At 72.3% G+C, this 56,948-nt stretch carries 49 protein-coding genes and 1 tRNA gene; 41 read left to right on the plus strand and 9 right to left on the minus strand.

The genetic code is table 11. The annotated features are described in order from the left end of the window. Window positions 1–38 precede the first annotated feature (38 nt). A complete protein-coding gene (locus tag ACFWPT_RS20000; protein ID WP_380483160.1) occupies window positions 39–1,091 on the minus strand; it encodes an ABC transporter permease in 1,053 nt (350 codons plus the stop codon). Between the two features lie 112 nt (window positions 1,092–1,203). On the opposite strand from ACFWPT_RS20000, the gene ACFWPT_RS20005 reads away from it, so the two are divergent. Further along, window positions 1,204–1,653, plus strand: a complete 450-nt coding sequence (locus ACFWPT_RS20005; protein WP_371517154.1) for a MarR family winged helix-turn-helix transcriptional regulator — start codon at window positions 1,204–1,206, stop codon at window positions 1,651–1,653. A 168-nt stretch (window positions 1,654–1,821) separates the two neighbouring features. Then, entirely contained in the window at window positions 1,822–3,369 is a 1,548-nt protein-coding gene (locus ACFWPT_RS20010; RefSeq protein WP_063347836.1) for an MDR family MFS transporter, read from the plus strand. A gap of 130 nt (window positions 3,370–3,499) precedes the next feature. Here the strand turns inward: ACFWPT_RS20010 and ACFWPT_RS20015 are convergent, their stop codons facing one another. Beyond that, a complete protein-coding gene (locus ACFWPT_RS20015) occupies window positions 3,500–3,748 on the minus strand; it encodes a hypothetical protein (protein ID WP_063347835.1) in 249 nt (82 codons plus the stop codon). Between the two features lie 26 nt (window positions 3,749–3,774). Further along, window positions 3,775–4,959, minus strand: coding sequence for an anion permease (locus ACFWPT_RS20020; RefSeq protein WP_380372581.1), 1,185 nt, complete (start codon window positions 4,957–4,959; stop codon window positions 3,775–3,777). A gap of 333 nt (window positions 4,960–5,292) precedes the next feature. Here ACFWPT_RS20020 and ACFWPT_RS20025 point away from each other — a divergent pair, with 333 nt between their 5' ends. Further along, entirely contained in the window at window positions 5,293–6,924 is a 1,632-nt protein-coding gene (locus ACFWPT_RS20025) for an NlpC/P60 family protein (protein ID WP_380483162.1), read from the plus strand. A 77-nt stretch (window positions 6,925–7,001) separates the two neighbouring features. On the opposite strand, the gene ACFWPT_RS20030 is transcribed toward ACFWPT_RS20025, so the two are convergent. The 3 genes from ACFWPT_RS20030 to ACFWPT_RS20040 form a co-directional block, all read right to left on the minus strand. Beyond that, entirely contained in the window at window positions 7,002–9,287 is a 2,286-nt protein-coding gene (locus ACFWPT_RS20030) for an FdhF/YdeP family oxidoreductase (protein WP_380372586.1), read from the minus strand. Between the two features lie 188 nt (window positions 9,288–9,475). Continuing rightward, window positions 9,476–11,527 (minus strand): FAD/NAD(P)-binding protein, encoded by a 2,052-nt coding sequence (locus tag ACFWPT_RS20035; protein WP_380483164.1) that lies wholly within the window; start codon window positions 11,525–11,527, stop codon window positions 9,476–9,478. Window positions 11,528–11,677: 150 nt separating this feature from the next. Further along, window positions 11,678–12,673, minus strand: a complete 996-nt coding sequence (locus tag ACFWPT_RS20040; RefSeq protein ID WP_380483166.1) for an amino acid ABC transporter permease — start codon at window positions 12,671–12,673, stop codon at window positions 11,678–11,680. Window positions 12,674–13,337: 664 nt separating this feature from the next. On the opposite strand from ACFWPT_RS20040, the gene ACFWPT_RS20045 reads away from it, so the two are divergent. The 8 genes from ACFWPT_RS20045 (at window position 13,338) to ACFWPT_RS20080 (ending at window position 21,387) form a co-directional block, all read left to right on the plus strand. Continuing rightward, window positions 13,338–14,498, plus strand: coding sequence for an LLM class flavin-dependent oxidoreductase (locus ACFWPT_RS20045; protein ID WP_380483168.1), 1,161 nt, complete (start codon window positions 13,338–13,340; stop codon window positions 14,496–14,498). Beyond that, window positions 14,495–15,007, plus strand: coding sequence for a GNAT family N-acetyltransferase (locus ACFWPT_RS20050; RefSeq protein WP_380372598.1), 513 nt, complete (start codon window positions 14,495–14,497; stop codon window positions 15,005–15,007). Before ACFWPT_RS20045 ends, ACFWPT_RS20050 begins: the two co-directional genes overlap by 4 nt. Before the next feature lie 10 nt (window positions 15,008–15,017). Next, a complete protein-coding gene (locus ACFWPT_RS20055) occupies window positions 15,018–15,968 on the plus strand; it encodes an ABC transporter substrate-binding protein (RefSeq protein ID WP_063347827.1) in 951 nt (316 codons plus the stop codon). A gap of 28 nt (window positions 15,969–15,996) precedes the next feature. Continuing rightward, a complete protein-coding gene (locus ACFWPT_RS20060; RefSeq protein WP_380483170.1) occupies window positions 15,997–17,097 on the plus strand; it encodes an amino acid ABC transporter permease in 1,101 nt (366 codons plus the stop codon). Further along, window positions 17,094–17,885, plus strand: coding sequence for an amino acid ABC transporter ATP-binding protein (locus ACFWPT_RS20065; protein ID WP_350879624.1), 792 nt, complete (start codon window positions 17,094–17,096; stop codon window positions 17,883–17,885). Before ACFWPT_RS20060 ends, ACFWPT_RS20065 begins: the two co-directional genes overlap by 4 nt. 152 nt (window positions 17,886–18,037) lie before the next feature. Then, entirely contained in the window at window positions 18,038–19,021 is a 984-nt protein-coding gene (locus ACFWPT_RS20070) for an ABC transporter substrate-binding protein (protein ID WP_380483172.1), read from the plus strand. A 98-nt stretch (window positions 19,022–19,119) separates the two neighbouring features. After that, the gene (locus ACFWPT_RS20075; protein WP_380483174.1) at window positions 19,120–20,328 is read left to right on the plus strand and encodes a serine/threonine-protein kinase; all 1,209 of its coding nucleotides are present in this window, start codon (window positions 19,120–19,122) and stop codon (window positions 20,326–20,328) included. Window positions 20,329–20,535: 207 nt separating this feature from the next. Continuing rightward, window positions 20,536–21,387, plus strand: coding sequence for a fumarylacetoacetate hydrolase family protein (locus ACFWPT_RS20080; protein ID WP_380483176.1), 852 nt, complete (start codon window positions 20,536–20,538; stop codon window positions 21,385–21,387). Between the two features lie 73 nt (window positions 21,388–21,460). Here ACFWPT_RS20080 and ACFWPT_RS20085 read toward each other — a convergent pair whose 3' ends face one another. Further along, on the minus strand, window positions 21,461–22,216 hold the full coding sequence (locus tag ACFWPT_RS20085; protein WP_380336772.1) for a TetR/AcrR family transcriptional regulator: 756 nt from the start codon (window positions 22,214–22,216) through the stop codon (window positions 21,461–21,463). A 162-nt stretch (window positions 22,217–22,378) separates the two neighbouring features. On the opposite strand from ACFWPT_RS20085, the gene ACFWPT_RS20090 reads away from it, so the two are divergent. The 4 genes from ACFWPT_RS20090 (at window position 22,379) to ACFWPT_RS20105 (ending at window position 27,944) form a co-directional block, all read left to right on the plus strand. Continuing rightward, window positions 22,379–24,085, plus strand: coding sequence for a DUF885 domain-containing protein (locus ACFWPT_RS20090; protein ID WP_380483179.1), 1,707 nt, complete (start codon window positions 22,379–22,381; stop codon window positions 24,083–24,085). Between the two features lie 179 nt (window positions 24,086–24,264). Continuing rightward, a complete protein-coding gene (locus tag ACFWPT_RS20095) occupies window positions 24,265–25,791 on the plus strand; it encodes an MFS transporter (protein WP_380483181.1) in 1,527 nt (508 codons plus the stop codon). 81 nt (window positions 25,792–25,872) lie between these two features. Then, window positions 25,873–26,790, plus strand: coding sequence for a carbohydrate kinase family protein (locus ACFWPT_RS20100; RefSeq protein ID WP_380336769.1), 918 nt, complete (start codon window positions 25,873–25,875; stop codon window positions 26,788–26,790). A 116-nt stretch (window positions 26,791–26,906) separates the two neighbouring features. Beyond that, window positions 26,907–27,944: a trypsin-like serine peptidase gene (locus tag ACFWPT_RS20105; RefSeq protein WP_380483183.1), complete on the plus strand. Its 1,038-nt coding sequence runs from the start codon at window positions 26,907–26,909 to the stop codon at window positions 27,942–27,944. A gap of 109 nt (window positions 27,945–28,053) precedes the next feature. Here the strand turns inward: ACFWPT_RS20105 and ACFWPT_RS20110 are convergent. After that, a tRNA-Arg gene (locus ACFWPT_RS20110) sits at window positions 28,054–28,125 on the minus strand. Window positions 28,126–28,322: 197 nt separating this feature from the next. Here ACFWPT_RS20110 and ACFWPT_RS20115 point away from each other — a divergent pair. The 26 genes from ACFWPT_RS20115 (at window position 28,323) to ACFWPT_RS20240 (ending at window position 56,266) form a co-directional block, all read left to right on the plus strand. Next, on the plus strand, window positions 28,323–28,742 hold the full coding sequence (locus ACFWPT_RS20115; protein ID WP_063347820.1) for a PleD family two-component system response regulator: 420 nt from the start codon (window positions 28,323–28,325) through the stop codon (window positions 28,740–28,742). Between the two features lie 84 nt (window positions 28,743–28,826). Next, entirely contained in the window at window positions 28,827–30,488 is a 1,662-nt protein-coding gene (argS, locus tag ACFWPT_RS20120; RefSeq protein ID WP_380483184.1) for an arginine--tRNA ligase, read from the plus strand. A gap of 85 nt (window positions 30,489–30,573) precedes the next feature. After that, window positions 30,574–31,965 carry a diaminopimelate decarboxylase gene (gene lysA, locus ACFWPT_RS20125; protein WP_380423241.1) on the plus strand — a complete coding sequence of 464 codons (1,392 nt, stop codon included), beginning with the start codon at window positions 30,574–30,576 and terminating at the stop codon, window positions 31,963–31,965. Window positions 31,966–32,103: 138 nt separating this feature from the next. Further along, window positions 32,104–33,396, plus strand: a complete 1,293-nt coding sequence (locus ACFWPT_RS20130; RefSeq protein ID WP_363371883.1) for a homoserine dehydrogenase — start codon at window positions 32,104–32,106, stop codon at window positions 33,394–33,396. Between the two features lie 9 nt (window positions 33,397–33,405). Next, complete coding sequence (thrC, locus tag ACFWPT_RS20135) at window positions 33,406–34,503, plus strand: threonine synthase (RefSeq protein WP_063347816.1); 1,098 nt, start codon at window positions 33,406–33,408, stop codon at window positions 34,501–34,503. A gap of 361 nt (window positions 34,504–34,864) precedes the next feature. Then, window positions 34,865–35,803 carry a homoserine kinase gene (thrB, locus tag ACFWPT_RS20140; RefSeq protein WP_063347815.1) on the plus strand — a complete coding sequence of 313 codons (939 nt, stop codon included), beginning with the start codon at window positions 34,865–34,867 and terminating at the stop codon, window positions 35,801–35,803. A gap of 597 nt (window positions 35,804–36,400) precedes the next feature. Beyond that, the gene (gene rho / locus ACFWPT_RS20145; protein WP_380336756.1) at window positions 36,401–38,515 is read left to right on the plus strand and encodes a transcription termination factor Rho; all 2,115 of its coding nucleotides are present in this window, start codon (window positions 36,401–36,403) and stop codon (window positions 38,513–38,515) included. Between the two features lie 138 nt (window positions 38,516–38,653). Then, on the plus strand, window positions 38,654–39,754 hold the full coding sequence (locus ACFWPT_RS20150; protein WP_380423239.1) for an LCP family protein: 1,101 nt from the start codon (window positions 38,654–38,656) through the stop codon (window positions 39,752–39,754). Window positions 39,755–39,891: 137 nt separating this feature from the next. Beyond that, complete coding sequence (gene rpmE, locus ACFWPT_RS20155; protein WP_063347812.1) at window positions 39,892–40,113, plus strand: 50S ribosomal protein L31; 222 nt, start codon at window positions 39,892–39,894, stop codon at window positions 40,111–40,113. 157 nt (window positions 40,114–40,270) lie between these two features. Beyond that, the gene (gene prfA, locus ACFWPT_RS20160) at window positions 40,271–41,347 is read left to right on the plus strand and encodes a peptide chain release factor 1 (protein WP_380483187.1); all 1,077 of its coding nucleotides are present in this window, start codon (window positions 40,271–40,273) and stop codon (window positions 41,345–41,347) included. A 63-nt stretch (window positions 41,348–41,410) separates the two neighbouring features. Further along, window positions 41,411–42,277: a peptide chain release factor N(5)-glutamine methyltransferase gene (gene prmC / locus ACFWPT_RS20165; RefSeq protein WP_063347810.1), complete on the plus strand. Its 867-nt coding sequence runs from the start codon at window positions 41,411–41,413 to the stop codon at window positions 42,275–42,277. Window positions 42,278–42,371: 94 nt separating this feature from the next. After that, window positions 42,372–43,019, plus strand: a complete 648-nt coding sequence (locus tag ACFWPT_RS20170; protein WP_063347809.1) for an L-threonylcarbamoyladenylate synthase — start codon at window positions 42,372–42,374, stop codon at window positions 43,017–43,019. A 32-nt stretch (window positions 43,020–43,051) separates the two neighbouring features. Continuing rightward, complete coding sequence (locus ACFWPT_RS20175; RefSeq protein ID WP_063351136.1) at window positions 43,052–43,693, plus strand: protein-tyrosine-phosphatase; 642 nt, start codon at window positions 43,052–43,054, stop codon at window positions 43,691–43,693. Window positions 43,694–43,873: 180 nt separating this feature from the next. After that, a complete protein-coding gene (glyA, locus tag ACFWPT_RS20180) occupies window positions 43,874–45,154 on the plus strand; it encodes a serine hydroxymethyltransferase (protein ID WP_063347808.1) in 1,281 nt (426 codons plus the stop codon). Window positions 45,155–45,328: 174 nt separating this feature from the next. Then, window positions 45,329–46,606 carry an MraY family glycosyltransferase gene (locus ACFWPT_RS20185; protein WP_380483189.1) on the plus strand — a complete coding sequence of 426 codons (1,278 nt, stop codon included), beginning with the start codon at window positions 45,329–45,331 and terminating at the stop codon, window positions 46,604–46,606. A 302-nt stretch (window positions 46,607–46,908) separates the two neighbouring features. Beyond that, window positions 46,909–47,352, plus strand: coding sequence for a hypothetical protein (locus ACFWPT_RS20190; RefSeq protein ID WP_063347806.1), 444 nt, complete (start codon window positions 46,909–46,911; stop codon window positions 47,350–47,352). 285 nt (window positions 47,353–47,637) lie between these two features. Further along, window positions 47,638–48,453, plus strand: coding sequence for a F0F1 ATP synthase subunit A (atpB, locus tag ACFWPT_RS20195; protein ID WP_063347805.1), 816 nt, complete (start codon window positions 47,638–47,640; stop codon window positions 48,451–48,453). Window positions 48,454–48,543: 90 nt separating this feature from the next. After that, entirely contained in the window at window positions 48,544–48,786 is a 243-nt protein-coding gene (gene atpE, locus ACFWPT_RS20200; RefSeq protein WP_030302757.1) for an ATP synthase F0 subunit C, read from the plus strand. Between the two features lie 34 nt (window positions 48,787–48,820). Next, entirely contained in the window at window positions 48,821–49,381 is a 561-nt protein-coding gene (locus ACFWPT_RS20205; protein WP_063347804.1) for a F0F1 ATP synthase subunit B, read from the plus strand. Further along, complete coding sequence (locus ACFWPT_RS20210) at window positions 49,378–50,193, plus strand: F0F1 ATP synthase subunit delta (RefSeq protein WP_063347803.1); 816 nt, start codon at window positions 49,378–49,380, stop codon at window positions 50,191–50,193. Before ACFWPT_RS20205 ends, ACFWPT_RS20210 begins: the two co-directional genes overlap by 4 nt. Window positions 50,194–50,352: 159 nt before the next feature. Further along, window positions 50,353–51,927, plus strand: coding sequence for a F0F1 ATP synthase subunit alpha (atpA, locus tag ACFWPT_RS20215; RefSeq protein WP_063347802.1), 1,575 nt, complete (start codon window positions 50,353–50,355; stop codon window positions 51,925–51,927). 32 nt (window positions 51,928–51,959) lie between these two features. Next, window positions 51,960–52,874: a F0F1 ATP synthase subunit gamma gene (locus tag ACFWPT_RS20220; protein WP_063347801.1), complete on the plus strand. Its 915-nt coding sequence runs from the start codon at window positions 51,960–51,962 to the stop codon at window positions 52,872–52,874. Between the two features lie 2 nt (window positions 52,875–52,876). Then, window positions 52,877–54,322 carry a F0F1 ATP synthase subunit beta gene (atpD, locus tag ACFWPT_RS20225; protein ID WP_063347800.1) on the plus strand — a complete coding sequence of 482 codons (1,446 nt, stop codon included), beginning with the start codon at window positions 52,877–52,879 and terminating at the stop codon, window positions 54,320–54,322. Between the two features lie 182 nt (window positions 54,323–54,504). Further along, a complete protein-coding gene (locus tag ACFWPT_RS20230) occupies window positions 54,505–54,888 on the plus strand; it encodes a F0F1 ATP synthase subunit epsilon (protein ID WP_063347799.1) in 384 nt (127 codons plus the stop codon). Window positions 54,889–55,037: 149 nt separating this feature from the next. Then, the gene (locus ACFWPT_RS20235) at window positions 55,038–55,538 is read left to right on the plus strand and encodes a DUF2550 domain-containing protein (protein ID WP_380483192.1); all 501 of its coding nucleotides are present in this window, start codon (window positions 55,038–55,040) and stop codon (window positions 55,536–55,538) included. Window positions 55,539–55,693: 155 nt separating this feature from the next. Beyond that, window positions 55,694–56,266, plus strand: coding sequence for a cob(I)yrinic acid a,c-diamide adenosyltransferase (locus tag ACFWPT_RS20240; protein ID WP_063347797.1), 573 nt, complete (start codon window positions 55,694–55,696; stop codon window positions 56,264–56,266). Between the two features lie 10 nt (window positions 56,267–56,276). Here the strand turns inward: ACFWPT_RS20240 and ACFWPT_RS20245 are convergent, their stop codons facing one another. Continuing rightward, window positions 56,277–56,879, minus strand: a complete 603-nt coding sequence (locus ACFWPT_RS20245; RefSeq protein WP_380483194.1) for a hypothetical protein — start codon at window positions 56,877–56,879, stop codon at window positions 56,277–56,279. Window positions 56,880–56,948 lie beyond the last annotated feature (69 nt).

A 56,948-nucleotide genomic window follows, 5' to 3' on the forward strand; every position in this document is an offset into this window, starting at 1 on the left:
CCTCCCGGCCCGGGGCTCGGGCGCAGGAACGCGGGGGATCAGGCCTCGGAGGACGCCTCGGCGGCGACGATCTCGCGGCCGCCGGAGCGCGGGCCGCGCAGTACGGCCAGGTAGGCGACGCCGATGCCGATCAGCGCCCAGACCACCAGGACCACGATCGGCATGCCCAGGTTGGTGGAGCCGAAGTAGGCGATCGACTTGGTGGCACTGGTCCCGGCGCCGTTCGGGATCAGCGAGCCGATGGCCCGCCAGAACGGCGGCATCATCGGTGCCGGGTAGACGCCGCCGGCGCTCGGGTTGCCCAGCACCACGAAGATCAGCACCGCGACGCCGATGCCGATGACGTCGAACAGGCACTGCAGCGCCATGGTGAACGCGCCGACCGTGAACACCACCAGGGCGCCGATGCCGGTCAGGGCCAGGATCGAGCCGGGCAGCGCGTCCAGCACCGGTCCGGCGATGATCGTGCCGCCGAGGCCGGCGCCGACCGAGTACAGCGCCAGCACACCGAGGCGGATCAGCAGGCGGTGGACGTTGGCGGGCTTGGAGCCGGCGCTGATGCCGAGGATCGAGGCGACCAGGTAGCCGCCGACGCACCAGCCGATGACCAGGTAGAACGCGGAGAGGCCGTTGGTGTCGCCCTTGGCGAGCGGCACGACGTCCTCGACCTTGACGGTGCGGCCCTGGGCCTTGTCCAGCGCGGTGGTGATGGACTCGGCGGCCTTGGCGGCGGAGGTGCCGCGGGCGCCGCCGACCAGCAGGGTGTCCTCGGTGCCGGTCGGGTTCACGACCAGCGCGGCGTAGATCTTCTGGTCCTTGATCTGCTGGGCGGCCGTCTCGGCGTCCGGGGCGGTGACGGCCTTGACGGCGTCGTCCGGCACGGATTCCAGCGCCTGGACCAGCTTGGGGGCGACCTGCGGCGGGGCGACCACCGCGATCGACAGCTCGTGCGGGGCCGGGTGGTGCAGCGCCCCGACGTACGAGGTGATGAAGCCGAGCTGCAGCAGCAGCACGCCGATCACGAGCAGTGCCGCACGCGGTGTGACCGCGCCCTTCAGTTCAGCGACGAAACCCTGCCCCGGGGCGGCCATCCACATCTCCTTGTGTATTGGGGGAAAACGGATACTTCATACCATGAACTAGTTAGCTTGTCGCACCCCACGCGCCGCCTTCCAGCCAGTGCGGCTGCGGGATACTGGCGCGGTGAGTGACGAGGAATCCCTGCTGGCGGTGGAGCGCGAGGTCGCGCTGATGTTCCGGCGGGGCCGGGCCCGAGTGGCGGAGCTCTCACGCCGGGTGCACCCCGAGCTGGAGGGGATGGCGTACAGCATGCTCGGCTACATCGAGCAGGCCGGGAGGGTGCGGGTGACGGACGTCGGCGTGCACTTCGCGGTCGGCAAGGCCACGGTGAGCCGGCAGATCCGGGCGCTGGAGGAGCTGGGCCTGGTGGCCCGGGAGACGGATCCGCTGGACCGCCGGGCCGCGCTGGTCTCGCTGACCGAGGACGGGCGGCGGCGCTACCTGGCGGCCCGGGACGTCCGGATGCGGCGGGTGCGGGAGCTGCTGGGCAGCTGGTCGCCGGAGGACGTGGACCGCTTCGCGGTGCTGCTGCACCGCTTCAACGACGTGATCGGGGAGCCGCCGGCGGAGTGACCGGGGGGCGGGTCGCGGCGGCTGGATCCAGGCCTGGGGGCGCGGCCTTTACTTGGGCTTGAAGAAAGTTGCCTTAGTCAACCATCGGGCCTATGGTTGCGTAAGGCAACAATTTTCCCTGCCTGCGCACCCCCCGCCCCCGCTCACTCCTCCCGCCGAAGGACCCAGATGACCGTCACAGCCGAGGCGACCGTCGGAGCCGCCGTCGACGATCAACCGATGACCCACCGGCAGGTGATGGAGGCGCTGTCCGGCCTGCTGCTCGGCCTCTTCGTGGCCGTGCTCTCCTCGACCGTCGTCTCCAACGCCCTGCCGCACATCCTCACCGACCTGCACGGCGGCCAGTCCGCCTACACCTGGGTGATCACCGCGGCCCTGCTGACCCTGACCGCCTCCACCCCGATCTGGGGCAAGCTCTCCGACCTCGTCAGCAAGAAGCTGCTGCTCCAGATAGCCCTGCTGATCTACATCGCCACCTCCGCCCTGGCCGGCCTCTCCCAGAACACCGCCGAGCTGATCGCCTGCCGCGCCCTCCAGGGCATCGGCGCCGGCGGTGTGGTCGCGCTGGGCCAGATCTGCCTGGCCGCGATGGTCCCGCCGCGCGAGCGCGGCCGTTACAGCGGCTACTTCGGCGCGGTCTTCGCGCTGGCCACCATCGGCGGACCGCTGATCGGCGGCGTCATCGTGGACACCTCGTGGCTGGGCTGGCGCTGGTGCTTCTACGTCGGCATCCCGTTCGCGCTGGCCGCGATCCTGGTGGTGCAGCGCACCCTCAAGCTGCCGGTGGTCAAGCGCAAGGCGAAGATCGACTACCTGGGCGCGCTGGTCATCACCGGCGCCGTCAGCCTGCTGATGATCTGGATCACGCTGGCCGGCACGAACTACGACTGGCTGTCCTGGCAGACCGCCGCGATGGTCGGCGGCGGCCTGCTGCTGGGCGCCCTCGCCGTGGTGATCGAACGCCGCGCCGCCGAGCCGATCATCCCGCCGGACCTCTTCAAGTACCGCACCGTCACCCTGGCCGCGGTGGCCAGCGTGCTGGTCGGCGTCGGGATGTACGGCGCGACCACCTTCCTCAGCCAGTACTTCCAGCTGGCCCGCGCCAAGTCCCCGACCATGGCCGGCCTGATGACCCTGCCGATGATCCTCGGCCTGGCGCTCGCCTCCACCGTCGCCGGCCGGCTGATCACCAAGTACGGCAAGTGGAAGGCCTACCTGGTCGCCGGCACGGCGCTGCTCGCGATCGGCTTCGGCCTGCTCGCCACCGCCCGCGCCGACACCGACTACAAGCTGCTCTGCGTCTACATGGCGATCACCGGCATCGGCCTCGGCCTGACCAGCCAGAACCTGGTGCTCGCGGTGCAGAACACGGTGCCGCGCCACGAGCTCGGCGCGGCCAGCTCCGTGGTGACGTTCTTCCGCACCATGGGCGGCGCGATGGGCGTCTCCGCGCTCGGCGCGCTGATGAACAGCAAGGTGACCCACTACCTCGCGGAGAACCTGGCCGCCGCGCACATCCCGGCCGCGAGCGCGGCCGGCGGCGGGGGCATCCCGGACCTGCACAAGCTGCCCGCCCCGATCGTCCCGCTGGTGACGGACGCGTTCGGGCACGGCGTCGGCACCGTCTTCCTGTGGGCCGCGCCGTTCGCGGCGCTGGCCTTCGTCACGGTGCTGTTCATCCGGGAGACCGCGCTGAAGACCAGCCAGCAGGGCTGACTCCGGGCGGGGATGCGCGAACGGGCCGGGGAGTGTGGATCACACTCCCCGGCCCGTTCGGTTCGTCCCGCGCGCGCGGACGGCGGGAACCGTCGGCCACGCGCTACGGCGCGGCGACCAGGACCACGCGCTACGGTGCGGCGATCAGGACCAGGCCGTAGACGACGGCCGCGGCGCAGAGGCCGAAGCAGGCGTAGGCGCCGGCCAGGGCCAGCCGGCCGCCGCCCGGCTCCTGGGCGGCCTCGCCCTCGCGGGCGCTCAGCGCGGCCTCGCGGCGGGACAGGGCCAGGATGCCGAGTGCGAAGACGGAGACCACGGCGACGGTGATGCCGAAGCTGGCACCGGCGGTCTGGGCCAGGGCGTTCCACTTGATGTGCATGGCGGGTGCTCCTCAGCCTGCGGCGCTCAGGCCGCGACCGTGGTCGAGGCGGGGGTGGGGGCGTTCGCGGGGGCGGCGGTGGTGGGGACCTCCACCGGGGTGACGTCGTTGACGTCGTTGACGTTGTCCGCGCTGATCGGCTGGCGGCGGGAGATCAGCCACATCGCGCCGGAGCCGGCCACCAGCACGGCGCCCACCAGGACGATGCCCCAGGTGCCCTGGCGGACCAGCAGCGCGGCGCCGCCCGAGACCAGCGCGGCGGCCGGCAGGGTCAGCGCCCAGGTGTAGACCATGCGGCGCACCAGGCTCCAGCGCAGCTCGGCCTTCGGGCCGCCGAGGCCGGCGCCCATGATGCCGCCGGAGCAGACCTGGGTGGTGGAGAGGCCGAAGCCCATGTGCGAGGAGGTCAGGATGACGGTCGCGGCGGCCGACTCGGAGGCGAAGCCCTGCGGCGCCTTGATGTCGGCGAGGCCCTTGCCCATCGAGCGGATGATCCGCCAGCCGCCCATGTAGGTGCCGAGCGCGATCGCGGCGCCCGCGGAGATGATCACCCAGGTGGGCGGCAGCGCGCCGTGCGGCAGGGCGCCGACCGACACCAGGGTCAGGGTGATGATGCCCATCGTCTTCTGGGCGTCGTTGGTGCCGTGCGCGAGCGAGATCAGCGAGGACGAGAAGATCTGGCCGGTCTTGAAGCCCTTGGTGGCGGTGGTCTCGTTGCCCTTGCGGGTGATCGCGTAGGCCAGCTTGGTGGCGCCCCAGGAGGCCAGGCCGGCGACCAGCGGGGAGGCGATCGCGGGGATCAGGATCTTGGAGAGGACGGTGTCGAAGTTGACGCCGTTCATGCCGACACCGACGACGGTGGCGCCGATCAGGCCGCCGTACAGCGCGTGCGAGGAACTGGACGGCAGGCCGCGCAGCCAGGTCAGCAGGTTCCAGAGGATCGCGCCCGCCAGTGCGGCGAAGATGATCTCGGGGTGGATGCCGCTCTTCTCGTTGACGATGCCGCCGGAGATGGTGGTGGCGACCTTCACGGACAGGAACGCGCCCGCGAAGTTGAGGACGGCCGCGATGGTGACCGCGACCTTCGGCCGGAGGGCTCCCGTCGCGATGGAGGTGGCCATCGCATTGGCGGTGTCGTGGAACCCGTTGGTGAAGTCGAAGGCGAGCGCCGTGATGATCACAACGGCTACCAGGAACGAGATGTGTTCCATACCCAAACAATCGTCGTAGTTGTCGCACGGACGTTGGTGTCGTCGCGACCGTAGGTCTGTTTGGTAAACGGAAGGTGAACTGAGCCGGGAATCGTGGTTCCGCTGGTGTCCCGGTGGTGTCCGGAAGCTTTCGGAAGGGTGTCGGCGGTCGCGCTGAGCTGGACATTAGCGAAGTTCGCCCCGGTTCGCTCCGGTTTGCTGAGAGCTGTCTCACAGATCAACCGAGAATTAACCTCCCAGTCCGGATGCGCCCTGTTTCCGGTGAGTAACCCGTGGGAGGATCTGCGGGATCCGGGGACGCCGGTGACAGGCTGGGGCGGGGAGGACCAACCCATGGGCGGGGCTGCACAGCGCACTGAAACGGCAGTCGTACGGCCCTGGCTGCGGGCGGCACTGCGCTGCGGAGCCGCCCTCGCGGCCGCCGCGCTCGCCCTCCCGCTCGCCGCGCAGGCCGCGTACGCCGCCCCCGACCCGGGCGCCTCGATCACCGCGGCCAGTCCGGGCGACGACCCGCTCGCCGCCGCCAAGGCCACCCTCGGCCCGCTGCTCGACCAGCTGCACGCGCTCTACCAGAGCGCCGAGACCGCCACCGAGCAGTACAACGGCGCCGTCGCCAAGGTCGCCGAGCAGCAGGCCGCGCTCACCGACCTCCAGGGCAGGATGGACCGCCAGCAGAAGCAGGTCGACGCCGGCACCGACATCGCCTCCCAGCTCGCCGCCGCCCAGTACCGCAACGGCGCCGCCTCCGCCTACGCCGAACTGCTGCTCTCCAAGGACCCGTACGAGGCCGTCACCATCGCGGAACTGCTCACCGCCGCCAGCCGCTCGCAGTCCGAGTTCCTGGACCGGCTGAAGACCGACCGCGAGGCCCTCGCCGGCCTGACGAAGCAGACCGAGGACGCGCTCAAGACCTCCCAGACGCTGGTCACCCAGCAGGACGCCGCCAAGGCCAAGGTCGCCACCGACCTCGCCTCCGTCGAGCAGCTGGTCTCCTCGCTCACCGGCGCCCAGCGCACCGAACTGGAGAAGCTGGAGAAGGCCAAGGCCGACGAGGCCCAGCTCGCCTTCCTCGCCTCCGGCGCCCTCGGCAAGGGCGAGCGCACCCCGTCGGCGGTCGGCCGCACCGCCATCGCCTTCGCGCTCGCCCAGCTCAACAAGCCGTACCTGTGGGGCGGCGCGGGGCCGGACTCCTTCGACTGCTCGGGCCTCACCTCGCAGGCCTGGCTGCACGCCGGGCTGCCGATCCCGCGCACCAGCCAGGAGCAGTGGGCCCAGCTCCCGCACATCGCGCTGAACCAGCTGCGCCCCGGCGACCTGGTCATCTACTTCGAGGGCGCCACGCACGTCGCGATGTACATCGGCGGCGGGCTGGTCGTCCAGGCACCCCGGCCGGGCGCCGTCATCAAGGTGTCGCCGATCGGCTCGATGCCGATCCTCGGGGCGGTGCGGCCCGACCCGTCCGGCGCGGCGGACGAGGCCGGCGGCAGCTGGAAGGTGCCCGACCTGCCCGCCGGCTGGGACACCGTCACCCCGATCGCGCCCAGCCCGGCCAACCAGGTCCCGGCCGCCCCGGCCCCCGGCACGCCCGCCAACCCGCCGGCCACCCCGGGCACGCCGTCCACCACCCCGGGCACGCCCGCGGACACCGGCACCGGCACGCCGTCCGGCACCGGGACCGGAACGCCCACCGACCCGGGGACGCCGTCCGGCACCGGCACCACCGCCCCCGGCACGCCCACGCCCACGCCCACGCCGACCCCGACCGGGACGGGCACGCCCACCCCGACCGGGACGGGCACCCCGGCGCCGACCGGCACGGGCCCGGCGACGCCCGCCCCGACCGGCACCGGCACCGGCACCGGCACCCCGGGTTCCACCGGCACCGCGGCCTCCACCACCACCGGCTCGGCGAGCGCCGGGGCCCCGGGCAGCGCCACCGCGACACTGCCGCTCGGCAGCAACTAGGCCCTAGGTCCGGACAGGACCTGAGCCATGACGAAGGCCGCCCGGCGTCCACGGACACCGGGCGGCCTTCGCGTGCGTCACGCCGGGGCGCCGGTGTCCGGCTCGAAGCGGACGACCACGGCCTTGGAGGTCGGCGTGTTGCTGATGTCGGCGGTGGAGTCCAGCGGGACGAGCACGTTGGTCTCCGGGTAGTAGGCCGCCGCGCCGCCGCGGGCCACCGGGTAGTGGACCACCCGGAAGTGCGGGGCGCGCCGCTCGACGCCGTCCCGCCACTCGCTCACCAGGTCGACGAAGGCGCCCTCGGCCAGGCCCAGTTCGGCGGCGTCGGCCGGGTTGACCAGGACCACCCGGCGGCCGCCCTTGATGCCCCGGTAGCGGTCGTCCAGGCCGTAGATGGTGGTGTTGTACTGGTCGTGCGAGCGCAGCGTCTGCAACAGCAGGCGGCCCGGCGGGACCTCGGGGGCGGTGAGCGGGTTGACGGTGAAGTTGGCCTTCCCGGTCGCGGTGGGGAAGGTCCGGGAGTCGCGCGGGCCGTGCGGCAGGGTGAAGCCGCCGGGGCGGCGGACCTTCTCGTTGTAGTCCTCGAAGCCGGGGACGACCCGGGCGATCCGGTCCCGCAGGGTGTCGTAGTCGGCGGCGAAGTCCTCCCACGGCACGGTGTCCCCGGGGCCGAGGACGCTGCGGGCGAGCCGGCAGACGATCGCGGTCTCGGAGAGCAGGCCCGGGGCGGGCGGGCGCAGGCCGCCGCGCGAGGAGTGCACCTGGCCCATCGAGTCCTCGACGCTGACGAACTGGGCGCCGGCGCCGCTGACGTCCCGGTCGGTGCGGCCCAGGGTGGGCAGGATCAGTGCGCGGGCGCCGGTGACCACGTGCGAGCGGTTGAGCTTGGTGGAGACGTGCACGGTCAGCCGGCAGCGGCGCATCGCCGCCTCGGTGACGTCGGTGTCCGGGGTGGCCGCGACGAAGTTGCCGCCCATCGCGAAGAACACCCCGACCCGGCCGTCGCGCATCGCCCGGATGGTGTCCACCGAGTCGAGGCCGTGCGCGCGCGGCGGCTCGAAGCCGAACTCCTTGCCGAGCGCGTCCAGGAAGGCCGTCGAGGGCCGCTCGAAGATGCCCATCGTCCGGTCGCCCTGGACGTTGCTGTGCCCGCGTACCGGGCAGACCCCGGCGCCCGGGCGGCCGACGTTGCCGCGCAGCAGCAGGAAGTTGACCACCTCGCGGATGGTCGGGACGGCGTGCTTGTGCTGGGTGAGGCCCATCGCCCAGCAGACGATGATCTTCCGGGAGCCCAGCACCAGCCGGCCGAGCTCCTCGATCTGCTCCCACGGCAGGCCGGTCGCGGCGAGCACCTCGGCGCGGTCGGTCGTGCCCGCCTGCGCCTCGAACTCCTCGAAGCCGTGGCAGTGTTCGGTGACGAAGGCGCGGTCGACGCCGTCCTGCTCCAGGATCATCCGGTTGAGCGCGCGGAACAGCGCCAGGTCCCCGCCGAGGCGGATCTGCAGGAACAGGTCGGTCAGCTTGGTGCCGTGGCCGACCAGGCCGCGCGCGTGCTGCGGGTTCTTGAAGCGCTCCAGGCCGGCCTCCGGCAGCGGGTTCACGCTCACGATGGTGGCGCCGGCCCGCTTGGCGCGCTCCAGCGCGGAGAGCATCCGGGGGTGGTTGGTGCCCGGGTTCTGGCCGGCCACGATGATCAGGTCGGCCTGGTAGAGGTCCTTGAGGCTGACGCTGCCCTTGCCGACGCCGAGCGTCTCGGTGAGCGCCGAGCCGGACGACTCGTGGCACATGTTGGAGCAGTCCGGCAGGTTGTTGGTGCCCAGCCGGCGGGCGAACAGCTGGTACGCGAAGGCGGCCTCGTTGCTGGTCCGCCCGGAGGTGTAGAAGGCGGCGCCGTCCGGGGTGTCCAGGGCGCGCAGCTCCTCGGCGATCAGCGCGAAGGCGTCGTCCCAGGAGACCGGCGTGTAGTGGGTGGCGCCCTCGTCGAGCAGCATCGGCTGGGTGAGGCGGCCCTGCTGGCCCAGCCAGTAGCCGGAGCGCTCGGCCAGCTCGGCGACCGGGTGGGCGGCGAAGAACTCGGCGCGGATCCGGCGCTCGGTGGCCTCCTCGGCGACGGCCTTGGCGCCGTTCTCGCAGAACTCCGCCGTGTGCGTCTTGCCCGGTTCCGGCCAGGCGCAGCCGGGGCAGTCGAAGCCGTCCGGCTGGTTGACCTTGCGCAGCGTGGCGAGGGTGCGCAGGGGGCCCATCTGCTCGGCGGCCATCCGCAGGCTGTGGCCGACCGCGGGCAGCCCGGCCGCCGCGTGCTGGGGCGCGGACACCTCGGGGGCGTCCTGCGCCGGGTCGCTCTGCGGGGCCTGCTTGGCCATGACCGCTTCTCCTCGGCTCTGCTCGTCCGGCGGCCGTGACACCGGGGTGACACCGGGCCCGCCGGGCCCGCCGCTTCGTCGCGGGGGCTCGGGGCCCCATCCTTCCACCCGGGTACGGACGGGGGGAGGGGGGTCGAACGGGTCTTCGGGCCCCGAACCTGCGACCGGGCCGCTCCCGGGGCCCGCCGTCAGGCCCCCCTCGTCCGGCCGGAGGGCGGGCGCGGCGGTGGCGGGGTGCGCTGACCGCACGGCGGAGCAGGGGCGGCGACCGCCGACCGCGCGGCGAGGCGGGTGCCTTGGCGGCGGCGGGCGGGCGGGGGATCGACGACGGGCGCCGGGGCGGCGGCCGGGAGCGCGGCCAGTGCCCGCAGCAGCGCGCGGGCGGCGGCGTCGTTCTGTCGGAATCCCGGGGAATCGGTGCGGGGCCGGGCGAAGGCGGCGGCGGCGCGCAGGCTGGTGTGCGGGCCGAGTGCGGTGCGCCGCGGGTGCGGGGCGCCGCCCAGGGCCGGGTCGAGCAGTCGGCTGTCGCCGGGGGCGATGGTGACCAGGCCGGAGCGGTGGGTGTACTCCTCGTCGGCGACCACCTCCTCCACGAGCCGCCCGGCGCGGTGCAGTTCGCGCAGCACCGGGTCGAGGGTGCGGGTCAGCTGGTGCTTGGGCAGGTACGCCTCGACCAGGGCGGTGGCGGTGATGCGGTGGCCCGGCACGGTGTCGCCGCCGGCCCGCCAGGTGCCGGTGGCCTCGTCCCGTTCGACCCGGACGCCCGCGCCCAGGAAGCGCACGATCCCGGCCTCGGACAGGGCGAGCAGCTGGCGCAGCCGGAAGCCGGGCGGGCCGGAGGCGAGGTAGCTGAAGTAGCCGAAGAACCACCCGTCCACCTCTTCGGCGACCGAGCGGGCGGTGAGCCGGCCGGTCGCGAGGATGCGCGGGAGCTGGCCGAACAGCGAGAGCAGGGCGAGGAAGGCGCCGAGGTCGGCGCTGTGCGCGGGGTCGGCGCGGCGGTCGGCGTCGGCGGTGACGTAGGCGCGCAGGTGCTGCTGGAGTTCCTCGGCGGAGCCGAGTTCGACGCCGGCCAGCGGGTGGTCGAGTCGTTCGAAGTCGATCCGGTCGGCCGGGTCGGGTACCGCCTCGGCGACCAGGGCGGCCAGGTCGGGGGAGTACCAGTCGTGCCGGTCGAACCGGGCCAGGAACTCCGGCCAGGGCAGCGCGGTGCGTTCGGGGTGGGCGTGGAACAGCTCGTGGTAGTGCCCGAAGGCGGTCTCCTTGGCCATCGACGGCCAGAAGTCGCGCCGGAGTTCGAGCGGCCCGTCGGTGGCGAGGACGGCGTCCACGGCGGCCGCGTCGAAGTACCGGGGGAGCGGGGCGGGCGGCCCCTGGAGTCGGTAGTCGGTCTTGGAGTGGTACGGGACGCCGCGCCGGGATCCGAGGTGCAGCACCGGTTCGCGGCCGGACGGGCGGTAGCGCAGCCCGTCCCCGGTGGGCTCGAAGCGGCCGCCGCGCCCTTCGGTGAGCAGGGCGACCAGGTCGACGGAGGCCAGGCCGAGGCCGCGCAGCACGACGTGCTCGCCGGGGGCGATGCCGTCCAGGTCGGCGTCGGCGGAGTAGGCGGGCGGGAGGTGGAAGCGGCCGTGCCGGGCGGCGAAGTCGGCGTCGGCGGCGTACCGGGGGTGCGGGGTGGAGTCGAGGTGGCCGAGGGTGAGGGCGACGTGGTCGGCGGTGAGCGTCCGGCCGGTGAGGTGGACGGTCTGCGGGCCGTCGGGCGGGCCGTCGATCCGCCGGACGGTGTCCCGGTGCACGGTGACCGTGACGTGCGGCGGCAGGTCGGCGACGGCGCGGCGGAACGCCCAGTCCAGGTAGGCGCTCTGGGCCCGGCGGGTGGGGAAGTCGGTGGGCGCGAGGGTGTCCAGTTCGGCCCGGACGGCCGGGTCGGCGACCTCCCGGTAGGGCGCGAACTCCCGCCGCCGGAGCGCCCATTGGGCCAGCGAGGGGCCCGGGCGGACCGGCCCGTCGATGGTCGAGCGCTCGTCGGTGAACATGGTGACGTCCTCGGCCATCGAGTTCATCCGCAGCAGCGGGGACTGCTCGTGGCGCCAGATCCGGCCCGCGCCGGGCGGGTGCGGGTCGACCAGGTGGACGTGCAACGGGCGTTCGGCGGGCAGGAGTTCGGCCGCGTTGGCGGCGATCCGTTCCAGCAGCCCGGTGCCCCGCGGGCCCGCGCCGACGATCACCAGGACACTCATGCGGCCACCTCACTTCGCTCGGCAGGCGCTTCGCGCAACACGCACCTCTCGATGATTCGCTCGCTCCGCTCGCTCATGCGCCCACCTCGCTTCGCTCGGCAGGCGCTTCGCGCAACACGCACCTCTCGATGATTCGCTCGCTCCGCTCGCTCATGCCGCCACCTCGCGCAGCCGTCGCAGGGCGGCCCGGGTCCGCTGGAACGGGGTGGGCGGCAGGCCGTCCCGGGTGGCGCCCTTGGCGTAGTGGCGCTCGACGTAGTACTGCCCGACGGACAGCAGGGTGGTGACCACCAGGTACCAGATGGTGGCGACCACCAGCATCGGGATGACCCGGTACGACTGCAGGTAGACCAGCTGCACCGAGTAGAGCAGGTCGGAGACGGCCAGCACGCTGACGATGCTGGTGCCCTTGAGCGCGCTGATCAGCATGTTCCCGGCGGTCGGCACGATCGAGCGCATCGCCTGCGGGACGACGATCCGGCGCAGCACCCGCCACCGGCCGAGGCCGAGCGCCGAGGCGGCCTCCAGCTGGCCGCGGTCGACGGACAGGATGCCGCCGCGGATCACCTCGGCGGCGTACGCGGTCTCCAGCAGGGTGAGGCCGATGACGGCGGTGAGGGTGGGGCCGATCAGGTTGACGGTCTTGACGGTGACGAACTCGGGGCCGAACGGGATGCCGAGGCCGAGGGTCGGGTAGAGCGCGCCGATGTTGAAGAAGAACAGCAGCTGCACCAGCGGCGGGGTGGAGCGGAAGATCCAGATGTAGCCCCAACTCAGGGTGCGCAGCACCGGGTTGCCGGACATCCGCATGACGGCGAGGCCGGTGCCGAGGACGAAGCCGAGGGCGAGGGTGACGGCGGTGAGCCAGAGGGTCAGGGTGAGGCCGTTGAGCACCGACCCGGCGGTGAACCAGTCGGCGACCACGTCCCACTGGAAGGCCTTGTTGCGCACCACGGAGTTGACGGCCATCGCGGTCAGCAGCAGCGCGATCCCGGCGCAGACCCACTGCCCGGGCCGGCGGCGGGCGACGATCCGGGCGCCGGGGTCGGGCGGCGGGCCGGGGCGGTCGGAGGCGGAGGCGGAGGTGGAGGCGGCGGCGGGGGTGGGCGTGGAGCGGGCGGGGAGGAGGTCCTGCGGGCTGGCCATGGCGGCGGCTCCTGGCGGAGGTGCGGGCGGGCGGGAGGTACGGGTGTGGTCACGTACGGCCGTCGCACCGGCCCGTGTCCCTCAACACGGCCGGCGCTGTGCACTGCACTCCGCCGTGATCGTACGCATGCGCGATCGACGGCTGTCAAGGGTGGTCCGGGCCCTGGCCGGGGCCCGGCGCGGACCGGTCGCAGGGCGACAGGAGATCGCAACAGAGCGGCAATGATGGGTGGTTGACGGACCACTTGGCAGGCTGTTCAACTTGAGGCCATGTACGCCGAGCAGCCCCTGGTCACCCGCGACCACATCGACTTCGGTCGGGTGTGGTCCGCGGCGTGTCGCGGCTGACCCGGCAGCGGGCCGCCCGTCCGGCCCTCTGATCTCCCGCGGGGACCCCTCCCTCGGTCTGCCCCGCCGCGGGCCGGGACCAGCCGTCCGCAGCTGACGGCGTCCCAGGCGCACGCTGCCGTCCGACGACCGCGCACTGAACTCCGGCAGTACTCCCTCGTCCACGCCTGCCTCCCACCTCCTCCCGCCGCGCGAGCGCCGACCCCACCGTCGGCGCGGCCGCCGCGCACCCGTGCTCACGGCCGCCCCGCCCCGGCCGGCTCCGGCCTGCCCACCCGCAGTCCACCGGACTCCGCTCACCCCGAAAGGTTCCGCCATGCCCGTCGAATTCCTCGGTATCGCCGCCACCGGCGACGGCTCGGAGACCACCCCCCGCTCCACCGCCGCCTTCGACCGCGACTACACCCTGCGGCTGGCCCGGGTCCACGAGGACCACGGCTGGGACCGGGTGCTCTTCGCGTACGGCGCCGGCTCCCCGGAACCCGCGGCCGCGGCGGCCTTCCTCGTCTCGCACCTGGACCGGCTGCAGATCCTGCTGGCGCACCGGCCGAACGTCTCCTACCCGACCTTCGCCGCCAAGACCTTCGCGACCCTGGACCAGATCAGCGACGGGCGGCTGACCGTCCACTTCATCACCGGCGGCAGCGACCACGAGCAGCAGCGCGAGGGCGACTTCCTGTCCAAGGACGAGCGCTACGAGCGCACCCGCGAGTACATCGGCATCGTCAAGAAGGCGTGGACCAGCCGGGAGCCCTTCGACCACGAGGGCGCCCACTACCGTTTCAACGACTTCGTCTCCGACGTCTTCCCCGTCCAGCAGCCGCGCCCCGGGGTCTCCTTCGGCGGCTCCTCGGACGCCGCCTACGCGGCCGGCGGCGCCGAGGCGGACGTCTACTGCCTGTGGGGCGAGCCGCTGGCCCGCACCGCCGAGCAGATCGAGCGGGTGAAGGAGGCGGCCCGGGCCGCCGGGCGCACCGACGTGCCGCGGATCCAGGTGGCGTTCCGGCCGATCATCGCGCCGACCGAGGAACTGGCCTGGGAGAAGGCGCACCGGACGGTGGCCGCGATCAAGGCCCGCCGGGAGTCCGGGGAACTGGTCCGCCGGGGCCGCCCGCTCGGCGCCGCAGCGCCTGAAAACACTGGTTCCCAGCGGCTGATCGAGATCGCCGAGGCCGGCGAGCGCTACGACCGCGCGCTGTGGACCCCGACCGCCGCGGCCACCGGCGGGGCCGGCAACTCCAACGCCCTGGTCGGCACCCCGGAGACGGTCGCCGAGGCGCTGCTCGACTACTACGACCTCGGCGTGGACATCCTCTCCGCCCGCGGCTACCACCTGCTCGACGACGCGATCGACTTCGGCCGCCACGTCATCCCGATCGTCCGTGAGGAGGTCGCCAAGCGGGACGCCGCCAAGGCCGCCGCGGCGGCCGAGCGCGCCGAGCGGGACCGGCACCAGCTGATCGCGGTGCAGGCGTGAGCGCTCCGGACCGGGGGGCCGGCCCGGCGGCCGGGTTCCGCCGGGTCACCATCGACGACCCGCTGGTCGAGCCGCTGCTGCGCGAGCTCACCCACGAGTACGTCAGCCGCTACGGCCCCGAGGCGCACCAGGAGATGACCCGCTACCCCCGGGACGCCTTCGCCGAGCCGCACGGCGTCCTGCTGCTCCTGCTGGAGGACGGCGAGCCCGTCGCCGGCGGCGCGTACAAGCGGTACGACGAGCGCACCGCCGAGCTGAAGCGGATGTGGACGCACTCCGCGCACCGTCGCCGCGGCCTGGCCCGCCGGGTGCTGGCCGAGCTGGAGCGGACGGCGGCCGCCGCCGGCTACGCCCGGATCTACCTCACCACCGGTCCGCGCCAGCCCGAGGCCAGGGGCCTCTACCTGGCGTCCGGCTACACCCCACTGTTCGACGTCGCCGCCGACCCCCTGACGATCGGCCCGCTCCCCTTCGAGAAGCACCTGCCGGTGCTGGCTCCGACCCCCTGAAAGGCCCCCCGTGAGAAGCACCACCGTCCGCCGCCGCCTGCTCGCGGCCACCGCCCTGCTGCCGGTGCTGGCGCTGGCCGCGTGCGGCTCGGACCCGAAGATCGCGGGCCCGGCGGGGGCGAGCGGGCCCGCCGCCACCGCCGTCTCCCAGGACGTCGTCTCCGGCCTCGCGAAGTCGGACGCCGCCGCCGCGCTGCTGCCCGAGGAGGTCCGCAAGGCCGGCACGCTGACCTTCGGCGCGTCCTTCGGCTCGCCGCCCACCGCCTTCTACGCCGACCAGGCCACCAAGAAGCCGGCCGGGATCGACGTGGACTTCACCGATGCGGTGGCCAGGCTGCTCGGGCTGACCGTGCAGCGCCAGGAGGCCGCCTTCGAGACCATCCTGCCCGCCCTGGACAGCGGCAAGTTCGACGTCGGCACCGGCAACTTCGGGGTCACCACGGCCCGGTTGAAGACCATCGACTTCGTCACCTACATCGACGACGGCCAGGGCTTCGCGGTCCGCAAGGACAACCAGGCCGTCCAGCCGGTCACCGACCTGCTCCAGCTCTGCGGGCTGACCATCGGCACCGGCGCCGGCACCACCTTCGAGACCACGCTGAACGCGAAGCGCACCGCCTGCACCGACGCCGGGAAGAAGCCGTACGAGGTCAAGGCGTTCAGCGACCCCGGGGCCGTGCTCACCGGCCTCCAGCAGGGCCGGGTCGACGTCCTGATGTCCACCATCAACGGCCTGCGCTACCAGGCCGCGCAGGAGGCCTCCGGGACGCGCTTCCTCGGCGAGTTCCACCGGCTGGACGTCGGCTTCGCGTTCAAGAAGGGCTCGAAGCTCACCCCGGCCTTCCAGGCGGCGGTCAACCAGCTGATCAAGGACGGGACGTACGAGCGGATCCTCAGGAAGTGGGGGGTCGCCGAATCGGCGATCAAGGAGTCCCTGATCAGCCCGCCCGAACACCAGTGATCCCCGGGTCTGCCGAAGGAGCCTCCCGATGACCGCCAGCACCACCGCGACGTCCCAAGCCCAAGCCCAGGCCCAGGCCCCGACCCCGGCTCGGGCCGAGCGGGCACCGGCGACCGGACCCGATCCCGGTCCGGGCGCCGGCCCCCGCCTGGACCTCGACGAACTGGCCGCTCTGCGGGCCGTCCCCGCCCGGCACCCCTGGCGCTGGGGGATCGGGGTCGCCGCCCTCGTCGTGCTCGCCCAGTTCGCCCACGGCCTGGCCACCAACCCCGGCTGGGACTGGGCCACCTTCCGGCTCTACTTCACCGCCGACACGATCGTCCAGGCGGTCGGCCGCACCCTCGAACTCACCGTCTACGGCACCGGGCTGGGCTTCCTGCTGGGCGCCGTGGTGGCCGCGATGCGGCTGTCCCGCAGCGCGATCCTCCAGTCCATCGCCTGGGCGTACGTGTGGGTGTTCCGCTCGATCCCGCTGATCGTCCAGCTGGTGTTCTGGTTCAACCTGTCGTACCTCTACAAGCGGTTCGGGATCGGCATCCCGTTCGGCCCGACCTTCGGGGACTTCGAGACGGTCGGCGTGCTGAGCGCGCTCGGCGCCGCCGTGCTCGGCCTCGGGCTGCACCAGGCCGCGTTCGCCGCCGAGATCATCCGCGGCGGCGTCATCGCGGTGGACGCCGGCCAGCGGGAGGCCGCCACCGCGCTCGGCATCCCGCGCTGGCGCCAGAGCCGGCGGATCGTGCTGCCGCAGGCGATGCGCGGCATCCTGCCGGCCGCCGCCAACGAGGTGATCTCGCTGCTCAAGGGCACCTCGGTGGTCTACGTGATGGCCATCGGCGAGCTCTTCTACCAGGCCCAGGTGGTCTACGGCCGGACCGGCCGGGTGGTGCCGCTGCTGATGGTCGCCACCGTCTGGTACGTGCTGCTGACCACGGTGCTGTCCATCGGCCAGTACTACGTCGAGCGCTACTTCGCCCGCGGCGCGCAGCGCACCCCGCCGCCCACCCCGCTCCAGCGCGCCCGGGCCTTCGTCCGGAGCCTGCCCGCCCGCACGCCGACCACCCGCACGCCGACCACCCGCACGCCGACCGCCCGCGCAGCGACCGCCCGCACCACCGGAGGACGTCGATGACCACGCTCACCAGGACCGAACCGGCGGCCGCACCGATGGTGCAGGTCCGCGGCCTGCACAAGAGCTTCGGGCCACTGGAGGTGCTGCGCGGCGTCGACCTGGACGTCCCGGCCGGCTCGGTCACCGTGGTGCTCGGCCCGTCCGGCTCCGGCAAGTCCACGCTGCTGCGCGCGATCAACCACCTGGAGAAGCTCGACGGCGGCTACGTCGCCATCGACGGCGAGCTGATCGGCTACCGGCGCTCCGGCGACCGGCTGTACGAGCTCAAGGAGCGCGAGGTGCTGCGCCAGCGCACCCACATCGGCTTCGTGTTCCAGAACTTCAACCTGTTCCCGCACCTCACCGTGCTGGAGAACCTGGTCGAGGCACCGATCGCCGCGCTGCGCCGCCCCAGGGCCGAGGCCAGGGCTACGGCGCTGGCGCTGCTGGAGCGGGTCGGCCTGGCGGACAAGGCCGCCGCGTACCCCCGGCAGCTCTCCGGCGGCCAGCAGCAGCGGGTGGCGATCGCCCGGGCGCTGGCCCTGGAGCCGAAGGTGCTGCTGTTCGACGAGCCCACCTCGGCGCTCGACCCGGAGCTGGTCGGCGAGGTGCTGGACGTCATCAAGGACCTCGCCCGGACCGGCACCACCATGATCGTGGTCACCCACGAGATCGGCTTCGCCCGCGAGGTCGCCGACACCGTCGTCTTCATGGACGGCGGCGTGGTGGTCGAGCAGGGCCCGCCGGCCGAAGTCCTGGACCGCCCCCGGCACGAACGCACCCGGGCCTTCCTCGCCAAGGTGCTCTGAGCCGAGGTGCTCTGAGCCGAGGTGCTCTGAGCCGAGGTGTTCTGAGCCGAGGTGCTCCGAGCCGAGCTGCCCCGAGCCGAGCTGCCCTGAGCCGAGGGCCTCCAGCCCTTCCCGCCGCACCGAAACCCCCTTCACCGAGCAGGAGTTCCGCCATGCCCCTACCCCGTCGCGCCCTCGTGACCGCCGCCGGCTCGCTCGCCGCCGCCCTCGCCCTGACCGCCTGCGGCGGCGCGTCCTCGGGGGCCACGGCGGAACTCGCCCCGGCCAAGGGCAGCACCGCGCCGAACGGCGCCGTGGTGAACCTGACGGCTGACCAGAAGCGGGTGACCACGGCCAAGGTCGACGCGATCGCGGCGCTCGTCCCGGAGGAGATCAGGAGGAGGGGGACCCTGGCCGTCGTCGACTCCCTCGGCACCACCCCGCCGCTGGACTTCTACGCCAACGACGACAGGACCATCATCGGCGTCGAGCCGGACATCGCCACCCTGGTCGGCAACGTGCTCGGCCTCAAGGTCGAGTTCAACCCGGTCTCCTGGGAGAACATCTTCGTCGGCCTGGACAGCGGCAAGTACGACGTCGGCCTCTCCAACATCACCGTCACCGAGGCGCGCAAGGAGAAGTACGACTTCGCCACCTACCGGCTGGACGTCCTCGGCTTCGAGGCCAGGAAGGGCAGCGGTCTCAAGGTCACCGGCGCCAAGGACCTGGCGGGCAGGTCGGTGGGCGTCTCCTCCGGCACCAACCAGGAGAAGCTGCTGATCTCCTGGAGCGAGGAGAACACCAGGAACGGCCTCAAGCCGATCGACATCAAGTACTTCCAGGGCGCCGAGTTCTACCTGGCGCTCTCCTCCGGCCGGATCGACGCCTACGTCGGCCCCAATCCCAACCTGGCCTTCCACGTCGCGCAGACCGGCGAGACCGAGATCGTCGGCACCTACTCGGGCGGCGGCGCGGACGTCCTCGGCAAGATCGCCGCGACCACCCGCAAGGGCAACGGGCTGGTCCAGGCGCTCAACGGGGCGCTGAACGAGGTGATCAGGAACGGCAGTTACGGCCAGGTGCTCAAGCGCTGGGGCCTGGACAACGAGGCGGTGCCGACCTCCGAGGTCAACCCGCCCGGGTTGCCCAAGCCGTAGGGCCCGTCCGTTCACCCGTTCGCCGCCCCCCGCCGCTATGGTGACCCCTCCGATCCGACGGCGAACACCGCCCGGACACGGCGGACTTGGGGGAGGACATGCAGCAGGGGGAGGTGCTCGACGGCCGGTACCGGCTGGACGAGTGGCTGGGCAGGGGCGGATTCGGGGTGGTCTGGAAGGCGACCGACCAGCGGCTCGACCGCGAGGTCGCGGTCAAGCTGCTGCTGGCGGAGCACGCCGCCGACCGGGAGGCCGTCGGGCGGTTCGTCCGCGAGGCCCGCACGGCCGGCGGCCTCTCCAATCCGCACATCGTGACCGTGTACGACTACGGCCTGGTCGCGACCGCCACCGGGGGGACCCACTACCTGGTGCTGGAACTGGTCCGCGGCCGGGCCCTGTCCGACATCCTCAAGGACGGCGTCCCGGACCAGGAGGCCGCGCTGAAGTGGATGCGCCAGGTCTGCAAGGCGCTGGACGCCGCGCACCGCTCGGGCGTCGTCCACCGCGACATCAAGCCCGAGAACGTGATGGTCGACGCGGGCGGCAAGGCCAAGGTGCTGGACTTCGGCATCGCCCGGCTGCTCACCCAGTCCGCGGTGCTCACCTCCACCGGCAGCGTGGTCGGCACCGTCCCGTACCTGGCGCCCGAGTGCTGGTCCGGCGCCGCCGTGGACGGCCGGGCCGACCTCTACGCGCTCGGCGTCATGCTGTACGAACTCTGCACCGGGCGGCGCCCGTTCCGCGCCTCCTCGGCCGCCGAGTACATGTACAAGCACCTGGAGGAGACCCCGCCCCGGGTGCGCAGCACCGATCCGGCGCTGGCCGACCTGGTCGCCGGGCTGCTCGCCAAACGGCCCGCGGACCGGCCGGCCACCGCCGCCGAGGTGCTGGAACGGCTGCGCCGGATCCGGCCCGGGGTGCTCCGCCCGTACGACCCCAGCCCGGAGCAGCTGCGCCGCCGGGCCGACCAGGCCTGGCTACGCGGCGCGCAGGGCGCCCCCGGGGAGGCCGTCGAGATGCTCACCGCGCTCATCCCCGACCTCGCCCGGATCTGCGGTCCGGCCGACCCGCGCACCCTGCGCACCTGCCACGACCTGGCCCTGTGGCTGGCCCAGGACGGCAGCCCGGGCGCCGCCGTCGCGCTGCTGCGCGAGCTGGCCGCGGAGCCGGCCGCCGAGCCGGACGTCCGGGCCGACGCGCTGCGCGACCTCGACCGCTGGCACCGGGAGGCCGCCCGGAGCGGGCCGGGCCGGCCGCGGGCGCTGAGCCTGGCCGGCCTGCTCGGCGGCGGCCCGCAGGGCGGCTGAGGGCTCTCGGCGGAGCGCGGGCGGGAGGCTGTCAACCGTGCGGGCCGCTGATTCGGCGTCTGCGGCGACTGTGGGAATTGAGAGGAATCCGCCCACCGGGACGGTCTGGTTCACGGCCGGTGGCGTTGATATACCTCGTTGCCAGAGTCGGGTGCGGTGTCTTCGGCCGCCCCGGTGAGTTGCGACGAAAAGGCTGGTGACGGATCGATGAAGCTCCTCCGCGTCGGACCCCCGGGCGCCGAGCGCCCGGTCGTGCTGGGTCAGGACGGCATCGGGTACGACCTCTCCGGGCGTGCCCGGGACATTGACGGGGCCTTCCTGGCCGGGCTGGACGCCGCCGCCCTGGCGCGGGACGTGGCCGCCGGGGTGCTGCCCCGGGTGGACCTCGCCGGGCAGCGGGTGGGCGCGCCGGTCGCCCGCCCGGGCAAGGTGGTCGGCATCGGGCTCAACTACCGCGACCACGCCGCCGAGGCCGGGGTCGCGCCCCCGGACGAGCCGGTGATCTTCCTCAAACCGAGCTGCACCGTGGTCGGCCCGTACGACGAGGTGCTGGTGCCGCGTGGCGGCGAGAAGACCGACTACGAGGCCGAGCTGGCCGTCGTGATCGGCCGCACCGCCCGCTACCTGGCCGGGCACGAGGAGGCCGCGGCGGTGATCGCCGGCTACACGATCGCCAACGACGTCACCGAACGGGCCTTCCAGTTCGAGCGCGGCGGCCAGTGGGACAAGGGCAAGTCGGCGGAGACCTTCACCCCGCTGGGGCCCTGGCTGGTCACCGCGGACGAGGTGGCCGACCCGCAGCAGCTGCCGCTGCGGCTGTGGGTCAACGGCGGCCTGCGGCAGGACGGCAACACCGGCAAGATGATCTTCCCGGTGCTCGAACTGGTCCGCTACGTCAGCCAGTTCATGGTCCTGGAGCCGGGCGACGTGATCGTCACCGGCACCCCGGCCGGCGTCACCCTGGGCCACCCCGGCACGCCGTTCCTGACCCCGGGCGACATCGTCGAGATCGAGATCGAGGGCCTCGGCCGCCAGCGGCAGGTCCTCGGCAAGGCGTAGGGCGTGCCTGACACTCCCTGACAACCCCGCCGGCGCGGCACCGGCCGCCCCGACCCCGGGCACGGGGGTCGGGTCACCGGGCCGCCAGCACCTCGCGCAGCCGCTCGGCCCGCGACGCCTGCGGCCCCTCCAGCGCGAGCAGCACGGCCAGCACCTGCGCGGTCTGCGGGTCGTGCAGCGCGGTCGCCGCCGCCATCGCCGTGAACTGGTCCACCAGCCAGTCGCGCAGCTCGCCCACCGGCAGCGTGCGCCCCTCGTCCAGCCAGGTCAGCGACGCGCCCTCGACCACCGCGATCCACGAGCGCACCAGCAGTGTCAGCCGGGGCCCGGCCTCCCGCACGCCGAGGTGCCGCAGGGTCCGCTTGAGCGCCGCCCGCCGGACGTCGTCGACGATCGCCGAGGTGCGGGCCGTCTCCACCACCGAACCGCCGCGCAGCAGCGCCGAGTAGCCGGCGTCGTGCTCGGCCACGAAGGCGAAGTAGCCGTCCAGGACGGCCGCCAGTTGCTCGGACGGGGTCCCGGCCAGCGGGACGGTGAAGCGGCTGGTCAGCTCGTCGGCCGCGCTGCGCAGCGCGGCCTCGTACAACTGCTGCTTGCCGCCCGCGAAGTAGCGGTAGACCAGCGGGCGGGAGGCCCCGGCGGCCTCGGCGACGTCGTCCAGGCCCACCTCCTCGGGCGGCCGGGCGGCGAACAGTTCCAGGGCGACCGCGATCAGCTGTTCGCGGCGCTGCTGCACCGGCAGCCGCCGGTAGCCGGTGCGGCGCGGGCGGGGGCCGGGTGCGGCCGGGGCGGGCACCTGGTCGGTTGCCGTGGCGGGGCGGGCTTCCATGGCGGTCAGCGTAATGGGCGTGGGCCCGATCGGATCCTGTCGCGCGCGGCGGTTTCCCGAACGTGTGTTTGCGTGGGTCCGCCCGGCGGCGGTCGGCCGGTGCATGTCACCGATCGCCCGGTAAAGGCTTGCAATCGGCCCCCGCCACGCCATGATGTCCGAATGGTTGAAGAACTGATCACCTCCGACGCCACCACCCCGCGCCGCGTCGCCGACGGTTACGTCCGGGCCCTGGCCGAACTCGACCCGCTGACCGCGGTCTACCTGGGGTTCAGCCCCGAGGACGACCGGCTGCCCGACCTCTCGCCGGCCGGCGCCGAGGCGATCGCCGACCTCGGCCGCCGCACCCTGGCGGCCCTCGCCGAGGCCGAACGCTCCGACGCCGCGCAGGACGAGGCGGAGCGCCGCTGCGCCCGGCTGCTGCGCGAGCGGCTGACCGCCGCACTCGCCGTCCACGAGGCCGGGGAGAACTTCCGCGCGGTGCGCAACCTGGGCTCCCCGGTGCACGAGGTCCGGGACGTCTTCACCCTGATGGGGACGGACACCGAGGCCGAGTGGCAGGTGGTCGGCCGCCGGCTGGCCCGCGTCCCGCTCGCGCTGGCGCAGTACCGGGAGACGCTGGCCGCCGGCATCGAGCGCGGCCTGCTGTCCGGCCCGCGCCAGGTGGCCACCGTGGTCGGGCAGCTCGGCGAGTGGCTGGAGGGGGACGTGCCCGGCGGCTGGTTCGGCGCGTTCGTCCAGGGCGCGCCGGAGGGCCTGCGCGCCGAGCTGTCCGGGCCCGCGCTGGCCGCCGGGGAGGCGCTGGCCGCCCTGCGCGACTGGCTGCGCGACGTCTACGGCCCGGCCGCCGCCGACACCCCCGACACCACCGGCCGCGAGCGCTACCGCCGCTTCGTCCGCTTCTGGACCGGCTCCGACCTGGACCTGGACGAGGCCTACGCATGGGCCTGGGGCGAGTTCCGCGACCTGCTCGCGCAGATGGAGGCCGAGGCCGAGAAGGTCCGCCCCGGCGCCGGCCCGATGGCGGCGATGAAGTGGCTGGAGGCGGACGGCCCGGCCGTGGAGGGCGCCGAGGCCACCCGGGTGTACCTCCAGGAGCTGATGGACCAGGCGGTCCGGGACCTCCAGGGCACCCACTTCGACCTGGCCGAGCCGATCACCCGGGTCGAGTCGAGGATCGCCCCGCCCGGCAGTGCGGCCGCGCCGTACTACAGCGCGCCCTCGCTGGACTTCAGCCGCCCCGGGCGGACCTGGCTGCCGGCGCTCGGCCGGGAGCGCTTCCCGGTCTGGGACCTGGTCTCCACCTGGTACCACGAGGGCGTCCCGGGCCACCACCTGCAGCTCGCGCAGTGGAACTACGTCGCGGACCGGCTCTCCACCTACCAGGTCAGCCTGGGCGGGGTGAGCGCCAACCTGGAGGGCTGGGCGCTGTACGCCGAGCGCCTGATGGACGAGCTCGGCTACCTCACCGACCCGGGCCACCGCCTCGGCTACCTCAACGCGCAGATGATGCGCGCGCTGCGGGTGATCGTCGACATCGGCATGCACGCGGGCCTGGACTTCCCGGCCGACTCCCCGTACCTGCCGGGCGAGCCGGTGAGTCCGGAGGCGGCCCGGGAGTTCTTCGGCCGGTACTGCGGCCTGACCCCCGACTACCTGGACAGCGAGCTGGTCCGCTACCTGGGCATGCCCGGCCAGGCGATCGGCTACAAGCTGGGCGAGCGCGCCTGGCTGCGCGGCCGGGCGGCGGCGCGGGCGGCGCACGAGGCGCGCGGCGAGGAGTTCGACCTCAAGGCCTGGCACATGGCGGCGCTCTCGCAGGGCTCGCTGGGGCTGGACGACCTGGTCGAGGAGCTGTCCGCACTGTAGGTCGGCCGCCGGCCCCGGGCCTCGTCCGCGAGTCCCGGGGCCGCTGGTCCTTTGGCCCGAAAAGGTCGATTTGGTGAGGTTTTTCCTTGCCATCCGTCCGTGCGGGAGCTTCGCTTGAAGGCGACTGCGTGACTTCCCCGACTGCGTGACCCCTCCGTACCCCTCCGGAAGGCTGACCAGTGTCTGCGCGAACCGCCACCGGTCATGAGAACGCGGACAGCCGCCGCTGGTGGGCGCTGGCGGTCATCGCCGTCGCCCAGCTCATGATCGTCCTCGACGTCACCATCGTGAACATCGCGCTGCCGTCGGCCCAGCGGGACCTGGGCATCTCCGACGCCGACCGGCAATGGGTGATCACCGCCTACACGCTCGCCTTCGGCGGCCTGCTGCTGCTCGGCGGACGGCTGGGCGACCTCTTCGGCCGCAAACGCGTCTTCACCGTCGGCCTGCTGGGTTTCGCCGCCGCCTCCGCCCTCGGCGGCTCGGCGGACGGCCCGGCCATGCTCTTCGGTGCCCGCGCCCTCCAGGGCGGGTTCAGCGCCCTGCTCGCCCCCTCGGCCCTGGGACTGCTCTCCACCACCTTCACGGACCCCAGGGAGCGCAGTACGGCCTTCGGCGTCTTCGGCGCGATCGCCGCCGGCGGCTCCGCCCTCGGCCTGATCCTGGGCGGGCTGCTGACCGAGTACCTGGACTGGCGCTGGTGCCTGTTCGTCAACGTCCCGATCGCCGCCGCCGCGGCCCTCGCGGCCACCTGCCTCCTGGAGCGCGACCACGCCGCCGGGGGGCGCCGGGTCCGGCTCGACCTGCCCGGCGCGCTGCTCGGCTGCGGCGGCCTGCTGGCGATCGTCTTCGGCACCTCCGAGGCCGTCACCCGGACCTGGGGCGACGGGCTGGTGCTCGGCTCGCTGGCCCTCGGCCTGGTGCTGCTCGCGGTGTTCGTCCTGGTCGAGAGGCGCACCGCGCACCCGCTGCTGCCGCTGCACATCGTCGCCGACCGCAACCGCGGCGGGGCCGCCCTCTCGGTCGGCCTGGCCATGATCGGCATGTTCGGCCTGTTCCTCTTCCTCACCTACTACCTCCAGGTCATCAAGCACTTCTCGCCGGTGCTGTCGGGCGTCTCCTTCCTGCCCATGACGGCCGCCATCGTGCTCAGCTCGACCGGCTTCGCGGCCCGGCTGATGACCAGGGTGCCGACCCGGAACCTGGTCTGCCCCGGGCTGCTGCTCGCCGCGGCCGGCATGGCCTGGCTGACCCGGATGACGGTGGACAGCCCATGGGCCGGCACGGTACTGCCCGCCGAGCTGCTGCTCGGCTCCGGCATGGGCCTGGTCTTCATGCCGTCGATGAACCTGGCCACCCTCGGGGTCTCCCCGCGCGAGGCGGGCGCGGCCTCGGCCACCATCAACTCGGCCCAGCAGGTGGGTGGTTCGTTCGGCACGGCGTTGCTGAACACGGTCGCGGCCAGTGCCACCGCGTCGTTCCTGGCGACCCGGATCGCCTCGTCGCCGGCGGTGCGGGCCCAGGCCACGGTGCACGGCTACGTGGTCGCGAACTGGGTGTCGACGGGCGTCCTGCTGCTGGCCGCGCTGATCGCCTTCCGGGTGATCGACCACCGGCCGGCGCCCGCCGTGACGACCGTCGCCCCGGTCGAGGCGCAGGCGGGGGCCCACCCGGCCGTCCCGGCAGAGCCCCGACGAGAACCCTGAAATTTTCAGCAAGACCTTGCAGTCAACCTCCGGCGCCTGCTTGACTCCTGGCCACCGTCCAGGGACCGAGGAGGCGCCGTCGTGCTGCCCGAGTTCGACCTGCTCGTCGTCGGCGGCTCCGGCGTCGACACCATCGTCCGGGTGGACCGGCTGGAGGTCCCGCCCGGCGACTCGCTGTTCGTCGGACCCGTCCGCGACTACGTCGGCCACACCGGCAACGGCGTCGCCCTCGGCGCCCACCGCCTCGGCCTGCGCACCGCCTTCCTGGACTTCCTCGGCGACGACCCGCAGGGCGCCCTGGTCCGCGCCTCCTACGAGCACCACGGCCTGCACTTCGCGCACCTGGTGAGCCCGCACGGCACCCCGCGCGGGGTCAACCTGGTGGACGCCGCCGGCCGCCGGTTCTCCTTCTTCGACGGCCGCCACCCCGCCGACCTGCGGCTGCCGCCCGAGTTCTACCTGCCGTACGCGCGGCGCAGCCGGCACGTCCACCTCTCCATCACCGGCGTCAACCGGGACATGTACGCCGACCTCCACCGGCTCGGCCGCACCACCTCCACCGACCTGCACGACTGGGACGGCAGCAACCCGCACCACCGCGACTACGCGCTCGGCTCGGACCTGGTGTTCCTCTCGGTGGCCGGCTGCCGCGGCCGGCACGAGCAGGTGATGCGCGCGATCCTCGCCGAGGGCCGCGCCGGTGTCGTCACCGCCACCGCGGGCGCCGACGGCTGCTACCTGCTCACCCGGGACGACGACGAGGTGCGCCACCTGCCGGCCGTCGACCCGGGCCGCCCGGTGGTGGACACCAACGGCGCCGGGGACGCCTTCGTCGCGGGCTTCCTCGCCTCCTGGTTCCGGGGCCGCCCGCCGCTGGAGTGCGCCCGGGCCGGCTCGGTCGCCGGTGCCTTCACCTGCACCGTCGCCGGGACGCACACCGCCTTCATCGGGGCCGAGGAACTGGGGAGCGCGCTGGACCGCTTACGCGCCGACGGGTGAGCTTTTTCTCATGGATATCCCAGCCACCGGTAACGACCTTTCCAGGCTGAAGCGGCATAGTCGTTGATCGCACGCAGCCCCCGGGAAGCCGTCGATCACTGGCAGGAGAGACAGACATGGGTCAGCACAGCCGCCCGACGTCGCGCCGCCGCCGCAGCCTTCTGGGGCCGACCCTGTTCACCGCGCTCTCGGCGGTGGTGGTGGCCGCCGTGGTCACCGGCACGCACGGGCTGAGCCTGTCCGACGCGACGGCCGCCGGGAAGGCGGCCCGCAGCTCCCGGGCCGCCGTCGCGCCGGCCGCGACCGCGCCCGCGTCCGAGGCGCCCGCCGCACCCGCACCGGTCGACGCCCCCGCTCCGACCGACAGCCCCTCCGCCGCCCCGACGGACGGCCCGACCGGCAGTGCGAGCGCCGGCGCGAGCGCCGACCCGGGCAGCGCCCCGGCGGCCACCCCGACGCCCTCCGCGCCGGCCACCCCCGACACCCGCGACACCCGCGGCGTCGTCCTCGGCACCACCGCCACCGCCGCCGCCACCCCCGAAGCGGCCACCGTGGGCGCGCTGTTCAGCGGCGCCGCGGCGGCCGGCAACCACTTCTGCACCGCCAGCGTGCTGCACAGTCCCGGCGGCAACCTGCTGCTGACCGCCGCGCACTGCCTCGGCAGCGCCGGCGGCGTCACCTTCGTCCCCGGCTACCGGGACGGCTCCGCCCCGTACGGCAGCTGGCAGGTCACCGCGGTCCACACCACCACCGGCTGGTCCCAGAAGGGCGACCAGGACGAGGACTTCGCCATCCTGGAGACGGCCCCGAACAACGGCCGCAACGTCGAGGACGTGGTCGGCGGCAACCGGCTCGGCGCCGACGAGCCCTTCGGCGCCACCGTCCGCCTCTACGGCTACCCCGGCGACGCCGAGGAGCCCATCCTGTGCACCAACACCACCGGCCGGCAGAGCACCTACCAGCGCGTCATCGACTGCCCCGCCTACCCGTCCGGCACCAGCGGCGGCCCCTGGATCAACGTCGCCACCGGCGACGTGGTCGGCGCCATCGGCGGCTACCAGCAGGGCGGCGACAGCGACGACGTGTCCTACAGCGCCTACTTCGACCACACCATCGCCGGGCTGGTCTCCCAGGTCGAGGGCGCCTCGTCCTGAGCCCGGCCGGGCCCGCAGCGCGCGCCGCCGACCGGGCCCGGACATGACGAAGGCCCAGATCCGTGGATCAACTCCACTGATCTGGGCCTCAGTTGCACTTCTTGCGAAGTGCCCCCGGTAGGATTCGAACCTACGCACCCGCCTCCGGAGGGCGGTGCTCTATCCCCTGAGCTACGGGGGCCTGCTCGATGTCGTCGGCGTTTCGGCCTCCGACGTGAAGAACACTACCAGGCTCGGGGCGTGGTCCGTGCACGGGTTTGCGGCAGGGGTGCCGGCGCGGGTGCGGGGTGCGCCGGCGGCGGGCGGCGGGGGTGGTGGAAGTGCCCAAAGGCCGGACGGGGCGGCGGGGGCGCCGATATCCTCGGTGAGGTGTCGGGAGTGTCCGGGCGGGTCCTCGTGGTGGACGACAGCGAGGTGATCCGCCAGCTGATCAGGGTCAACCTGGAGCTTGAGGGCTTCGAGGTGGTGACCGCCGCCGACGGCGCCGAGTGCCTGGAGGTGGTCCGCCGGGTGAAGCCGGACGTGGTGACGCTGGACGTGATGATGCCGCGCCTGGACGGCCTGCGGACGGCGGCCCGGCTGCGCGCGACCCCGGGGACCAGCCGGCTGCCGATCGCGATCGTGAGCGCCTGTACCCCGGCCGATCTGGACCTGGGGGAGGCCGTCGGGGTGGACGGCTACCTCGGCAAGCCCTTCGACCCGGCCGATCTGGTGGCGCTGGTGCGGCGGCTGATGACCCTGGGCGGACAGCCGAGCGGGTTTCGCCCTGAGCGAACAGAGCGGACGGATCGAGGCTGACACCGCTGACGGGAGCGCCCGCGGGCGTCCCGACCGGCAAACCGGGTGGCGGGCGGGTACCCCGTCTCGCCTACGCTTGGCGTCGTGACACCCGCAGAGCTTTCCCAGGCAGTCCAGGCCGCAGTGAGCACCGCCGTCGAGGCGGGCGAGCTGACCGTCGCCGTGCCCGAGCACGTGACGGTCGAGCGACCCAAGAACAGGGACCACGGCGACTACGCGATCAACGTGGCCCTCCAGCTCGCCAAGGCGGCCGGCCGCCCGCCGCGAGCCGTGGCGGAACTGCTGGCCGACCGCCTGCGAGGGATCACCGGCGTCGCCAAGGTCGACATCGCCGGGCCGGGCTTCCTGAACATCACCATGGACGCCGCGACCCAGGGCGCGCTGGCGCGCACCATCGTCGAGACGGGCGAGGCCTACGGGCGCAACGAGGCGCTCAAGGGCCTGAAGATCAACCTGGAGTTCGTCTCCGCCAACCCGACCGGCCCGATCCACATCGGCGGCGTCCGCTGGGCCGCCGTCGGCGACTCGCTGGCGCGCGTGCTGCGGGCCAGCGGCGCCGACGTCACCACCGAGTACTACCTGAACGACGCCGGCGTGCAGATCTCCAAGTTCGCCGGCTCGCTGAAGGCCGCCGCGAACGGTCAGCCTGTCCCCGCCGACGGCTACGTGGGCGAGTACATTGGCGACATCGCCAAGGCCATCACCGACGGCGTCCCGGGCGTGCTCGACCTGCCCGACGCCGAGCAGCTGGAGGCCTTCCGCGCCGAGGGCCTCAAGCTCATGGTGGCCGAGATCCAGCGCTCGATGCAGGAGTTCGGCACCCACTTCGACGTCTGGTTCTCGGAGAAGTCGCTGCACGACTCCGGCGCGGTCGAGAAGGCCATGGACCGGCTGCGCGAGCAGGGCCACGTCTTCGAGCAGGACGGCGCGGTCTTCCTGCGCACCACCGACTTCGGCGACGACAAGGACCGCGTCCTGGTCAAGGCCGACGGCGAGACCACCTACTTCGCCGCCGACGCCGCGTACTACCTGTCGAAGCGGGACCGCGGTGCCGAGGTCTCCGTCTACATGCTGGGCGCCGACCACCACGGCTACGTCAACCGGCTGAAGGCCATCGTGGCCTGCGCGGGCGACGACATGGACCGCAACATCGAGGTCAAGATCGGCCAGTTCGTGAAGATGCTTCGCGACGGCGAAGAGGTCCGCATGTCCAAGCGGGCCGGCAACATCATCACGATCGACGACGTGATCGAGTGGATCGGCGTGGACGCCGCCCGCTACACCCTGACGCGGTCCCCCACGGACTCCACCATCACGCTCGACATCAACGTGCTGACCAGCCAGTCCAACGAGAACCCGGTCTACTACGTCCAGTACGCGCACACCCGGATGTGCGGTGTGGCCCGCAAGGCCGCGCAGCTCGGTGTCGACAAGGGCGCGGCGCAGGACTTCAAGCCCGAGCTGCTCGCCACCGTGTGGGAGAACGACATCCTCGGTGCCCTCGGCGAGTTCCCGCGGATCCTGGCCACGGCCGGCGAGCTGCGCGAGCCGCACCGGGTCGCCCGCTACCTGGAGGACCTGGCGGGCAAGTACCACCGCCTGTACGAGAACTGCATGTTCCTGCCCAAGGGCGACGAGGAGCTCACGGACACGCACCGCGCCCGGCTCTGGCTGGTCGAGGCCACGCGAACGGTGATGGCCAACGGCCTGACGCTCCTGGGCGTCACGGCGCCCGAGCGGATGTAGGCACCACCCCCAAGTGCGCAGCGGGGGCGGCTGACGGTCAACGGAGACCGTCGCCGCCCCTCGCCATAGGTCAAGGAAGCAGGACATGTCTCGCTCCGCACACCCCGCAGGCCCCCGTCACGGTGACGTGCTGCCCGAGGGCCACTACTCCGCCCCGCCGGCCGACCTGAACGCGCTCGACCCCAAGGTCTGGTCGTGCACCGTCGCCCGCGACGCCGAGGGCGTGGCCACCGTCGGCGGGATCGACGTCAAGTCCCTGGCGGCCGAGTTCGGCACGCCGGCCTACGTGCTCGACGAGGACGACTTCCGGGCCCGGGCGCGGGCCTGGCGCGACGCCTTCGGCACCGAGGCGGACGTCTTCTACGCCGGCAAGGCGTTCCTCTCCAAGGCGATCGTGCGCTGGCTGCACGAGGAGGGCCTGAACCTCGACGTGTGCAGCTCCGGCGAGCTGACGGTGGCGCTGGCCGCCGGGATGCCGCCGCAGCGGATCGCGCTGCACGGCAACAACAAGACGGCGGACGAGCTCGAACACGCGGTGAAGACCGGCGTCGGGCGCATCGTGGTCGACTCCTACGAGGAGATCGAGCGGCTGGCCGCCATCACGGCCCGCCAGGGCGTCCGCCAGCAGGTGCTGATCCGGATCACCGTCGGCGTCGAGGCGCACACCCACGAGTTCATCGCCACGGCGCACGAGGACCAGAAGTTCGGGTTGTCGCTGGGCAACGGGTCCGCGGCCGAGGCGGTGCGCCGGGTGCTCGGGCACGAGGGCCTGGAGCTGCGCGGCATCCACTCGCACATCGGCTCGCAGATCTTCGACACCGCCGGTTTCGAGGTGGCCGCCCGCCGGGTGGTCGGCCTGCTGGCCGAGATCCGCGACGAGCACGGCGTCGAGCTGCCCGAGATCGACCTGGGCGGCGGCCTGGGCATCGCGTACACCAGCGAGGACGACCCGCGCGAGCCGGCCGAGATCGCGGCCGCGCTGGCCGACATCGTGCGCCGCGAGTGCGCCGCCGCGAACCTGGACACCCCCCGGCTGAGCGTGGAGCCGGGCCGGGCGATCGTCGGCCCGACGGCGTTCACGCTGTACGAGGTCGGCACCGTCAAGCCGCTGGAGGGCCTGCGCACCTACGTCAGCGTGGACGGCGGGATGTCCGACAACATCCGGACCGCGCTGTACGACGCCGAGTACTCGGTGGCCCTGGTGTCGCGCCGCAGCGACGCCGAGCCGATGCTGGTGCGGGTGGTCGGCAAGCACTGCGAGTCCGGCGACATCGTGGTCCGGGACGCCTTCCTGCCGGCCGACCTGGCCCCGGGCGACCTGGTCGCGGTGCCCGCCACCGGCGCGTACTGCCGCTCGATGGCGAGCAATTACAACCACGCCCTGAAGCCTCCCGTGCTGGCCGTCAAGGACGGTGCCGCGCGGGTGATCGTCCGGCGCGAGACGGAGGAGGATCTCCTGCGTCTCGATATCGGATGACGAAATCCTTGTCTCAGATCATGGAACGACCGTAGATCCGTGCGGGAAGTCCCCGAGACTGGTACGGACCGAAGTTCCCGGCGGCCCCCAGAATCCCGCCGGAATTACCGAAGCACGAAGAATGCAGAGCGGAGTCGGATGATGCGTACGCGCCCGCTGAAGGTGGCGTTGCTGGGTTGTGGTGTGGTGGGCTCCGAGGTGGCGCGCATCATGACGACGACGGCCGACGACCTCGCCGCGCGCATCGGTGCCCCGGTCGAGCTCGCCGGGATCGCGGTCCGCCGGGCCGGCCGGGTGCGTCCGGGCGTGCCCGAGCACCTGATCACCACCGACGCCGAGGCCCTGGTCAATCGGGGCGACATCGACGTGGTGGTCGAGGTCGTCGGCGGCATCGAGCCGTCCAAACACCTCATCCTGTCGGCGTTCGAGCGGGGCGCCTCGGTGGTCAGCGCCAACAAGGCGCTGCTCGCCAAGGACGGCACCGAGCTGCACGCCGCGGCCGCCGGGGCCGGGGTGGACCTGTACTACGAGGCCGCGGTGGCGGGCGCGATCCCGCTGCTGCGCCCGCTGCGCGAGTCCCTCGCGGGGGACAAGGTCAACCGGGTGCTGGGCATCGTCAACGGCACCACCAACTTCATCCTCGACAAGATGGACACCACCGGCGCCGGCTACTCGGAGGCGCTGGAGGAGGCCACCGCGCTGGGCTACGCCGAGGCCGACCCGACGGCCGACGTCGAGGGCTTCGACGCCGCCGCCAAGGCCGCGATCCTGGCCGGCATCGCCTTCCACACCAAGGTCACCGCGGCGGACGTCTACCGCGAGGGCATCACCGAGGTGACCGCCGCCGACATCGCCTCCGCCAAGGAGATGGGCTGCGTGGTCAAGCTGCTCGCGATCTGCGAGCGGGCGGCGGACGGCGAGTCCGTCACCGCGCGGGTCCACCCGGCGATGATCCCGCTGTCGCACCCGCTGGCCTCCGTCCGCGAGGCGTACAACGCGGTGTTCGTCGAGGCCGAGGCGGCCGGCCGGCTGATGTTCTACGGCCCGGGCGCGGGCGGCTCGCCGACCGCCTCCGCGGTGCTCGGCGACCTGGTCGCGGTCTGTCGCAACAAGCTGGCCGGCGCCACCGGTCCCGGTGACTCGGTGTACACGCAGCTGCCCGCCAAGCCGATGGACGAGGTGGTCACCCGCTACCACGTCAGCCTGGACGTGGACGACCGTGCGGGCGTCCTCGCCCAGGTCGCGTCCGTCTTCGCGGAGCACGGCGTCTCCATCGACACCGTGCGCCAGCAGGGCCGCGACGGCGACGCCTCGCTCGTCGTGGTCACTCACCGTGCCACCGACGCCGCGCTGTCGGCGACGGTCGACAAGCTCCGCGCGCTGGACAGCGTGCGGGACGTGGCCAGCATCATGCGGGTCGAAGGGGAGTAAGGAACAGCCATGAACGCCGTTGCCGAGAACGTCGTCCGAGGCGCGCACACCCACCAGTGGCGCGGCCTGATCGAGGAGTACCGGGACCGCCTGCCGGTCACCGCGGCCACCCCGGTGGTCACCCTGCTGGAGGGCGGCACGCCGCTGGTCCCCGCCCAGGTGCTGTCCGAGCGCACCGGCTGCGAGGTCTACCTCAAGGTCGAGGGCGCCAACCCGACGGGCTCCTTCAAGGACCGCGGGATGACGATGGCCATCTCCAAGGCCAAGGAGGAGGGGGCGCAGGCCGTCATCTGCGCCTCCACCGGCAACACCTCGGCCTCCGCCGCCGCGTACGCGGTGCGGGCCGGGATGGTCTGCGCGGTGCTCGTCCCGCAGGGCAAGATCGCCCTCGGCAAGATGGGCCAGGCGCTGGTGCACGGCGCCAAGATCCTCCAGGTGGACGGGAACTTCGACGACTGCCTCACCCTCGCGCGTGAACTGTCCGAGAAGTACCCGGTGGCGCTGGTCAACTCGGTGAACCCGGTGCGGATCGAGGGTCAGAAGACCGCGGCCTTCGAGATCGTCGACATGCTCGGCGACGCCCCGGACATCCACGTCCTGCCGGTCGGCAACGCGGGCAACATCACCGCGTACTGGAAGGGCTACCGCGAGTACTCCGCCGACGGCCTGGCCACGCGCACCCCGCGGATGTGGGGCTTCCAGGCCTCCGGCTCGGCCCCGATCGTGGACGGCGCGCCGGTGCTCAAGCCGCAGACCATCGCCACCGCGATCCGGATCGGCAACCCGGCCTCCTGGGACTTCGCGCTCGCCGCGCGGGACGAGTCGGGCGGCCTCATCGACAAGGTGACGGATCGTCAGATCCTGTCCGCCTACCGGCTGTTGGCCGCGCAGGAGGGCGTCTTCGTGGAGCCCGCCTCGGCCGCCTCGGTGGCCGGCCTGCTGGCCAAGGCGGAGGCCGGCCTGGTCGACCCGGGCCAGCGCATCGTCTGCACCGTGACCGGCAACGGCCTCAAGGACCCGGACTGGGCGGTGGCCGGCGCACCGCAGCCGCAGATCGTCCCGATCGACCCGGAGGCGGCGGCGCAGCGCCTGGGCCTGCTGGACTGACCTGCCGTCGGGCCCCGCGGGCGCCCGACGCCTCGACGGGCCGACCCTTTCGGGGGTCGGCCCGTCGATGTTCTCCGGTGACACTTTTGTGTCAATTACGCCGCGCATTCCGATCCGATTCCGGTACGCATTCCGGCCAGAAGCGGCAACACACCAGATCGGAGGACCACGGGGTGTACCACTGGGGAACCTCTCTTCGATACTCTGGGTTCGGCCGTGTGGCACATGCCCCGGGTCCGGCCTTCTCCAGGCCGCGCCAACGACCGTGACCGCCCGCCCCGCCGGGGCCTGCGGTCCATTCCCCGCCTTCGCACCGACGACGCGATCCGCGCCGCCCGATTTCCCCAGGAGAGTCCACCGCATGGCCGGTCCCGCGTTCCGTGCCGCCGCCGTCCGGGTCCGGGTTCCCGCGACCAGCGCCAACCTCGGCCCGGGCTTCGACGCCTTCGGCCTCGCGCTGGGCCTGTACGACGACGTGGTCGTCCGGGTCGCCGACTCCGGGCTCTCCATCGACATCGCCGGCGAGGGCGCCGAGACGCTGCCCCGCGACGAGCGCCACCTGCTGGTCCGCTCGATGCGCGCCGCCTTCGACCGCCTCGGCGGCCAGCCGCGCGGCCTCGAAGTGGTCTGTGCCAACCGGATACCGCACGGCCGTGGCCTCGGCTCCTCCTCGGCCGCGATCTGCGCCGGCATCGTGGCCGCCCGCGCGGTCACCATCGGCGGCCCGTCCGCGCTGGACGACGACGCGCTGCTGGCCCTCGCCTCCGAGCTGGAGGGCCACCCCGACAACGTCGCGGCCTGCCTGCGCGGCAACTTCACCATCGCCTGGACGGACGAGGAGTCGGCCAAGGCGGTCAGCCTGGAGCCCTCCGACCAGGTCGTCCCGGTGGTGTTCGTCCCCGCCGACGAGGTGCTCACCGAGACCGCCCGCGGCCTGCTGCCGAAGACCGTCCCGCTGACCGACGCCGCCGTCAACGCCGGCCGCGCCGCGCTGCTGGTCGAGGCGCTGACCAGGCGGCCCGAGCTGCTGCTCGCCGCCACCGAGGACCGCCTGCACCAGGACTACCGCTCCTCCGCCATGCCCGACAGCGCCGCCCTGGTGGGCGCGCTGCGCGCGGAGGGCGTCCCCGCGGTGATCTCCGGGGCCGGCCCGACCGTCCTCGCGCTCACCGACGAGGCGGGCGCCGACAAGGTGCTCTCCTTCGCCGGGCACCACGGCCACGGCGGCGACCCGGCGTTCGCCGCGCACCGCCTGGAGCTCGACCGGATCGGGGCCACCGTGCTCCCGCTGGACGGCTGAACGGCCCGTCCGGGCTGCTCGTCCGGCCCGGTCCGGCCACCTGCCGAGCCGGGCCGTCCGGACACGATTGGCAAGCGCAAGGCTGGGGAATGTCTGAGGGGGTCGGTAGTGTTAACCTCATTGCTGCACCAGGTGCCCTCCGGGGCTCGGTGCGCCGCGTCCCGATCCCAGCACTCCACTGCCGTGGAGTCGCGGCGATGCACGGGGCGACGATTCTCCGGGAGCCCACCGCAGCGCGTACGCAGCCTGCCTGCGCGACACGCGGCCGCATCCCGAAGCCGTGACGGCACCTGACTCCCACTCGCGGCCTCCCACCTTGAGGCCAGGACGGGCGGAGCGCGGTCCACCGTCACGCGACGGGGGCCCGGGATTCGCAGGCAAGCGTGGGGGTACGCCCGGTCGGCACACGACCGACCGGCCCGCCGCGCCACTCAGCACCACCGTGCTTCACGCACCGCACCTCGCAGCTCTCCCTCGACCGGCTTCCGCCTTTCGGGGGATCACCGCCTCGGACCGACGCAGTCGAGCGTCGGTCAGGACAGCACAACCGGTCGCCGAGCCAGACAGGCCGACGTCCGCTCCAGGGAAGGACCCTTAGTGAGCGACTCCACCGATCTGATGGGCGCGCGCCAGGACGCCGAGGCGTCGGACGCAGCCGCCGCCCCCGCGGCCCCGGCGCGGCGCCGCCGTACCGCCGCCGCTGGCCTGGACGGCATGGTCCTGGCCGAGCTGCAGAAGCTCGCCGGGGACCTGGGCATCACCGGTACCGGACGCATGCGCAAGAGCCAGCTGATCGAGACCATCAAGGAGAAGAGCGGCGGAGACCCGCTGCTCGCCGCCGGTGGTGCTCCGGCCGCCGCCACCAAGCGCACCGCCGCCAAGGCGGACGCCGCCGAGGCGCCGGCCGAGAAGCCGGCCCGCCGCACCAAGGCCGCCGCCGCTGCGGCCGCCGCGGCCCCGGCCGCCGCCGAGTCGCAGGCCCAGATCGAGATCCCGGTCCAGGCCGCCGCCGAGACCGCCGCGCCCGCCCGTGCCGAGCGCACCCGCCGCCGCGCCACCTCGGCCGCCGGCGCCCCGACCGCCGACGTCACGGCCGACGCCGCCGTCGTCGTGGCCGAGCCCAAGCAGGCCGAGACCCGCCAGGCCGAGACCCGCGCCTTCGAGGGCCGCGAGGAGGGCCGCACCGAGACCCGTCGCGACCGCCGGGACCGCCGGGACCGCAGCGACCGCCCGGAGCGGGCGGAGCGCCCCGAGCGCGCCGAGCGCCAGGACGGCGGCGAGGCCCAGGACGGCGACTCCCGCGAGTCGCGCCGCGACCGCCGCAACCGCCGCGAGCGCACCGACCGCCAGCCCCAGCAGGGCGGCGGCCAGCAGCAGGCCGCTCAGGGCGACGGCCAGCAGGCCCGCCAGGGCGGCCAGCAGACCCAGCAGCCGCAGGTCCAGCAGGGCGGCTACGACGACGACGAGTTCGGTGACGGCCGCCGCGGCCGCCGTGGCCGCTACCGCGACCGCCGGGGCCGTGGCGCCCGCCGCGAGGGCTTCGAGGCCGGCCCCGCCGAGCCGCAGGTCGGCGAGGACGACGTCCTGATCCCGGTCGCGGGCATCCTCGACATCCTCGACAACTACGCGTTCGTGCGCACCTCCGGCTACCTGCCGGGCCAGAACGACGTCTACGTCTCGCTCGCCCAGGTCCGCAAGAACGGCCTGCGCAAGGGCGATGCCATCACCGGCGCGGTGCGCCAGCCCAAGGACGGCGAGCGCCGCGAGAAGTTCAACGCCATGGTGCGGCTGGACTCCGTCAACGGCATGGACCCGGAGAGCGGCCGCGGCCGCCCCGAGTTCAACAAGCTCACCCCGCTCTACCCGCAGGACCGGCTGCGCCTGGAGACCGAGGCGGGCATCCTGACCACCCGGATCATCGACCTGGTGTCGCCGATCGGCAAGGGCCAGCGCGGTCTGATCGTCGCGCCGCCGAAGACCGGCAAGACGATGGTGCTGCAGGCGGTCGCCAACGCGATCACCCACAACAACCCCGAGTGCCACCTGATGGTCGTCCTGGTCGACGAGCGTCCGGAAGAGGTCACCGACATGCAGCGGTCGGTGAAGGGCGAGGTCATCTCCTCGACCTTCGACCGCCCGGCCGAGGACCACACCACCGTCGCCGAGCTGGCCATCGAGCGCGCCAAGCGCCTGGTGGAGCTGGGCCACGACGTGGTCATCCTGCTGGACTCGATCACCCGCCTCGGCCGCGCCTACAACCTGGCGGCGCCGGCCTCCGGCCGCATCCTGTCCGGTGGTGTCGACTCGACCGCGCTGTACCCGCCGAAGAAGTTCTTCGGCGCCGCGCGCAACATCGAGAACGGCGGCTCGCTGACCATCCTGGCCACCGCGCTGGTCGAGACCGGCTCGCGCATGGACGAGGTGATCTTCGAGGAGTTCAAGGGCACCGGCAACATGGAGCTCAAGCTCGACCGCAAGCTCTCGGACAAGCGCATCTTCCCGGCCGTCGACGTGGACGCCTCCAGCACCCGCAAGGAGGAGATCCTGCTCGGCAGCGAGGAGTTGGCCATCGTCTGGAAGCTGCGCCGGGTGCTGCACGCGCTCGACTCGCAGCAGGCGATCGAGCTGCTCCTGGACAAGATGAAGCAGACCAAGAGCAACGCCGAGTTCCTGATGCAGATCGCCAAGACCACCCCCGGCTCCAACGACTGACCGTAGCCGGACGGTTGTCGCCCACCGAACCCCGGATCGCGCGAGCGGTCCGGGGTTCGGTGCGTCCACCCGGCTTTGTTCCAGAGTTGGGACATCATGAGGCTTTTTGATCATCTTGTCCGTTTTACTCTGGACCGTATGGCCGAGCACAAGAGGGTCCTGACCCGCCGCCGCAAGATCCTGCGGGCGGCCGCCTGCGCGTTCGCCGCGCTCGTCGTCCTCGGCGCCGGAGCGGCCGGCTACGCGTACGTCAAACTCAACGGCAACATCAAGAGCGTCGACATCAACGCCCGCCTCGGCGACGCCCGCCCGCCGGCCGCCACCGACGGCTCGTTCAACGTCCTGGTGCTGGGCTCCGACTCGCGCAACGGCGAGAACGGCGACCTGGCCGGCGGCGACACCGGCGACACCGCCCGCTCGGACACCGCGATGGTGCTGCACGTCAACCAGGACCACTCGCACGCCGAGGTCGTCTCGATCCCGCGCGACACCCTGGTCACCCGGCCCGACTGCACCGACGCCGGCGGCAAGGCGGTGGCCGGCGCCAAGCGCGCGATGTACAACAGCGCCTTCGAGGCCGGCGGCGCGGCCTGCGCGGTCAAGACCACCGAGCAGCTCACCGGGCTGCGGATGGACCACTACGTGCAGATCGACTTCGCCGGCTTCGCCCGCGTCGTGGACGCGATAGGCGGGGCCACCGTGAGCACCACGGTGGCCATCCACGACAAGGACAGCGGGCTCGACCTGGCACCGGGCGAGCACCACCTCGACGGACAGCAGTCGCTGGCCTTCGTCCGCACCCGGCACGGCGTCGGCGACGGCAGCGACCTCGGCCGGATCGAACTCCAGAAGCAGATGGTGAAGTCGCTGCTCCAGCAGGCCGGCGGGATCGGGCTGTTCTCCAACCCGGTCAAGCTCTGGTCGGTCGGCGACACCATGACCCGCAGCATCACCACCGACTCCGCGCTGGGCTCGGTGAACGCCCTGGTGGGGCTCGTCCAGGAGCTCAAGGGGATCGGGCCGGACCAGCTCGGCATGGTGACCCTGCCGGTGGTGACCGCGCCCGGCGACCCCAACCGGGTGGTCGAGCAGCAGCCGCAGGCGGACCAGCTCTGGGCGGCCCTCAAGGCCGACCAGCCGGTCCCGCAGGCGATCGTCTCGGCGCAGCCCGAGAACCCCGCCCAGGCCGCCCCCACGGCCGCCCCCACGGCCCCGGCGAAGGCTCCCGCCCGGCGCTGAGCTGCGCCCGGAATATCCCGGAACACGACCCGGTTTGGGAAGATGCGGCCGGTCCTGGCAGACTGGTCCGTCGGTCCCGGTTCACGTGCGGCGCTCCCGCCGCCGACCCGGTGCCCTCCCGAACCTAGGAGAACCCCTTGAAGCCCAACGTTCACCCCCAGTACGTGGTCACCCGTGTGACCTGCACCTGCGGTGCCGAGTTCACGACCCGCTCGACCGAGGCCAGTGGCGAGATCCGCGCCGAGGTCTGCTCGCAGTGCCACCCGTTCTACACCGGCAAGCAGAAGATCCTCGACACCGGTGGCCGCGTGGCCCGCTTCGAGGCCCGCTTCGGCAAGCAGCACAGCGCGAAGGCCTAGCGCTCCCACGGCGCCGGTTCCCGGTGCCCCCGTACTCGTTCCGGGGGCGCTGGGGGCCGGCGCCGTTCGCATCCCCCCAGCACCCCCTCCAGCGGTTCGCACGACCGGCCGGTCCTCACCGGCTCCCAACGGTTCTCACGGGAAGAAGGCCCACTCCATGTTCGAGGCAGTCGAAGAGCTCCTCGTCGAGCACGCCGACCTCGAGAAGAGGCTGGCCGACCCGTCCGTCCACGCCGACCAGGCCAACGCTCGCAAGCTGGCCAAGCGGTACGCCGAGCTGACCCCGATCACCCGGGTCTACCGGCAGTGGCGACAGGCCGGCGAGGACATCGAGGCCGCGCGCGAACTCGCCGCCGAGGAACCGGAGTTCCTCGCCGAGGTGAAGGAGGGCGAGCAGCGCCGCGAGGGGCTGACCGAGGAGCTGCGGATGCTGCTCGTGCCGCGCGACCCGAGCGACGACAAGGACGTCATCCTGGAGATCAAGGCGGGTGAGGGCGGCGAGGAGTCCGCGCTGTTCGCCGGCGACCTGCTCCGGATGTACCTGCGCTTCGCCGAGCGGATCGGCTGGAAGACCGAGATCATCGACGCCAACGAGTCCGACCTCGGCGGCTACAAGGACGTCTCGGTGGCCGTGAAGACCAAGGGCAACGCCGAGCCCGGGCAGGGCGTCTGGGCCCGGCTGAAGTACGAGGGCGGCGTGCACCGCGTGCAGCGCGTCCCCGCCACCGAGTCCCAGGGCCGCATCCACACCTCCGCGGTGGGCGTGCTGGTCACCCCCGAGGCGGAGGAGGTCGAGGTCGAGATCGTCGCCAACGACCTGCGGATCGACGTCTACCGTTCGTCCGGCCCCGGCGGCCAGTCGGTCAACACCACCGACTCCGCGGTCCGGATCACCCACCTGCCGACCGGTATCGTGGCGTCCTGCCAGAACGAGAAGAGCCAGCTGCAGAACAAGGAGCAGGCGATGCGCATCCTGCGGTCGCGCCTGTTGGCCGCCGCGCAGGAGGAGGCCGAGCGCGAGGCCTCGGACGCGCGTCGCAGCCAGGTCCGTACGGTGGACCGCTCCGAGCGGATCCGGACGTACAACTACCCGGAGAACCGCATCTCGGACCACCGCACGGGGTTCAAGTCGTACAACCTGGACCAGGTCCTGGACGGCGAACTGAACGCGGTGATCCAGTCCTGCGTCGACGCGGACGCGGCGGCCAAGCTCGCCTCGGCCCAACAGAACTGAGACCGGCGCGCCCCAGCCCGAGCGACGGCGCGAGCCGGAGCGCAGAAACAAGAGGTCGTACGGATGAACCTGCTGCTCGCCGAGGTGGCCCAGGCCACCCAGCGGTTGGCCGCGGCCGGCGTGCCGTCGCCGCGCTTCGACGCGGAGGAACTCGCCGCCTACGTCCACAACGTCAAGCGCAGCCAGCTGCACTCGGTGAAGGACGCCGACTTCGACGCCCGCTACTGGGAGGCCGTCTCCCGCCGCGAGGCGCGCGAACCGCTCCAGCACATCACCGGGCGGGCGTTCTTCCGCTACCTCGAACTGGAGGTCGGCCCCGGGGTGTTCGTGCCCCGGCCGGAGACCGAGACGGTCGTCGAGTGGGCCATAGACGCCGTCCGCGACATGGACGTGGCCGAGCCGCTGGTCGTCGACCTGTGCTCCGGCTCCGGCGCCATCGCGCTCGCCCTGGCCCAGGAGCTGCCGCGCTCGACCGTGCACGCCTTCGAACTCGACGAGGGCGCGCTGCAGTACACCCGGCGCAACATCGAGGCCAGCCCCGACCGCGCCCGGGTCACCCTGCACGCCGGTGACGCCACCCGGGCCTTCGCCGACGACCGCTCCTGGGACGGCCGCTTCGACCTGGTGATCTCCAACCCGCCGTACATCCCGCTCACCGAGTGGGAGTACGTCGCCCCGGAGGCCCGCGACCACGACCCGCAGATGTCGCTGTTCTCCGGCGAGGACGGCCTGGACACCATCCGCGGCATCGAGCGGGTGGCCGCCCGGCTGCTGCGCCCCGGCGGCGCGGTGGTGATCGAGCACGCCGACCAGCAGGGCGGGCAGGTCCCGTGGATCTTCAACGAGGAACGCGGCTGGACGGACACCGCCGACCACCGCGACCTGAACAACCGACCGCGCTTCACGACAGCCCGCAGGGCGTCGTTGTGACCAGCCGGGCCGCGGCCGCGCCGCTCGCCCGGCCGCGCCGTGAAGACCGTGCTGTGAACGCTGTGATGAGCCATTCCGGAAGGGGACCGCACCGATGAGCCGCCGTTACGACTGTGCCGACGCCGGGGACCGCGCCACCGGCCTGCGCGAGGCCGCCTCGGCCATTCGCCGGGGCGAACTCGTCGTGCTGCCCACCGACACCCTGTACGGGGTCGGCGCGGACGCCTTCTCGCCGGAGGCCGTCGGCGACCTGCTGGCCGCCAAGGGCCGCGGCCGCAACATGCCCTCGCCCGTGCTGGTCGGCTCGCCGACCACCCTGCACGGCCTGGTCACCGACTTCTCCGAGCAGGCCTGGGAGCTGGTCGACGCGTTCTGGCCGGGCGGGCTCACCCTGGTCGCCAAGCACCAGCCCTCGCTGCGCTGGGACCTCGGCGAGACCCGCGGCACCGTCGCCGTCCGGATGCCGCTGCACCCGGTCGCCATCGAGCTGCTGAACGCCACCGGCCCGCTGGCCGTCTCCAGCGCCAACAAGACCGGCGGCCCGTCCCCGGCCACCTGCGACGAGGCGCAGGCGCAGCTCGGCGACGCCATCTCGGTCTACCTGGACGGCGGACAGGCGGACCACGCGACCGCCTCGTCCATCGTCGACGTCACGGGCAAGGTCCCGGTCCTGCTGCGGGCGGGCGCGATCAGCGTCGAGCAGCTGAGGGAGGTCGTCCCCGACCTGGAGGCCGGCAGTTGACGCCCATCGCCTCGCTCCATGCCGGGCCCGGCATAGCGCCGTACCTGAGTGTGGGCCCCAGGCCGCTGGACCACTTCCGGATCCTGTTCGTCTGTACCGGCAACATCTGCCGCTCGCCGATCGCCGAGCGGCTCACCCGGCGTGAGCTGGACACCCGGCTCAGCCCCCGGGTGGCCGGCCGGATCCTGGTGGAGAGCGCCGGCACCTGGGGCCACGTGGGCGCGCCGATGGAGGACCACGCCGTGACCGTCCTGGACGAGTACGGCGCGGACAGCGGCGGCTTCACCGGCCGCGAGCTGCTGGACGAGCACGTGGTCGAGGCCGACCTGGTGCTCACCGCGACCCTGGACCACCGCGCCCAGGTCATCTCGATGGGCCACGAGGCGGGGCTGCGCACCTTCACCCTGAAGGAGTTCACCCGCCTGGTGCGGACGATCGACCCGGGCACCCTGCCCGACCCGCGCCGCGGCGCCGACGTCACCGAGCGCGCCCGCGCCCTGGTCCGGGCGGCCGCCGCGCTGCGCGGCTGGCTGCTCGCCGCCACCCCGGAGTCTGACGAACTGGACGACCCGTACGGGGCCCCGATCGGCATGTTCCGCAACTGCGGCGAGGAGATATTCCACGCGGTCGACCCGGTGGTCACCGCGCTCACCGGCGTGCCCGCGCTGCGCTGACCGCCCGCGCCGCGAGCGGCCCGAAGGCCCCCCGGCGGCCCGGGGACGGCCCGCGGCGGCCGAGCGCCGAATGGCCCCGCGCCGACGAGCCGCCCGGCCCGGCCGGTCCTACGCTGGAGGAACCCACCCTTCCCGGCCCCCACGCCGGGAGGCGCCCCCACGCCGCCCCGGAGCCCCGCCATGACCGTCACCGACGCCCCGACCGGCCCGACCGCGACCAGAGGGCGCCCGTGGGCCTCCGAGGCACTGCACCGGGCCGATCCGCAGGTGGCCGACCTGCTGGCGGCCGAGGCCGAGCGGCGGGCCGAGACGGTCCAGCTGCTGGCGGGGGAGAACCTGACCTCCCCGGCCGTCCTGGCGGCGCTGAGCGGGCCGCTGATCGACAAGTACGCCGAGGGCTACCCGGGCCGCCGGCACCACACCGGCTGCGCCCTCGCGGACGCCGCCGAGCTGCTGGCGATCGACCGGGCCCGTGAGCTGTTCGCCGCCCCGCACGCCAACGTCCAGCCCCGGTCGGCGACTTCGGCGATGCTGGCGGCGTACGCGGCGCTGCTGCGGCCCGGCGACGGGGTGCTGGCGATGTCGCTGGAGCACGGCGGCCACCTCAGCTGCGGCTCGCGGGCGAACTTCTCCGGCCGCTGGTTCGCCTTCACGGGGTACGGGGTGCGCGAGGCCGACGGCCTGATCGACCTCGACCAGGTGCGCGACCTGGCCCGCGAGCACCGCCCGAAGGCGATCGTGGCGGGTTCGATCTCGCACCCCCGGCACCCGGACTGGGCCGCCTTCCGGGAGATCGCCGACGAGGTGGACGCCTACCTGATCGCCTCGGTCGCCCAGACCGCCGGCCTGGTCGCGGCCGGCGTGGCGCCCTCCCCGGTGCCGTACGCGGACGTCACCGTGGCGGCCACCCACAAGCTGCTGCGCGGCCCGCGCGGGGGCCTGCTGCTGTCCACCGCGGAGCTGGCCGAGCGGATCGACCGGGCGGTGTTCCCGTTCAGCCAGGGCGGGGCGGCGATGAACGAGGTGGCCGGCAAGGCGGTGGCGCTGGCCGAGGCGGCGACGCCCGGCTACCGGGCGTACGCGCAGCGGACGGTGGACGGGGCGCGGGTGCTGGCGACAGGGCTCGCGGCGGCCGGGATGCGCCTGCTGACCGGCGGCACCGACACCCACCTGGTGACGGCGGACGTGAGCCCGCTGGGCGTCACCGGCGCGGAGGCCGAGCGGCGCTGCGCCGTGGCCGGACTGCTGCTCGGCAAGTGCGCGCTGCCCTTCGACCCGGCTCCGGCGGCCGAGGCCTCCGGGATCCGGCTGGGCACCGGCACGGTGACCAGCCAGGGGATGGGCGAGGCGGAACTCGCCGAGCTCGCCGGGCTGATCGCTCAGGCGCTCGCCGGGGGCACGGGCGCGCGGGTGGCGAACCGGGTCCGGGAGCTGGCCCTGTCCTTCGCCGACCGACGGTGACGAGAGCCTCGTCGACGGATATTCGGATCTCCTACCCGGGAGAGCGAACCGCGATGCGTGCCTTGAGCGTCCGACTCAATAAGGTGTGGGGCGTGGCGACGCACCTCGAACCCCGGGAACGCAGGGGAGTACCTTCGGTACCTCCCCGTTGGACAGTGACGCAGGAGGCCGGTGGTGCGTGAGTATCTGCTGGTGCTGTTCTGCACCGCCGCCGTCACCTACCTGTTGACCGGCCCGGTCCGGAAGTTCGCCATCGCGGCCGGCGCCATGCCGCCGGTCCGCGCCCGGGACGTGCACCGCGAGCCGACGCCGCGGCTCGGCGGGATCGCCATGTTCGGCGGGCTGTGCGCGGGCATCCTGGTCGCCTCGCAGCTGGACAACCTGAGCAAGGTGTTCTCCCAGGGCACCGACATCCGCGCGCTGCTGTCCGGCGCCGGGATCATGTGGCTGCTCGGGGTGCTCGACGACAAGTGGGGCGTGGACGCGCTGGTGAAGCTCGGCGGCCAGATGATCGCCGCCGGTGTGATGGTCTGGCAGGGCGTCACGGTGATCACCCTCCCGGTGCCCGGTGTCGGCGCGGTCGCGGTGAGCCCCACCCAGGGCATGGTCATCTCGGTCACCCTGGTCGTCGTCATGGTCAACGCGGTGAACTTCATCGACGGCCTGGACGGCCTGGCGGGCGGCATGGTCTGCATCGCCGCGATGGCGTTCTTCCTGTACAGCTACCGGCTCTGGTACGGCTACACGATCACCGACGCGGCGCCCGCGGTGCTGTTCAGCGTGCTGCTGATCGGCATGTGCCTGGGCTTCCTGGCGCACAACATGCACCCCGCGCGAATCTTCATGGGCGACTCCGGCTCGATGATGCTGGGCCTGATGCTGGCCGTGGCCGCGATCTCCATCACCGGCCGCGTCGACCCGGACCTGATCAGCAGCGAGACCGGTTCGCAGACCGCGACCGTGCACGCCCTGGTGCCGATCTACATCCCGCTGCTGCTGCCGCTGACGGTCATCGCGCTGCCGCTGGCGGACCTGCTGCTCGCGGTGGTGCGCCGCACCTGGGCCGGCCAGTCGCCGTTCGCCGCGGACAAGCGCCACCTGCACCACCGGCTGCTCCAGGTCGGGCACTCGCACAGCCGTGCGGTCCTGATCATGTACTTCTGGGCCGCGCTGATCGCCTTCGGCACGGTGGCCTTCTCGGTCACCAACACCGGCCGCACGGTGGTGCTGACGCTCGCCGGGCTCTGCCTGGTCGGCCTGGTGGTGCTGCTGACGCCGCAGTTCCGGCCGCGCGCGCCGAAGGCGGTGCAGGCCTTCGTCCCGCCGCGCTACCGGCGCCGTCCGCCCGCCCCCATGGCCGAACTGTCGGCAAAGGACAAGCAACTTCTCGGTGAAGCCGACCGGGGAGCCTCCGCGCTCGACGACCGCGGCCGGACCACCGGCCGCCGCTAGCAAGGCAGTTGATGTTCCGTCGGATGGCCTCACCCGTTCGGCTGTACCGTTGCGCCGTCGGTGTGACAGGTGCCACACATTCATGGTAAAGCTCTCATCAAATAGTTTGTGATACCGTTCACGAGTACCGAGAACACGCCGAAAGACCTGACAGGTGGAGGACTTCCGTCCCTGGTCGGTCTCCCTCGACGGGCCCGCCGCTCCAGCGGGCGGCCCGGGCGGCGGCCTCTCGGTCCGGTGTCACCCACCACCTTCTGTGCCCCGTCCCCCCGTCTCATCGACATGCCGCCGGAGCTGCCGACATGCCGTCCACCGACGCCCGGATCCTCCGAGGCGCCGCGATTCCCACTGCGGCCGCCGGGATCATCGCCATGGCGATCTCGTTCGCCGTCGCCGGCGGGAAGGGGCTGCTCGGCGCCCTCTTCGGCGCGCTGCTGGTGATGGCCTTCTTCAGTTCCGGCCAGGTCGCGCTCGACCGCCTGACCAGGTCGAACCCGCAGATCATGATGGCCGCGGCGCTCCTGGTGTACACCACGCAGATCCTGCTGGTCGGCATCGTCCTGGCCGTCTTCAAGGACACCGGGCTCTTCAACCGGCAGGCCTTCGCCTTCACGCTGCTCGGCTGCGCGCTGATCTGGACGGGGTTCCAGGTGCGTGGCGCGCTGAAGGCCAAGACCTTCTACGTCGACCCCGACGCCTCGGAAAAGAAGGGTGACAAGCCTTCCGACTCGGGGCGTCAACAGTGACGAGGCCCGACTGTCCCCCCAACGAGGGGGGCGGTGTTTATGCCGCACTGACGGACTGCTATCGTCCGTCGCAACAACGGAGTACGGGAAGCGGCCAGGTCTGTCCGAACAGCGGACGGATCGCCCCCCGAATCCGCGCAGTCTTCGATGATCCCGCTGTGGTGCGGCGCACCGGCGCGCGGGATCCGCGAGAAACCCATCAAGTTTCAGTGCCGCTCCGTGGCCGCAGGCCACGCCGACACACCGAGGTTGCCGTAACCATGCGTCACGACGAAGGAGTCCGTGGTGAGTGCTGATCAGCTCACGTTCCTCGCCTCAGGCAGTTGCCACTTCGGGGACGCTGGCTGCGGCTTCCCGGCCCCGGGTCTGAACGAGTTCCAGTTCAAGCCGATCTTCTCGATCGGCAGCATCGAGTTCAACAAGCCGATGCTGCTGTCGGTCATCGTTGCGCTCCTGGTCGTCGTCTTCTTCTGGGCCGCCTTCGCCAAGCCGCGCCTGGTCCCCGGCAAGCTGCAGCTGGTCGGCGAGATCGGCTACGACTTCGTCAAGCGCTCCATCGTGCTGGAGACGATCGGCAAGAAGGGCGAGAAGTACGTCCCGATGCTCGTCTCGATGTTCTTCTTCATCTGGTTGATGAACATCATGTCGATCATCCCGTTCGCACAGTTCCCCGTGACGGCGGCGATCGCGTTCCCGGCCGGCCTCGCGGCGGTCGTGTGGATCACCTACATGACGCTGACCTTCAAGAAGCACGGCTTCGTCGGCGGTCTCAAGAACCTCTGCTGGCCCTCGGGCATCCCCGGCTGGGTCATGTTCATCCTGGTGCCGATCGAGTTCTTCTCGAACATCTTCGTGCGCCCCTTCACGCTCGCGGTCCGAGCCTTCGCGAACATGTTCGCGGGCCACCTGCTGGTCGTGATGTTCTCCGTTGCCTCCTGGTACCTGCTCAGCCCGACCCTGGGTGCGCTCTACGGCTCGGCCTCGTTCGTCGTCGCCGTCGGCCTGACCGCCTTCGAGCTGCTGGTCCAGTTCCTGCAGGCCTACATCTTCGTGATGCTCGCCAGCAGCTACATCGCCGGTGCCCTCGAAGAGGCGCACTGAGCCAGGGGGCCCCGGCCCTCCTGAACCACTCCCGGAACGCCCGGTGGCCAATCACCACCGGTACACCATCCCCGCAAAGGACACACTGCAATGAGCATGCTCGCTGAGGTCGGCGTCTACGGTTCCGTCGCTTCGATCGGTTACGGCCTCGCCGCGATCGGCCCCGGCATCGGTGTCGGTCTCATCTTCGGTAACGGTGTGCAGGCGATGGCCCGCCAGCCCGAGGCTGCTGGCCTGATCCGCTCCAACATGTTCATCGGCTTCGCGCTGACCGAGGCGCTCGCCCTCATCGGCATCGTCATGCCGTTCGTCTTCGGCCAGGGCCCCAAGTAATCCCCGGCGTAGACCCTTCGAGGAAGGTCCAGATATGAGCGTCGTGGCTCAGCTTGCGGAGACGGAGGAGATCATGAATCCTCTCCTGCCCGCGTGGCCCGAGATCATCATCGGCCTGCTCTGCTTCTTCATCGTCTTCGGCCTGCTCGGCAAGAAGCTCCTCCCCAGCATCGAGAAGGTGCTGTCGGAGCGTCGGGACGCCATCGAAGGCGGCATGGAGCGCGCCGAGGCCGCCCAGGCCGAGGCCCAGGCCCTGCTTGAGCAGTACCGCGCCGAGCTCGCCGAGGCGCGTCACGAGGCTGCCCGCATCGTCGAGCAGGCTCGCGAGCAGGGCGCTGCCCAGCTCACCGAGATGCGCGAGGAGGGCCAGCGTCAGCGCGAGGCCATCGTCGCCGCCGGCCACGCGCAGATCGAGGCCGACAAGAAGCAGGCGACCGCCGTCCTGCGCCAGGACGTGGGTTCGCTGGCCTCCCAGCTGGCTTCCCGCATCGTGGGTGAGTCCCTTGAGGACAGCGCTCGGCAGAGCGGCGTGATCGACCGTTTCCTGGACGAGCTGGAGGCCAAGGCCGCCGTTGCTCAGGGTGCGGCCAAGTGATCGGCGCCAGCCGCGAGGCCCTCGCCGCCGGCCGGCAGAACCTGGAGAGCCTGACCGACTCCACCTCGGTGGACGCGGCCAAGCTCGCCGAGGAGCTCACCGCCGTCACGGCCGTGCTGGACCGTGAGGTGTCGCTGCGCCGTGTCCTGACCGACCCGTCCCGGTCGGGTCAGGACAAGGCCCAGCTGGTCTCCTCGCTGCTGACCGGTCAGGTCTCCGGCGAGACCGTCGACCTCGTCTCCGGTCTGGTCCGCTCCCGCTGGTCGGGCTCGCGCGACCTGGTGGACGGGACCGAGGAGCTGGCCGCGTACGCCGAGGTCATCGCGGCGGACAGGGCAGGCGCCCTGGACGACGTCGAGGACGAGCTGTTCCGGTTCAGCCGGGTGGTGAGCGGCTCGCACGAGCTGCGCGCCGCGCTGACCGAGCCGAAGGCCGGCATCGCCCCGAAGGCCGCGCTGATCAACAAGCTGCTCGGCGGCCGCGCTCACGCGGGCACCGTCCGGCTGGTCACGGCCATCGTCAACGCGCCGCGTGGCCGTAGCCTGGAGCAGGGCCTGGAGTCCTACTCGAAGCTCGCCGCCGCGCGCCGCGGCCGCGTGGTGGCCCTGGTCACCACCGCGGTGCCGCTGTCGGACACCCAGAAGGAGCGCCTGTCCGGTGCTCTGGCCCGGATGTACGGCCGCCAGGTCCACCTGAACATCGACGTCGACCCCGAGGTCGTCGGCGGTGTCCGGGTGCAGGTCGGCGACGAGATCATCGACGGCACCGTGTCGAGCCGCCTCGAAGGCGCTCGCCAGTCGCTCGAAGGCTGAGCACCGAAGCAGCAGCACATCCGACCCTCGGTCGGGAAACCGGCTCCCCAAGGAGCCGGCACATCGGACGGCCGGTTCGGCAGACCCGGCCGAGAGTCGAATACTTGCGGCCCTCAATGGCGGGCCGAGGATCGCAAACTAGGAGAGCAGGGAAGCCTGATGGCGGAGCTTACGATCCGTCCGGAGGAGATCCGGGACGCGCTGGCCGACTTTGTCCAGTCGTACCAGCCGGACGCCGCTTCTGTGGAAGAGGTCGGCACGGTCACTGACGCGGCGGACGGCATCGCGCATGTCGAGGGCCTGCCCTCGGTCATGGCGAACGAGCTGCTGAGGTTCGAGGACGGCACGCTCGGCCTCGCGCTGAACCTCGACACCCGCGAGATCGGTGTCGTCATCCTCGGCGAGTTCGGTGGCATCGAAGAGGGCCAGACCGTGCGCCGCACCGGCGAGGTCCTCTCGGTTCCGGTCGGCGACGGCTACCTCGGCCGCGTCGTGGACCCGCTGGGCAACCCGATCGACGGTCTGGGTGACATCGCCTCCACCGGCCGTCGTGCCCTGGAGCTGCAGGCCCCCGGCGTCATGGCCCGCAAGTCGGTCAAGCAGCCGCTGCAGACCGGCATCAAGGCCATCGACTCGATGACCCCGATCGGCCGTGGCCAGCGTCAGCTGATCATCGGTGACCGCCAGACCGGCAAGACCGCGGTGGCCGTCGACACGATCATCAACCAGCGCGACAACTGGCGCTCGGGCGACCCGGAGAAGCAGGTCCGCTGCATCTACGTCGCCGTGGGCCAGAAGGGCTCCACCATCGCGTCCGTCCGCGGCGCCCTGGAGGAGGCCGGCGCGCTGGAGTACACCACCATCGTGGCCGCTCCCGCCTCCGACCCGGCCGGCTTCAAGTACCTCGCCCCGTACACCGGTTCGGCCATCGGCCAGGAGTGGATGTACGACGGCAAGCACGTCCTGATCATCTTCGACGACCTGTCGAAGCAGGCCGAGGCCTACCGCTCCGTGTCGCTGCTGCTGCGCCGTCCGCCGGGCCGCGAGGCCTACCCGGGCGACGTCTTCTACCTGCACTCCCGCCTGCTGGAGCGCTGCGCCAAGCTGAACGACGCCCTGGGCGGCGGCTCGATGACCGGTCTGCCGATCATCGAGACCAAGGCCAACGACGTCTCGGCGTACATCCCGACCAACGTCATCTCCATCACCGACGGCCAGTGCTTCCTGGAGTCCGACCTGTTCAACGCCGGCATCCGCCCGGCCGTGAACGTCGGCATCTCGGTCTCCCGCGTCGGTGGCTCCGCCCAGATCAAGGCCATGCGCTCGGTCGCCGGCCGTCTGCGTCTGGACCTCGCCCAGTACCGCGAGCTGGAGGCCTTCGCCGGCTTCGGTTCCGACCTGGACGCGGCCTCCAAGGCCCAGCTGGCGCGCGGTGCGCGCATGGTCGAGCTGCTGAAGCAGGGCCAGTACCAGCCGTTCCCGGTCGAGGAGCAGGTCGTCTCCATCTGGGCCGGCACCACCGGCAAGCTGGACGACGTCCCGGTCGCCGAGATCCGCCGCTTCGAGCGCGAGTTCCTGGACCACGTGCGCCTCCAGCACAAGGACCTGCTCGCGGGCATCGTCGAGACCGGTCTGCTCGCCGAGGGCACCGTCGACGCGCTGACCACGGCCATCGACGCCTTCAAGCAGGGGTACCAGACCGCCGACGGCAAGCTGCTCTCCGAGCAGGCCTGAGTCCGGTAGCGAGGGAAAGGACGTAACGACCCATGGGAGCACAGCTTCGGGTCTACAAGCGCCGGATCCGCTCTGTCACCGCGACGAAGAAGATCACCAAGGCGATGGAGATGATCTCCGCGGCGCGCATCGGCAAGGCGCAGCGCGCGGTGGCCGCCTCCGCTCCGTACGCCGATGAGCTCACCCGGGCGGTGACGGCGGTGGCCACCCGGTCCAACGCCAAGCACCCGCTCACCACCGAGAACCCGAACGCCACGCGTGCCGCCGTCCTGCTGATCACGGCGGACCGCGGCCTGGCGGGCGGTTACTCGTCCAACGCCATCAAGGCGGCGCTGGCGCTCACCGAGCGCCTGCGCGGCGAGGGCAAGGACGTGGTGACCTACATCGTCGGTCGGAAGGGTCTGTCGTACTACACCTTCCGTGACCTGGCGGTCGGGAACTCGTGGACGGGCTTCTCGGACAAGCCGACCTACGGTGACGCGAAGACGGTCGCGGGCGAGCTGATCGAGGCCTTCACGGCCGAGACCGGCGGCGTGGACGAACTCCACGTGGTCTCGACCGAGTTCGTGTCGATGCTGACGCAGGACGCGGTGGACGCCCGACTGCTGCCGCTGAAGCTGGACGAGGTCCAGCTCAGCGACCAGACGTCGGCCAAGGCCGAGATCTTCCCGCTGTACGACTTCGAGCCGTCGGCGGAGGGCGTCCTCGACGCGCTGCTGCCGCGGTACGTCGAGAGCCGGATCTACAACGCGCTGCTGCAGTCGGCCGCCTCCGAGCACGCCGCCCGCCGCCGCGCGATGAAGAGCGCGACGGACAACGCCGGCGAGCTCATCAAGTCGCTCACGCGGCTTGCCAACTCGGCCCGTCAGGCCGAGATCACCCAGGAAATCAGCGAGATCGTCGGCGGTGCCAACGCCCTCGCCGACGCTAGCCGCGGGAGCGAATGAGAATGACCACCACTGTTGAGCCGACCACGGCGACGGGCCGCGTCGCGCGGGTCATCGGCCCGGTCGTCGACGTGGAGTTCCCCGTCGACGCCATTCCGAACATGTTCAACGCCCTGCACGTCGAGGTGGAGAACCCCGACGGCTCGGGCAAGAAGACCCTGACCCTCGAGGTCGCCCAGCACCTGGGCGACGGCATGGTCCGCGGCATCTCGATGCAGCCGACCGACGGTCTGGTCCGTGGCACCCAGGTCACCGACACCGGTGCCGCCATCTCGGTGCCCGTCGGCCAGATCACCAAGGGCAAGGTCTTCAACGCCCTCGGCGACGTGCTGAACGTGGACCAGAAGGAGTTCGACCAGCAGGTCGAGGTCCGCTGGCCGATCCACCGCAAGGCGCCGGAGTTCAAGGACCTCGAGTCCAAGACCGAGATGTTCGAGACCGGCATCAAGGTCATCGACCTCCTCACCCCGTACGTCCAGGGTGGCAAGATCGGTCTGTTCGGTGGTGCCGGTGTCGGCAAGACCGTTCTGATCCAGGAGATGATCTACCGCGTCGCCGAGAACTTCGGTGGTGTGTCGGTGTTCGCCGGCGTCGGCGAGCGCACCCGTGAGGGCAACGACCTCATCGACGAGATGGTCGACTCGGGCGTTCTGGACAAGACCGCGCTGGTCTTCGGCCAGATGGACGAGCCGCCGGGCACCCGTCTGCGCGTCGCGCTCTCCGCGCTGACCATGGCGGAGTACTTCCGTGACGTCGAGAAGCAGGACGTGCTCCTCTTCATCGACAACATCTTCCGGTTCACCCAGGCCGGTTCCGAGGTGTCGACCCTGCTCGGCCGCATGCCCTCCGCGGTGGGCTACCAGCCGAACCTGGCCGACGAGATGGGCCTCCTCCAGGAGCGCATCACCTCGACCCGCGGTCACTCGATCACCTCGATGCAGGCGATCTACGTCCCCGCGGACGACCTGACCGACCCGGCCCCGGCCACCACCTTCGCCCACCTGGACGCGACGACCGTTCTGTCGCGCCCGATCTCGGAGAAGGGCATCTACCCGGCCGTCGACCCGCTGGACTCCACGTCCCGCATCCTCGACCCGCGGTACATCGCGCAGACCCACTACGACACGGCCCTCCGTATCAAGGGGATCCTGCAGAAGTACAAGGACCTCCAGGACATCATCGCCATCCTCGGTATGGACGAGCTGTCGGAGGAGGACAAGATCACGGTCCACCGGGCCCGTCGCATCGAGCGCTTCCTCTCGCAGAACACCTACGTGGCGAAGCAGTTCACCGGTGTCGAGGGTTCGACCGTGCCGCTGTCGGAGACCATCGAGGCCTTCAACTCGATCGCGGACGGCAAGTACGACTCCGTCCCGGAGCAGGCCTTCTTCATGTGCGGTGGCATCGAGGACCTCGAGAAGAACGCCGCCGAGCTGGCGAAGAAGTAATCGCGGCCGGTAGCAGCTGAGTGACCGTGAGGGGTGGCCCCGAGCCCGGGACCACCCCTCGCGTCGCATCGGCTGTGATTCCGGTCAAATCCGTGCCGCCGGTTTCATGCCGGGGGCGCGCGGCCGTTATTCTTACCGAAACTCCCGAGTAATCGGGGGTTGCATGAGCCTAGGAGCCCACGTTGGCTGAGCTGCACGTCGAGCTGGTCGCAGCCGACCGCAAGGTGTGGTCCGGTGCGGCCACCATCGTCGTCGCCCGTACGGCCTCCGGCGACACCGGCATCATGCCGGGTCACACCCCGGTGCTGAGTGTGCTGGAGACCGGTCCGGTCACCATCCGCACGACGGACGGCGGCACCGTGATCGCCGCGGTGCACGGCGGCTTCATCTCCTTCGCCGACAACAAGCTGTCTCTGCTCGCGGAGATCGCCGAGCTGGCGGACGAGATCGACGTCGCCCGCGCCGAGCGCGCGCTGGAGCAGGCCAAGTCGGGCCTGGACGAGCACGCCGAGCGGCGCGCCGAGGTCCGCCTGTTCGCGGCGCGCGGCCTCAAGGCCCACGTCTGAGTGCGCCGAGACCCCGGTTCAGCGGGGTCGACCGACGGTCCCGGGGACGCGTGAGCGTGACCCCGGGACTGTCGTCGTAGTTGGTAGGTCAACGCGGTCGCTTGATACGACCGATACGGGGAACGCGGGTAGCGAGGAGGTAGGTGAGCATGGTCCTCGCGCTTGTGGTGTGTGCGGCGGTCGTGGCGCTGGGTGTGATCGGCCTGGTGGCGTTCGCGGTACGACGCCGCCTGATCCAGCGGGTCGGCGGCACGTTCGACTGCAGTTACCGACTCAAAATGCCCGCCGACGCCTCGACGCAGTCCGACCTCGACGAGAACGGCAAACCCACCTCGGCCCCGGTCCCCCAGACCGACGGCAAGGGGTGGGTTTTTGGTATCGGCCGCTACAGCGGTGACTCGATCGAGTGGTTCCGGGTCTTCTCGTACGCCCCGCGCCCGCGCAGGGTGCTGCCGCGCCGGGAGATCGAGGTGCTCGGCCGGCGCTACCCGGAGGGCCAGGAGGAGCTCGCCCTGCTCTCCGGCTCGGTGGTGCTGCGCTGCCTGCACAACGGGGAGCCGCTGGAGCTGGCGATGAGCGAGGACGCGCTCACCGGCTTCCTCGCCTGGCTGGAGGCCGCCCCACCCGGGCAGAGGGTCAACGTCGCGTAGCGACGGACCCTCGGGGTGGGGGTGCCCCCGGCCGGAGGCTGGGGGAGGTGAACGTCGCGTAGCGGCGGGACCCTCGGGGTGGGGGTACCCCCGGCCGCCGGGCTGATCCCCGCTCGGGGTTAACGCCGCCTAACCCGTCCGGCTACGCTGGCCGCATGGTGAATCTGACGCGCATCTACACCCGTACCGGCGACGACGGCACCACCGCGCTCGGCGACATGAGCCGGACCACCAAGACCGATCCCCGCCTGGCGGCGTACGCCGACACCAACGAGGCGAACGCGGCGATCGGGGTGGCCGTCGCGGCCGGATCGCTGCCCGAGGACATCGTCACGGTGCTCGTCCGGATCCAGAACGACCTGTTCGACGTCGGCGCGGACCTGTCCACGCCGGTGGTCGAGGACCCGAAGTACCCGCCGCTGCGGGTGCTGCCGTCGTACATCGACCGGCTGGAGGGGGACTGCGACCACTACCTGGAGCAGTTGGAGAAGCTGCGTAGCTTCATCCTGCCCGGCGGCACGCCCGGCGCGGCCTACCTGCACCTGGCCTGCACGGTGGTGCGGCGGGCCGAGCGGGCCACCTGGGCGGCGATCGCGGAGCACGGGGACAGCGTCAACCCGCTGACCGCGAAGTACCTCAACCGGCTCTCCGACCTGCTGTTCATCCTGGCCCGGGCGGCCAACAAGGAGCGCGGCGACGTGCTCTGGGTGCCGGGCGAGAACCGCTAGGGAGAGTCCCTCAGAGCCGCTTCTCCGGGACGCCGGCGGCGGGCTGCTCGGCGATCGGGGCGTGCGCGTCCTGCTCGCCGGCCGGCGGCTGCTTGGGCCAGAGCGTGTAGCTGACGGCGATGACCACGTTGACCACGGCGGCGATGCCCAGCTTGAGGTACCACTGGAGGAAGGTGCCGAAGTGCGCGGAGCCTCCCGACAGCGGCACCAGCAGGGTGATCAGACTCAGCGTGATCACGGCCGAGACCACCGTGCGGCGGCAGATCTGCCACTCGTACCGGGACCGCTCCGCGCCGTACTTCGGCGAGCGCGGCGGCTTGGGGCCGCCGGCGAAGCGGTACATGAAGTGCCGGTCGGCCCAGCGGACCAGGGAGGGCCCGTATCCGATCGAGAAGCCCGCGTAGCTCGCCGCGAGGGCGTGCGTCCAGCTCGCGGCGGCGCCGCCGCGCAGGTCGAGCACGGTGAGCGCGTACAGGGTGAGGTCCACCACCGGCAGGCCGGCCAGCAGGGCGGTGCTGGTGCGGCGCCACCGCAGCAGGTAGCGGGCGGCGAGACCGAGGCCGAGCAGGATCCAGAAGGAGATCTCGGCCGCGACGATGAGGGTGACGATCACGTTGTGCTCCCGGGCGGTCGGCGGTGCCTCCAGCCTGGCGCGCGGGCGTGGCCGCGTCGTCGTCGCCGG

The sequence above is a fragment of the Kitasatospora sp. NPDC058478 genome (assembly GCF_042720345.1).
In the GTDB taxonomy this organism is placed as follows: domain Bacteria; phylum Actinomycetota; class Actinomycetes; order Streptomycetales; family Streptomycetaceae; genus Kitasatospora.

What these genes read in the sequence shown, in the direction of transcription:
- ACFWPT_RS20000 (WP_380483160.1), bottom strand. Translation starts at nt 1,091, where the DNA reads ATGGCCGCCCCGGGGCAGGGTTTCGTCGCTGAACTGAAGGGCGCGGTC.
- ACFWPT_RS20010 (WP_063347836.1), top strand. Translation starts at nt 1,822, where the DNA reads ATGACCGTCACAGCCGAGGCGACCGTCGGAGCCGCCGTCGACGATCAA.
- ACFWPT_RS20015 (WP_063347835.1), bottom strand. Translation starts at nt 3,748, where the DNA reads ATGCACATCAAGTGGAACGCCCTGGCCCAGACCGCCGGTGCCAGCTTC.
- ACFWPT_RS20020 (WP_380372581.1), bottom strand. Translation starts at nt 4,959, where the DNA reads ATGGAACACATCTCGTTCCTGGTAGCCGTTGTGATCATCACGGCGCTC.
- ACFWPT_RS20025 (WP_380483162.1), top strand. Translation starts at nt 5,293, where the DNA reads ATGGGCGGGGCTGCACAGCGCACTGAAACGGCAGTCGTACGGCCCTGG.
- ACFWPT_RS20030 (WP_380372586.1), bottom strand. Translation starts at nt 9,287, where the DNA reads ATGGCCAAGCAGGCCCCGCAGAGCGACCCGGCGCAGGACGCCCCCGAG.
- ACFWPT_RS20035 (WP_380483164.1), bottom strand. Translation starts at nt 11,527, where the DNA reads ATGAGTGTCCTGGTGATCGTCGGCGCGGGCCCGCGGGGCACCGGGCTG.
- ACFWPT_RS20040 (WP_380483166.1), bottom strand. Translation starts at nt 12,673, where the DNA reads ATGGCCAGCCCGCAGGACCTCCTCCCCGCCCGCTCCACGCCCACCCCC.
- ACFWPT_RS20045 (WP_380483168.1), top strand. Translation starts at nt 13,338, where the DNA reads ATGCCCGTCGAATTCCTCGGTATCGCCGCCACCGGCGACGGCTCGGAG.
- ACFWPT_RS20060 (WP_380483170.1), top strand. Translation starts at nt 15,997, where the DNA reads ATGACCGCCAGCACCACCGCGACGTCCCAAGCCCAAGCCCAGGCCCAG.
- ACFWPT_RS20065 (WP_350879624.1), top strand. Translation starts at nt 17,094, where the DNA reads ATGACCACGCTCACCAGGACCGAACCGGCGGCCGCACCGATGGTGCAG.
- ACFWPT_RS20070 (WP_380483172.1), top strand. Translation starts at nt 18,038, where the DNA reads ATGCCCCTACCCCGTCGCGCCCTCGTGACCGCCGCCGGCTCGCTCGCC.
- ACFWPT_RS20075 (WP_380483174.1), top strand. Translation starts at nt 19,120, where the DNA reads ATGCAGCAGGGGGAGGTGCTCGACGGCCGGTACCGGCTGGACGAGTGG.
- ACFWPT_RS20080 (WP_380483176.1), top strand. Translation starts at nt 20,536, where the DNA reads ATGAAGCTCCTCCGCGTCGGACCCCCGGGCGCCGAGCGCCCGGTCGTG.
- ACFWPT_RS20085 (WP_380336772.1), bottom strand. Translation starts at nt 22,216, where the DNA reads ATGGAAGCCCGCCCCGCCACGGCAACCGACCAGGTGCCCGCCCCGGCC.
- ACFWPT_RS20090 (WP_380483179.1), top strand. Translation starts at nt 22,379, where the DNA reads ATGGTTGAAGAACTGATCACCTCCGACGCCACCACCCCGCGCCGCGTC.
- ACFWPT_RS20105 (WP_380483183.1), top strand. Translation starts at nt 26,907, where the DNA reads ATGGGTCAGCACAGCCGCCCGACGTCGCGCCGCCGCCGCAGCCTTCTG.
- lysA (WP_380423241.1), top strand. Translation starts at nt 30,574, where the DNA reads ATGTCTCGCTCCGCACACCCCGCAGGCCCCCGTCACGGTGACGTGCTG.
- ACFWPT_RS20130 (WP_363371883.1), top strand. Translation starts at nt 32,104, where the DNA reads ATGATGCGTACGCGCCCGCTGAAGGTGGCGTTGCTGGGTTGTGGTGTG.
- thrC (WP_063347816.1), top strand. Translation starts at nt 33,406, where the DNA reads ATGAACGCCGTTGCCGAGAACGTCGTCCGAGGCGCGCACACCCACCAG.
- thrB (WP_063347815.1), top strand. Translation starts at nt 34,865, where the DNA reads ATGGCCGGTCCCGCGTTCCGTGCCGCCGCCGTCCGGGTCCGGGTTCCC.
- ACFWPT_RS20150 (WP_380423239.1), top strand. Translation starts at nt 38,654, where the DNA reads ATGGCCGAGCACAAGAGGGTCCTGACCCGCCGCCGCAAGATCCTGCGG.
- prfA (WP_380483187.1), top strand. Translation starts at nt 40,271, where the DNA reads ATGTTCGAGGCAGTCGAAGAGCTCCTCGTCGAGCACGCCGACCTCGAG.
- prmC (WP_063347810.1), top strand. Translation starts at nt 41,411, where the DNA reads ATGAACCTGCTGCTCGCCGAGGTGGCCCAGGCCACCCAGCGGTTGGCC.
- ACFWPT_RS20170 (WP_063347809.1), top strand. Translation starts at nt 42,372, where the DNA reads ATGAGCCGCCGTTACGACTGTGCCGACGCCGGGGACCGCGCCACCGGC.
- glyA (WP_063347808.1), top strand. Translation starts at nt 43,874, where the DNA reads ATGACCGTCACCGACGCCCCGACCGGCCCGACCGCGACCAGAGGGCGC.
- ACFWPT_RS20190 (WP_063347806.1), top strand. Translation starts at nt 46,909, where the DNA reads ATGCCGTCCACCGACGCCCGGATCCTCCGAGGCGCCGCGATTCCCACT.
- atpE (WP_030302757.1), top strand. Translation starts at nt 48,544, where the DNA reads ATGAGCATGCTCGCTGAGGTCGGCGTCTACGGTTCCGTCGCTTCGATC.
- ACFWPT_RS20205 (WP_063347804.1), top strand. Translation starts at nt 48,821, where the DNA reads ATGAGCGTCGTGGCTCAGCTTGCGGAGACGGAGGAGATCATGAATCCT.
- atpA (WP_063347802.1), top strand. Translation starts at nt 50,353, where the DNA reads ATGGCGGAGCTTACGATCCGTCCGGAGGAGATCCGGGACGCGCTGGCC.
- ACFWPT_RS20220 (WP_063347801.1), top strand. Translation starts at nt 51,960, where the DNA reads ATGGGAGCACAGCTTCGGGTCTACAAGCGCCGGATCCGCTCTGTCACC.
- atpD (WP_063347800.1), top strand. Translation starts at nt 52,877, where the DNA reads ATGACCACCACTGTTGAGCCGACCACGGCGACGGGCCGCGTCGCGCGG.
- ACFWPT_RS20235 (WP_380483192.1), top strand. Translation starts at nt 55,038, where the DNA reads ATGGTCCTCGCGCTTGTGGTGTGTGCGGCGGTCGTGGCGCTGGGTGTG.
- ACFWPT_RS20240 (WP_063347797.1), top strand. Translation starts at nt 55,694, where the DNA reads ATGGTGAATCTGACGCGCATCTACACCCGTACCGGCGACGACGGCACC.